The following is a 56,326-nucleotide window of genomic DNA, read 5'->3' on the forward strand; positions in this document are numbered from 1 at the left end:
CCGTGCAGACATGGCATTTCTCCATAAACTTTGGCACCCAATTGTTGGGCACACAAGTATTTAGGTGATCATCAGGCCTTTTCAATGCTACGGTGCCCAACTATCTTGAGGATATGAGAAACCGGAAAAACAGCGAGATTTCGTCGGCTTATGAGTTGGACGAGCTTCCCTGCACGCATACAGCGCTTCGTCAGGCCGCCCGACGGCTCGGCCATCTCTATGACGAGGCTGTGGCACCAACCGGCCTGAAGGCTACGCAAGTTGGCCTACTTTTCCAGGCCGATCGTCTCGGCGGGGTGGATGGCCCTACTCTAAATACGCTTGCCGAACGTCTCGCACTCAGCATCTCATCATTGACATATGCGCTGCGTCCATTGGTGCGCGATGGCTTGATGAAGCTTGAGCAGGACAAACACGACAAACGAACGAAACACGCATCACTTACAGCGCTGGGCAGAAAGCGTTTGGCCGAAGGGATCAAGTTGTGGACCACTGCAAATCGTCGCACCGAGCTGGTACTCGGACACGATTCGGCCACTCAACTTCGGGCGCTTGCAGATGGCGTCTCGTCCAGAAAATTTCTTGACGCTTATAGGGCCGGGCGGCCTGCTGGTTCAAAGCGATCAGAGCGTGACGCTTAGCTTCGGCAGGAACTGGTCACCGGAAAACGCTTTATGTCCGCTTTGCGCCAAAACCGATGCTTGAATCGCTCGTAGACGGCTTCGGTTATAAGTTTCTCTGCCCCGTACTCTTTATTCGTGCCTTCCAGTCTCGCCGCAAGATTCACAACGGCACCTAAGGCAGTGTAGTTCATGCCCTCGATTGAACCAATCGTAGCCACAATGCATCCTGATCGACCGGCGTTTTGTATAAATGATACCCCAGACCCGCGAGACGTGGGCCTGGGGCGGTCGTGCAGCCGCTAGCTGCCTCCCTAGAGGGATTTCCCGTCTAGCTGGCTGAGCGGCCAGCGTGGATCACCCGAACAGCGTCTTGCTTCAGCAAGTAGATAGAGACGACTAGCAATACGAGGTCCTTCAAAAGGAAGGCTGCATTCATTGCCATCGCGGGAAACCCTCCGGCGCCCGCATCCCAACCGTCAGGAACAAACGGCAGGACTGTAAGAGTAGCGATGAAAGTGAAAGTCGAGCCGATCGCACCCAACATTCCAGCTTGCTTGTTCCAGAAACCCAGCAGCAACAGCGCACCAAATGTCCATTCTGAGACACCGAGAAAAATAGCAGTGCCGCGAATACCCAGGACCGGAATCGTCCAGGAGATAAACGGGCCGTTGGTGATTATCGGAAGCAGTGCTGTGATCTCCGACTCGAACCATTTGTCGTATCCGAACCAAGCGAAGATGATCACCATTGCGGCGCGGAGCAGGTGATAATCAAGGTCGCCCTTCAGGAGGCCCAAGCGATCAAGTATGTTGGCAAAGTATTTCATGATGTTCTCCATCTTGGAGCCGTGAGGCCGACGGTTGTTGCCGGCTCGCTCCTGTTAGTCGCTTCGCGATCGAACGCCCAAGGGGCGCCCAGCGAACTCATTGCACCGCGGGAAAGTCGATGGCGGTGTCGTTGATGCGGTTGAAAGCGTTGGTGAATGTCGTTGTCGCAATCGCCAAGCTGATCTCGACAAGCTGCTGGTCCGTGTAACCAGCCCCACGCACGGCCGCGACTTCGCTCTCCGCGATCGTGCCACTGGTACTGGCAAGTAGTTTCACGAACCGGATGAGCGCGTCGCGCTTGTTGTCGCCGGTCGGTTCGCCGGTGCGGATGTGGCGCAGTGCATCGGGCGAGAGGCCGGCCACCTTGCCGAGCAGACTGTGCGCAGCGACGCAATAGTCGCAGCCAGCCGTCGAGCTAACCAGCAGCTTGATCGTCTCCTGGTCGGCTTTCGATAGAGAACCTGCGGCAAGTACGGCATCAGCGGCGAGCACCGACTTCAGCGCGGCCGGTCCGGAGAAGCCGATCGCGGCATAGATGTTGGGGACGCTGCCGATGGCCTTTTTGATCTGGCCAAAGACCTCGGCGGACGCGCCGGTAGCGGTATCGAGAGCGGGGGTGTGAATGCGGGACATGGTAACCTTCCTTTCCGTGACGCCGGTTGGCTTCCGGTATGAGGATGGTCTATGTCGGATGGATGATATTGCTAATCCCGGAATTGCTCAATAATATGCTCTAAAGTATCAAACGAGTTCCAGATGTACGAATCTGCCGACTGGCTGAGCCACCTGCTGGACCTCGTGCCTGTCAGTGGCCAAGTCGAGCACCACTGCCTATTCGGCGCACCTTGGCGGCTCGAGTTAGCTACTTCAGCGGCGGGTGAGATTCCCTATCACGTCGTGCTCGCGGGCACTGCGTTCCTCGAGAATTCGGATGGCGGCCCGCCGCTGCGCTTGTCGGCAGGCGACATTCTCATTCTCCCGCGGGGCACCGCGCACAGCCTTCACGATGGCGGGGGCGCGCTACCATTGCCGACGCGTCAGCGTCTCGGATCGACGGTCGCGATCGACGAGAATGACGGCAAGGGCGAGCGGTTAGACATGCTATGCGGCCGCTTCCTACTGTCGCCGACCCATGAGCGGCTGCTGCGCACCTACTTCCCGGAACGCTTTGTGGCGAGGTCGGAAGCCGGCGCTCCCAGCGTGGTCTCGACGGGGACCCGGGCGCAGCTGGCGAATCTGGTCGGGCTTATCCGCGCAGAAACGGCAGAGGAGAACCTCGGCGGCCATGCGATGCTTAATGGTCTTTCGACCGCGCTTTTCACGCTGACGATGCGGTTGGCAAGCGAAGCGAAGGAGCCGCCTGCAGGTCTTCTCGCCCTCGCCGGGCATCCGAGGTTGGCGCCGGCGCTTTCCGCGCTATTTGGGCGTCCCAAGAGGGAATGGACGCTGCCGGAGCTCGCAACCCTCTGCGGCATGTCGCGGGCCACCTTTGTGCGGCACTTCCAACAGCGGCTCGGCCGATCCGCCGCAGACCTTCTGGCCGCCATCCGTATGACAGTTGCTGCGCGTGAGCTGCGAAACTCGAACGCGTCGACTGGCGCCATCGCGGAGGCGGCGGGCTACAAATCAGAGGCCGCATTCCAGCGAACTTTCAAGAAGCATGTGGGAATTACGCCAGCACGATTCCGCAGACAATCGCGGACTAAAATAACCGGCGATCACCCAAGCCGAGGCTAGCCCACAACCGTGCGTTCTGCTTTATCAGATCGACTTCACCTCACCGCCATCCATGCGAAGGACCGATCCCGTCATCCACCGGGCGCGCGGCGACACGAGGAATGCCATCAACTCAGCGATCTCCTCGGGCTCCCCATAGCGGGCGATACCGGCGTCCTTCGGAAACTTCGTCGTCGCGTCTTCGACGGACATCCCGTGAAGCGGTGCCCAATGCTCGAGATAGGAGCGGCGGCGACCGGTCATCACAGGACCGGGCAGTACACTGTTCACCTGCACGCCATCCTCGATCCCGCAGTCTGAGAAGGCCTTTGCCAGCGCGACGATCGCCGCGTTGATCGTCCCGACGGCTGCATAGGACGCCTTCGGGAACTGCGCCGAGTTGCCGGAGATCAGGACGACCGATCCCTTGCTCTCTTTCAGCGCTGGCCAGGCAGCCATCGTCAGCCGCCGCGCTCCATGCAGCTTGAGTCCAAAGCCCGCGTCCCACTGCGCGTCTGTCATCTCGAACAGGTCGATCTGGGGGACCGCTCCCGCGATGTTGAGCAGGGCATCGATCCGTCCGAAGCGCGCCTGCGTTTCCTCGACGACCTTGCCCGGTACCGCGGGATCGGCGAGATCGGCCTCGATCACGAGAACCTCCCTCCCCTGTTTCTGGATCTCCTCGGCGACGGCTTCCAACTTGTCCCGGCTGCGCGCCACCAGCACCAGTGTTGTGAAATCCCTCGCGAGACGGATGGCGGTGGCACGACCGATGCCCTGGCTCGCGCCGGTGACGATGGCGACTGACGTCGTCATGTGAACTTCCTCGTGTGAATGGATCGGTGAAGGACGACCAGCTTCCCGCCAGCGGCGTTCGCCTCGATGAGACGGTGAGCCTCAGGAACCTCGTCGAAGCGGAATACGCGCGCCGGCCTGATGTCGAGATGACCGGCTGCGGCATCCTGCGCGATCTGCGCGAGTGGCACGTCCGACAGGGGAAATTGGGGCGTTCCGAACACGAAGCTGCCGAAGAAGGTCAGGTTTACGCCACTCGGCATTTGCAACAGCGGATTGAAGTCAGGGATCGGATCGAGCCCGCCCAGCCAGCCCGCCAGGCACGAACGGCCACCGCGACGAAGCATCCGCAGCGAATCCAGTACGACCGTGTTGCCGACGAGGTTAAGGACTGCGTCGATGCTGCCGCTCTCCGCAATGCCTTCGGACAGGTCCGGTCGCTCAATCTCGCACCGCTCGGCGCCGAGCGCCTGCAGCGCCGCGAAGCGCTCGCGCTGGCGTGACGTCGCGATGACGCGGGCGCCTGCCTGGACGGCGAGCTTCAGCGCCGCCTGCCCCAGCGAGGAGGTAGCACCGCGAATGACGAGCAGTTCTCCCTTCTTGAGCTCGATATTCCGGAAGAGCGTCGTCCAAGCCGTCGCGTAGGATTCCGGGATCGCGGCAAGCTGCTCCCAAGGCAGGTCGGCCTCGATCAGCGCGACATTGGTGACGGACACCCGCGTGAGCTCAGCGTAGCTGCCGTTAATCGTGCGGCCCAGCCCGCCCATCAGCGCCGCGACCTTCGCGCCGACGGGAAACTCGCCGCCGGGGCAGGATTTCACGAGACCGACGCACTCGATGCCGGAGACAGGGGCCGCCTCCGCCCATTCGCCCTTTCGCATGTGAATTTCGGCGTGGTTGATCCCGAAGGCCTTGATCTCGATCACGACGTGGCCTGCGAGAGGCTCAGGATCGGGGATGTCGCGATAGGTTAGCGCTTCGAGGCCGCCGAAGCCGTCGAGAACAATCGCACGCATGTTAGTCTCCTGTCGTTTGCACGCCGCACGCGTGCAGATTGAGCAGAGGCGCAGTCGCTCAACACCGCGCCCCAACGTGTCAGTTGAAGAAGGCTCGGATCTCTTCGGCAATTTCGGCAGCGTGGGTTTCCAGCGCGAAGTGGCCGGTATCGAGGAAGGTCACGCGCGCGTCGGGGTTGTCCCGCTTGAATGCCTCGGCGCCGGGCGGCAGGAAGAACGGGTCGTTCTTGCCCCACACCGCCAGGAAGCGCGGCTTGTGCGTGCGGAAATAGTCCTGAAAGACTGGATAGAGCGCGACGTTGCTCTTGTAGTCGCCGAACAGGTCGAGCTGCACGTTGTCGGCGTGGAGGCGGCCGAGATAGTGGTCGTCGAGCGTGTAGCCATCGGGGGAGATCGCCGAAGGATCAGCCACGCCGTGCGTATACTGCCAGTAGGTGGTCTGTGGCGTTAGCATCGCGCGGAGAGCATCGCGATTCGCCGCGGAGGCCTCCTCCCAATAAGCGCGGATCGGATTCCAGCCGTCACTCAACCCTTCGACATAGGCATTGCCATTCTGTGAGACGATGCCGGCGATCCGTTCGGGATGGCGGACCGCGAGACGGAAGCCGGTCGGCGCGCCATAGTCGAAGACGTACACTATGAAACGATCGAAGCCGACGACCTCGGTGAAGTGCTCGATGCTATCTGCGATGGAATCGAAGCTGTTGACCTTCGGATCGTCCGACTGGCCGAAGCCCGGCAGGTCCGGTGCCACGATGTGGAAGCGGTCTGCCAACTGCGGGATAAGATCGCGGAACATATGGCTGGAGGTCGGGAAGCCATGCAGCAAGAGCAGCTTGGGCTGCCCGGCACTTCCGGCCTCACGGTAGAAGATGCTGACGCCATCGACCTCGATCGTCCGATACGCAATGGTATTCATGACATCTCTCCTATTGTGTAACCTTTAATTACTATTTTGAAAGGTTACCAATCTGCTCGAAACTTCAGGCAAATCGAACAGTAAGGCCGTGCATCGAAGCCGGCCGCGTCGTTCCAGATACACCGGCACACCTGTCATTTTGCTATTTCTCAAATTCGGACATTTTCAACGATCGCGTAACTGGCTTGACGATAGTAAGACGGTTACGCTGCGGACTGTAACTTGTCAATCGTCATTTTGAAGGTTACGTATAAATGGTACAATTTATGGATTGACTACGATGCTGACTGACATACCGGCAATGTTCATCGCCGATGCCCGGGGGATCGATTTCCTCAATTCGATTGCAACGCCAGTCGACGATCCGGTGGACTGGATCGGCGACGGCCACGGGCTTGTGAGCTGGTTGCGGCAGGCGGCTCTCGTCCCGGAGGCGCAACTTCGCGATGTGGCTGAGCGCGCGATGCCCGGCGAACTTGATCGTCTGGCTGAACAGGCGCGAGACCTGCGCGAGTGGTTCCGGCGCTTCGTGAAGTCTCGAATGGGAGCCCCGTTAGACGCCGGGGCTCTCCAGGAACTGGCGCCCCTCACCCGTCTGCTCGAGCGCGACGAGGCGTATCAGCGTTTAGTGCTTCGCGATGGCGGTGAGCTCGCACTTGAAACGGCACGGCGCTGGCGATCGCCGGAATCGCTGCTGATCCCTATCGGCGTGGCGCTCGCGCGCGTCGTCGTAGATGAGGATTTCACGCATGTTAAAGCGTGCGAGGGAAGCGACTGCACCCTGATGTTCGCGGACCATACGCGCGGGCGTGCGCGGCGGTGGTGCAGCATGGGAGTGTGCGGCAATCGAGCCAAAGTTGCAGCTCACAGAAGCCGCCGGCGCGCGCATCGTGAATAGTATGTCAGAAATGCTTTCTCAAGCGGTGAGGCGACGTCGTTGAAGTTCGGGAAGCAGCATGGCGGCAGATCTACCATTCACACCTCCACGACCGCTTTGCGCCAGAAGCGGGCGAATTCTTATTGAAACCAGCCTACGCGTGCATCGCCATCTCTAGAAATGCGAAGTGATCGCAGCTTAGAGATTTCCGTCGATCTCCGCTCGAGATAAGGCGACGTGAGTTAGTATCCAATTCAAGCAGAGGCAATGGTGCCCCCAATCATCGGCGACCGGGGTAATATCGACCGCTCGAACAGGTCTGAACGACTTGCGCCTCTGTGGAACGATTGAGTTCACTCCATAACGCTAAGTCCCGTCCCCCTCATCCCGTCAAATGAAAAACGAAGTCCGGCCGCCTCGAGCGCAGCTCGTAAACTTGCAGACGTCTCGACATGCGGGACGGAGGCGCCACCCTCATAGCGAACGACAGCGCGCTTCGAGATCCCCGCCTTAACCGCCAGCTCTTCCTGACTCCAATCCAGCCACGCGCGTGCTGCGCGCAGTTGCGCAGAGGTAATGGCGGGCTCCCGCAAATTAACCATAAAACGAACCCGAGAGTGACGAATGTCACACTGTGTGCTAGTGTTAACAAATCATTAAACACCGCCTCGGGGCAAGAAAGCACCGAGCGACCGACGAGAACGGATTGTACCCTTCAATCCTTGCCAAGAATTTTAGGGAAGATTTGCGCCGGCTCGTCGAGAAGAATGAATCCTTGGTTCAGAGAAAAGCCGTCGAGCGACCTCCACAAGCTCCCAAGGATTTGAAAGCCGAATTCGACCACATAGTGTTTTAGAACTGCACGCTTTGCGGTCGGATCGCACGATCAAGTTTAAGTTTGTGCACATGTGCCAAGTTATGCGCAGAACGCCTCGCAATCAAACCAAGCCCATCAATGCAATACTTCCGGGAGTCAAGCATGCCCGCAAAGTACAAGCGAATTGCAGCGGACGAGATCGAGACAAACGTCTCCAATGTAGCCGCGCCATCAACACCAAATATCCTGCCATTTGCCAATCCGCCCAACCCTCTGCATTGGTGGCGCAGCCGCTCGCCGCATGCTTTCCGGGGCAAAGACGTCATGGTCATACGTCAGGCGTTACTGTTGGCAGATCCTGTCGATTTCGACTGGATGCGCGCAATTACGGGAAGCTCTCCGACCGCGATTCGAATTGCCGTCGAGCAGCTCAAGAACCATCGGATAACAGCTCCGGTGATTGACGATGTTCTGTCGGCTGTCGTGTGTTGCGCGATCGAAGGCAACGCCGCGTCTTCGATCTTGATATCCAGCGCGCTGCGTCGCAGGTCAAAAATAGATCCGGCTTGCCTTTCGCTGAGCTCACTTTGGCTTGTTGCCCGCTTTTGAGAAGTTGCACGTTTGACGCCAAGCCAGTGATTTATTGCTCTCGCGAACAACATCGATGAAACGGCTCACGCCATACGAACCCGATTTCGAAGGCACTAGGTCGCCGAAAGAAATTCGATCTCTTCTGCCAAGAACTCTGCCTGCTCCGGCATGCTGCACATTTCTAGTGCGCCATGCACCGTCGGCAAGTGCCTCAATAGATCAATCCTTGGAGCCTGCAATGCCAAACACTCCTCACAACGTCGGTTCTCTTCTCCGTGGCTTAGAAAGACTAACTACGGACATACGCAGCCTGAACGCAGGTAACGCACCATCCGAACGGGAGCTGCGAGCCTCTCCAGTGATTGATCAATGGTCGCTCGGATTCCGACCGACAGCCTGCCTTGTCGGCGCAATTTATCAGCATCCGATACTCGGTAACTGTCCGAACGCGCAGACCTCGACATTGGTGTTCATCGATCCGGACAAACGCCGGGCCCACACTTGGTCAAGATACTATAGGCTCGGAAATGAGCAGACGCTCAGGCGCGAGGCCGAGCCCACTAGTCACACTTAACTGCGTTCGGCTTTAGGATTCTCACGCCGGATCAAATGCCGTCTGAAGGCCGCCCCCTCGGGCGCGGCGCCAATGCAACCTGGTATTGGAGAAGCCGCGTGCTGATTTGGGTATTATCCGATCTACACCTTGAGTCGACCCGCTGGTGGGACCTGCCGCTTACTTACGCACGCCCGCAATTCGACGTCCTGGTTGTCGCCGGCGACCTGATCAGCCGCATGGAACGCGGTGTGAAGTGGCTGCTGAACCGTGTTCCGGATCGCGATATCGTCTATGTCGCTGGGAATCACGAATTTTACGGCTGCGATATCGATCGCACCGTTGAGAAGGCCCGCATCGCCGCGGCGGGAACGAATCTCCATATCCTGCAGAACGACAGTGTGACCATCGGCGGCACGATCTTTCTCGGAGCTACCGGATGGACCGACTTCAATCTTTTTGGCGATCCTGACCGCGCGATGCTGGCCGTCGGCGAGGCGATGAATGACTACAAAAGAATCCGTGTGAGAAATTATAAGCTGCGGTTGCGTCCGGCGCACACGCTTCAGCGCCATATGGAAACCCGCGCGTTCCTGCAGCGAGAGTTGAGTCGGCCAAAAACTCTGCCGCGCGTCGTAGTCACGCACATGGGGTTTCATGCGGAAGCTGTTCGCCAGGGATTCGAGCACGATCTGATTTCGTCCGCTTATACCAGTCGCGCTCCGGTCGAGGGTGCGGATATCTGGGTGTACGGGCACACGCATGAGAGTCGCGATTTCCGCGTCGGCTCCACCAGGGTGATCAGTAACGCGAAAGGGTACGGACCCTGGCGCGTGGGCGAGCCCTGGGAAAACCCGGACTTCGACCCGAACCTTATCGTCGAAGTCTAGCGCCTCGGCCCCCATCGTCGCCTGGAGCTGTACATGACCCGCAAGAGCTTCACGAAATTGCAACGCTCCCGAGCCGCTGCGATAGAACGCAGCTCTACAACGGGCGCTGTCAGCATCCAGCTCCTCAGACCTGAAAACATCCCGAGCAAAATGGCGGCCGCTCCTTCGCTGTCTCAGTCGGCCTCGAAGGTTACCGACGAGTTTGACAGTGACGACCCGGAGGCGATTTGCAAACTTGCGACGAAGAAGACGTCCCCCTCAGCACGATGCTCGCTCGTGGCAGCCGCGTTTCGTGAGGCGACGAGCGGCGGCGTCCGGCGACGGTTGAAGGATAAGACTGCACTCGCGCTCGTGGTATTGGTACCAAGGCCAAGCTGGATCGAACCGGTTAGGTCGCTGTTTGTCATGCGGTTCGGTGAGCGTTGGCAGGCGTTCTCACCCGATACCATGAAGACGCCGCAGCAGCGAACCGAACGCAACAAGGACGTCGCTAACTATCTTACACTTGGGTATTCGGTAGTTGGGGTCGCTGTGGAACGCGAAGCACTCCCCACTGCGCTGACGATCGCCGCTGACCTAACGATCCGCGTGAATTCTCCCGGCAGTTCAACGATCGGACGCGCGGTCCGGATGTTCACCGGCGAGGCAGCGCCGGCAGAGATCGGCGAGGAAGTCTCGTTCGGATTGGAGTTCTACGACCTCGTTGCCGCATTCCGTGCCAACTCTTCGCCGGCCGAAATCATCGGGCGTTTGCGGAAGGCGGCCGCAGCAACGAGCGGCGCCAGCACGACCGAATCCCTGCCGAAACTGGAAGAAGCGATCGAATACGGCGCAGCCCGGACCTGGGGCATGGCATTGGCTCGCGACCTCGCCGACTACCGCGCCGGGCGTCTCGATTGGCAGGATGTTGATCGGGGAGCCGTGTTGTTCTCGGAACCGGGGCTCGGAAAATCGCTATTCGCTCGGATCTTGGCCCAGGCTTGCGCAGTGCCATTGGTAACATTTTCGATCGCGGATCTTTTCGCAAGCTCTCCCGGCTATCTGGATTCGGTTATTAAGGCGTCGCGCGGGATGTTTGAACGCGCCGCCGCCCTAGCGCCGTGCATTTTGTTCCTCGATGAGATCGATGCTCTGCCGAACCGCGCCACTATGTCCACCCGGGCGCAGGAATGGTGGACCAGCGTAGTCACCGATTTTATGCTCAGCCTCGACAATGCCGTTGCCGGCAAGCGCGCCGGAATCGTGGTGATCGGCGCTACAAACAATATAAAGGGCGTCGATGCGGCCGTGCTGCGTCCCGGGCGACTCGAGCGAGCCATCGAGATCAGGCGGCCCGATCACGCAGGTGCGACGAACATCCTGCGCTATCATTTGAACGGGGAAATGCACCATGTGGATCTCGCCGATATCGCCCATTTGATTGACGGATCGACCGGCGCTGAGATCATGATGGCAGTTCGCAGCGCACGCAGAATAGCGCGTTATGCGGGACGCAGGCTGGAGCGCGATGACCTACTGCAGGCCATCGCGCCTGTCGAGCACATCGCGCCGGACGCGCTCAAGCGCGCAAGCGTTCACGAAGCCGCGCACGCGGTCGCCTCGCTCGTCGTTCGTTCCGGAATCCTCAAGCGTTGCACGGTCGGAACCGCCACTGCGTCGTTCGGCCTGACGCTAATCGAGATGGACCAGGATGACCTACTCACACGAGATTCGGTCGAACGGCGCGCCGTCGTCTTGCTCTGCGCGCGCGCTGCGGAGCGGCTCTTGATTGGCAATGCAGGACTCGGTGCGGGCGGGGACGACGAATCCGACCTTGCCCAAGTCACCCAGTTCGTCGCAACACTGCACGCCTCCTCAGGCCTTGGCGACACCCTGACCTACATCACCTCGTTTAAGGACGCATTGGCAGCGGTGCGCGACGACCGCGAACTTCGGTCCAAGGTCGAGCGGCACATGCAAGCCCTACAGGGTCGGGCCGAAGAAATCGTTCATAGATACCGTGACGCCATCGTCGCCGTCGCCGACCGGCTCAGGACACGTCGCCAACTTTCGGGAGAGGAAGTTCGCCGTATCGTCGAGGCGACGCCTACAAACGACCAACCCGAACTCGCCAATCGTTAACCAGAGATGGAGGGCTTAATGCTGATCATCACGATCGATCTCGTTCCAGGTGGATACGAATCCTTCCGCCGCACCATCGGCTCCATGCGGATCGCCAACATCTCCGATCTGGCCGACGTATCCGACTACAAAGTCGAAGTCACGGAAGGTGCAAATCACCTGGCCGGGACCAGCGCTCGTAACGCGCGGTGCACCGTCGAGCGCCATGATCGCCGCCAGACCATCTGGGCCCTCTTGGCTAAAGCTGCTGATGAAGCGACGAGGGCGAAGTTTGAGGATCTCGGAAGCCCAGAAAAGGAATAGTTCGGGAGTTATCCCCGCAATTCAACTTTTTTTCTTCGCAAAGAGTCACGCCTCGAAACACCAATATCGCACCAATCGGTCCCCACAAAATTGCAGCGCCGCTGAACTCCAACTTTTCATTTAAGCCCCGTCCGAGGCCGCGGAATATGGTGAATCGCCGCCCTCACACTCCTTCCAATTTCGCGATCTTGATGAAGTTTTCTGCCGTGAATTCCACCGGCCGCCGAAATTTCCGCTTTTGGCGCGGTTGTGCGATTTTCACACTCAAGTTTCAGCGGGGTGTCCCGGGGGAATGACTACAGATGCTGCTGACCGCCTGAAGAAGGGCGGAAAGCGGAACAGGTGGGGCGGGCCATTGCGAGCGGCCCGCCCGACCCTTCACCGGTCGAAAGCAACGACAGATGCTGCCTGCAAAGGCATCTGGAGCTTTGCTCATCACCCCGCGCCACGCAAGCGGGTTTTTGCGCCCATCTCGGCGTTCGACCTCCCATTCAAACATGCCCGACGCCGGCACCCTTGCCGGCGAACGGCGAAGCTTTGGCCGACCGGCCGGGGGCGACATGGCGAGCAAGAGAAAGATGCCGGGCAAAAAAGATCCAGGTGATTCACCGTTCACGCCGGGACCCCCCGTTGAACGGCGGAGCCCTTGCCGGGCGCGGCCGAAGACAATGAGCAAGAAGAGACCCAAGCTCGAGTCCGTCCGGATCGTGCGCGCCCGCGGCGGCGGCCCGATCCGCACGGTCATCCAAGCGGTGCGGAAGATACCAACCGGTGACTTCCCGTCGCTCAAGGCGGGACGCCCGCTGCCCTGGGAGGGCATCGCCGAGCGCCACTTCGTGTGGGTCTGCGAAGTCGATTGGAACGTGCGCTCGTTCATGACGCAGCCGATGCGCATGGAATTCCACATGAGCGACGGGAGCGTGCTCATCTACTTCCCAGACGTTGAGCGCTTGCTCGCCAGTACAGCGATCGAGATCGTCGAGATCAAGAAGAAGGAAGACGAAGCGCGGCGCGATCCGGATTACTCGTTCAAGCTGTGGCTGGCTCGGCAGATTTGCGTAATCCGCGGCTGGAAGTTCCGCATCCTCTCCGCAGAAAAGTATCTCGCCGAAGGCCATCGCCTGGCGAACGCGCAGCTGATCCGCATGGACCGGTTCACCGCGGTCTCGGCTGAGGACTACATCCGCCTCGGCGAAGCCTTCCGACGCACCAACGACATGACGTGGGGCAAGGCCGTCGCCGCGCTCAGCCGCACCGACGACGAGTGGAGCCCGGACGGACTCGCGCGCCTGCGCGCCCTGATCGTCCGCCGCCACGTCCGCGTCGACATCGATCGCCGCATCGCCCAGCAGACGCCGGTCGCCCTGACCGAAAGCGCCGCCATTCAGGTCGGCAAGTAAGGAGTCACGAATGTCCCAGCATACGTCCCACCCGCGGTTAACCGTGACCCTGTGCTTCGACGTCGCAACTCGGATGCTGCTCGGTCACCGCATCAGCTTCGAGCCGCCGAATCCGCATAGCGCGTTGCTGACGCTGCCGCAGATCAATCAGCACGCCCGTTCCTGGGACTCCTGGGGCATCCCCGACGATATCCAGACCGACTCCTCTTTCCTTTCGACGTCCCTGCTGCAGGCGCTGACCGACCTCGATAGCGGCGGCGCGCGCGAGCTCGATCCGGAGTCCTGAGCACCCGCATGTCCTCGCTCGACATCAAAAAAGGCCAATTGATCCAGCACTTCGAGAAGGGGCTCTGCCGCTTCGATCGCTGGAAGACGTTCAACGTGCTGGTCTTCCATACGGTGGACGGCGGCGGCGAGGTCAAGCTGCCGGAGCACACGTTTTGCGAACTACACGCGTTGCGCAAGATCCGTCTCGTCGAACAGGGCAAAGACGGCAATCCGATCGAGACCCGCGAATTCGGCCCCGACGAGTGCTGGACGGATTCCGACAATCCCGAGAAGGCCAAGCTTACGTCCGAGGGGCGCAAGGCGCTGGCCCGGCAGTTCTACACCAAGAAGTGGGACGAAGAGGGCAACGGCTCTCTCGGTGACGTTGGATTGCAAGAGCTCATCAGCCGCTGGCGCCCCGTCGTGGTCCAACTCGGCTACGAGACGAACGAGATCGAGGAGAGCGAGACGAAGCCCTTTCGCGTCGAGGTCGCCCGTCTTCGCCACTTCGTCAATAAGTGCGGACGGCCCGGCGCGCGGCCGCTCGAGGCGTTCCGGGATAACCGCGGCAAGAACTCGCCCCGCCGCCTCGCCGACGAAATCGAGGTCGAGATCCCAAAGGCGATCGACCACTACTACGGCGCCCGCGGACGCGACTACAACGACGCCTACGGTGTTCTCCACGATGCGATCAAGGCGCTCAACAAGAAGCGCCCCAAAGAACAGCAACTCAAATACCCTAAACCGGAAGTGCTCCGGCGCCGCATCGACAAGGCGGCCACCTTCGACAACCTCGCCCGCAAGACTAGTCGCAGCGAAGCCTGGCGGAAGTTGCACGGCCATCGCGAGCACATCTCAGCGACGCGGCCGCTCGAGCTCGCCATCATCGACACGACACCGCTCGACGTCCACGTGCTCGACAGCAGGCGGTTGCTGCCGCTCGGGCGGCCCTATCTGACCGCCTGCATCGACGTCTACAGCAGGATGCTGCTGGGGTGGTTCATCACGTTCGAGCCGCCATCCTTGTATTCCGTGATGGCGACTTTGAAGCGCGTCAACAGGCACAAGGGATACGTCCGGAAGCTCTTCCCGCAGATCAAGCGGCCGTGGGATGCCTGGGGCTGCCCGACGGAGATCCTGCTGGATCGCGACTGGGCCCATCAGTCGCCAAGCTTCCAGCACTCGATGGCCGAGATCGGCACCGAAGTGCACTACGCCCCGGGAGAGACCCCGCAATACAAGACCATCGGCGAACGATGGTTTCGCACGGTGAACCAGGGCTTGATCCACAAGCTCGCTGGCGCGGTTCGCTACAACGTTTACGTTATGCGCCAGGTCGGCCTGAACCCGGCGAAGGACGCGCTGATCACGTTCGAAGATCTCAACGAGCTCCTTCACGAATTCAACGAGGTCTACAGCTACCGCCCGCACGACGGAATCGGCGCCGTTCCGGCACTCGTCTGGAAAGAGGGTCTCGCGGTCCAGCGCCGCCGCTGGATCAAGGACGTCGGCGCGCTGGACAACATCCTCGGATGCGTCGACACCGCGACCATCTCCGGGAACGGCATCAAGTTCAAGAACATGCGCTGGCACGACGAGAGCGTCACTTCGCTGCTCCTGAACGATCTCGTCCGCCTCGAGAAGAAGCGCTCGCAGGATCCGCGGACCTTCGGCCAGTCGCGCGCGCGCGTGATCGTGAAATGGAATCCTGCCGACACCGGCTCGATTTCCGTCTGGAATCGCGGTGGCGAGCCCAAACCCTACTGGGTGACGATGCCGAACGCCGACCCCGAATTCCTGAAGGGGCTGACTTTCTGGCATCACGCCCGCATCCGTGAGTTCGCCGAGGCGAAGGGTCTCGAATTCTCCACCGAAGAGCAGCGCTGGGACGCGTTCAACCGGCTGCGCCGCCACTGGGAGACGCTCGCCGGTCAGATGCCGATGCGCAAGAGCCGCCAGGCTCGCCGCGGCTTGGCATTCGAACTCGGACAGTTCGACGACACCACGGCGAACGAACCCATCGACATCACCGTGGACGACATCAGAGACGTCGAGGCCGAAGCATCGACCGCAGGACTCAACAAGGTCGAGCCCGAGGGCGTCCCCGATCAGCTCGCAGCCGAACTATTGGGCCGCGACAATACCCCCAATAAAGGCCGCACGCCTAGCAAAACGGCGGTGGCCAAAGGTCAGAAGACGAAGAACCGCAAGAAAGCCGAGCGCGGGCAGGCCGAGCACGAAGCTTACGTCAAGGAGATGCGCGGCGACCCGACCGGCGATCCGAGAGCGCGCGGCACCCCCGTCCGCGACGACGCGGACCGTGACGAGGGATGGGGCGAGACCGCCGAGGCTCCGACCAGCGCACCCACCGATCTACCCGAAGACGAAACGGCTGACGACGAAGGTTGGTAACTGCAGAAGGACTAAAAGACATGCGTAACTTCACCGGAATATCATCGATCGACTGCGCGGCTTCATCCGCGCCGACGCACTCAACACGACCGATCCCACGGTCAACGACTCCACGCACCCGATTCCCGACGAGGCCGGCTTCGACGTCGATCGCAGCCGCTCCAGCGTCGTCGTGCTCACGCGGTCCGGCATCCGCTTCAAGGGGCTCCGCTACAACAGCCCAGGAGTCGCCGAGATGCTGCTGAGGATGAAGTCGGGCGATCGCGTAAAGGTGAGGATCAAGGATCCGTCCGACGCCTCCAGCACCTTCGTGTGGGACAGCAGCGCCCGACCCACTCCGCGCTGGATCACCGTCGGCATCGCTGACGCTCCAACGAAGCTGTCGCTCGCGCAGCACGCGCGGCTGCGCGATTTCGCAAGAAAGCAGGAACTCGCGTTCAGCACCGAAGCAGAGCGGTCCGAAGCACTGGAACGGCTGAAGCAGCGCTGGAAGAAGCTCGCTGAGCAGCCGCCCATCGGCGAGAGCCGTCAACAGCTGCGCGCCGTCGACCTTTCGAACCCGACGGAGGACGAAGCCGACATCGCGGACATTTTGAAGCGCCCGCGCGGGCGGAGGCCCAGCAAGCCCGCAATCTGCAAGGCCAAACGCACGAGGCACGCAAGACGATCGAGGTCACCGCAGCGTCCGCCTGGCGACCTTCCGACACCGAAAGCAAGTAACGCGAAGGAGTACGTGAAATGAAGAACACCATTCAGGATGTGATCGAACGCATGCGCCTGTTCGACGAGATTTTGATTGAACACCCCCGCCTCGGCAAGATCCGGGACAAGATGCTCTGGCTGCTTGCCGACACGGGCGGCGTTGTCGCGGCCAACGAGGCCCGCCGCAAGGCGGCTAGAGGAAGGCCGTTCAAGAACAAGGAGCTATGGGTTCTCCCGATCGTCGGCCCCAGCGGAGCGATGAAGAGCACATCGATCGGAAAGGTGATCGACGAGATCAACGCCGACGAACGTTTTCCCCCCGAGGACATCCCGGTGCTCTTCGTCACCATGCGAGGGGTCAAAAACGTGCGCGCCTTCCTCAGCGTCGTCCTCGAACACTACGGCGACGCCGCCAAGGAGGTCATGCCCGGATCCGGCCCGGTCGATGCCCAGGTCGTCGCGCGCGGCGTCTACAACGTCGCGAGAACGAAGCGCACGCTTCTGCTCGTCATCGACGAGGCCCACGAAATGCTCCGCTACGACGGCGGCAAGACCGGCAAGAGCATGGCAATGCTCCTCAAGACCATGGTCAACGAGGGCATCTTCTCCGTGGTCCTGATCGGCACCGACGAGATGCTAGGCCTCTTCCGCTCGAAGGAGCTCAAGAGCCGCACGGTCGCGGACGAAGACGCGACATTGCTGCCGTTCGACATCAAGAAGCAGGGCGACCGCCGCTACTTCTTCCGCTTCCTCCAGCGCATCGAGGACGAGATGGCGAAGACCGGCGTCGTCGACGAGCCGCTCGGCTGGGTCGCCAGCCTGGAGGACCGCGCCAAGATCTACGACATGTGCAACGGCGTTCCCGGCACCGCCTGCCGCGTGCTCCGCATGGCGCTCGAACGCACGCTGCGCAGCGGCCGCACGTCGATCGAGTGGCCGGACTTCGAATCCGCCTTCCGCGCCTTCAACGCCACCGAAGAACGCGCCTTGTTCGACCCGTTCGCGAACGGTCCGAAGAAGGAGACGATCGGCCGCCTCAAAGCGGAAGCCGAAGCCAAGAAGAAGGCCGGTGGCAACGATAAGGAGCCGGCATGACGCTCGCGTTACCGTTCAAGAAGTTCATCGCTACGGTCGGGCCGCCGCATCTCGACGAGAGCCTTCGCGGCTACCTCGGCCGCGCGCTGTCGGTCACGGCCATCCGAAACGTCACCAAGATGCTGAAGATCGCGGACGCCACCAAGCCCAACGCCGTGGCGCTCGCTACGACGCTGACGGACGCTGGCGAGATCGAGCGCATCGCCACGCTGATCGGATGCACGCCCCGGGACATCGTCTCGCGCACGTACAGGACGGGCGAGTTCGCGCATTCCGGTTCCGAAAGCATCGACTTCTTCGGCACCCAGATCCGCCTTCACTTTCGCGAAACCAAATTCCGGAGGGTGTCGCCTCGCGCGCTGGAAATCGATCCCTATCATCGCGCTATCTGGGAGCTTCGTCCGATCGCATTCGATCGGCAGACGAAGGAGAAACTTTTGTCGGCGTGCCCAGCCTGCGATCGCAAACTCGGCTGGTTACGCGCTGATGTTCCGAACCTCTGCGATAAATGCGACGCCGATCTACGCGATTTCCAGCAGCCGGTATCGCCCGTCGAAGACGAGGAGGCTTACGACTTTGTCGTCGACCTGATCGATCCCGATCCAGCCAAGAAGGAAGCAGCCCGCGCGCTGCTGCCGGAGGAGTGGCGCGACTTCTCCAACGGCGATCTATTCGAAGCGATCGTTGCGCTGGCGAGCGGCCTCACGGCGGATCCGACCAAAAAAGGCGCAGCGCAGGGACGTAGCAAGCGCAGCGAGCAGTTCGAACAGCTGACGCCGGCACTGCTCGCGCTGGCCGGACGCGCTATCATCGGTGGCGTAGCCGGATTCGCGGATCTCTGCGACCGATATCGCGCCGACATGGACAAGCGCCCCATCTATTACGGACGCCGAAAGGAGATCGGCCCGCTCGCCTACATCACCTATGACAAGCACATCGAACCCAGCATTCGGGATCTGCTCCGAGCCTTGGTCGACGGCAACATGGAGTCGACGAGCGAGAGGTACGCGCTTCGCCTAGGCAAGGACGCGGCCAGCTCGACGATGACGATCCAAACTCTGTCTGAGACGTTCGGCGTCCGCAGATCGATCCTCCAGCGCCTCGCCGAGAGCGGTCTCGTTCCGGTCATCCGGGCGGACGATGCCCGGTCGCCTGTCCGCATGAGTATACGGGACGTACGGCCATTGCTTGCTCAGATAAAGAACGCCGTTGGCGAAAACGAGGCGGCCGGAATCCTCGGACTTCCCCTCTCTGTGCTGTCGAGCCTCGCCGACCACGGCCTGATCCGGCGCCTGGAAGGCCGAGTTCAAGGTCTCGTTCCGGGCTACAGCGGCTATCTTCACTCGTCGGTCAACCAACTTATGGCCGAGATCTGGTCGGCGGCCCGGCCCAGTTTCGGAAGGTGCTGTTCGATTATGGTGGCCGCCCGCTCGCTCGGCGCGGGCGAGACCCCTTGGGCCGCCGTCATCAGCGCAATCATCGCCGGCGACGTCGTCATCCACGACACCGGCGCGCAGCGCCGGAATATCCGCTTCAGCCTGGCCGTCTCGGACATCGATTCATTCGTGGCCGGCGTCAACAAGCACCTGCAGAACGCGCCCCTCGGCTTGAAGCTTCCTCGCTGGATTGCCCAATCGACCGCTGCCGAACTTCTCCAGGTCAATGTGGCCTTCTTCTCCCGCTTAGCAAACATTCGGCCTGACCTGCTTCCTCAGCGAGGACCCGGCTATGCGCCCTACCTCGCGAACGATGTGCAGGCGCTCCACGCCAAGTACATCTTCGTGCCCGAAATCGCCCGCCGCGCCGATATGCACCCCCGGCGCGTTGTTTCCTGGTTGCGCTCCGAGCACGTGGCCCCTTCCCTTTCGCTACAAGAAAATCGTGATTTCGGCTACCCGCGCAGTGTCGTCGATCCTCTCCTGATTGAGCTCATCGACAAGACCAAACGAATGAAGGCCTCCCTGGCCGAAGCCGGCGATGGCGTCCGCGTCAAGCTGATTGCGGCCGTGGCGGCAGGCGCTGGCCCTAAGGCAACTGCGGAAGCAATGGACATCCCCTATCGCGAGGCAAAACGCTGGATCGAGGCCTGGCGCAAGGCCGGTGCAGTCGCGCCACGCAAGTTCGGCCATCGATCGAAGCTAGACGACCAGAAAGATTTCTTGCGGACCCTGGTCGCGCAGCGTCCCGACATCAAGCTCAGCGAAATCCGCCAGGCGCTGGAACCGCGAGGAGTCAAGACCAGCGACACGGCGATCTGGAACGCGCTCGAGCGCTTCGACATCAAACTCGGCGGCCGGCGGCGGCCGACCGGCCGCGGATAGCCGAGACCTTCGAAGAGAAAGGACGACGAGATGAAGTTCAACACGCACTCTCCTACCTCCGCTGCGCTGTATGCGACGAGTCACAATGAGGCTTGGGCGATCGACTTCGCCATGCTCGATTTCGCCGCCAAGCCGCTCGTCATGCTGATCGTCGATGTCCGCACGCGCCGTCCGCTGAGCGCGACGGTGAGCCACATGGCCATGGAAGATATCATCATCAGGCTGGAGCGTCTGGTCCGGCGTTCGGGCCGTCCGGAACGGATTTGGATGGACTACAGCAGCGCCTACAACACCATCGAGGGCCACTTCCACCCGTCGCTACAGGCCTGGGCTCAGAAGCATCGCATTTCGCTCACCCATGACCGCATGCTCCTGACGAGGCGCATCTCGGAGCGGCCGCTCCGCGACCTCAGCGCCTCCCTACGTGAGAAGAGCTTCACGACGCTGATGGAACTTGGCCACGACATCGAACGCTGGCGCCAGTCCTACCACAGGGCCGCCCGCACCATGCCCAACGTCAACCAGTAAGAGGAGTACACGAATGATCATCATGATGTCCGAGGAGAGGGTGAAGGGTATGGCAAAGCGCCTACGCAAAGTGCTGCGCGGATGCGGTGTCGAGCTCAAGCACTTCGCGTGCCTCGAGCTTGCTGTCCGCCTGTGCGGTTTCGAGGACTGGCAGAATTACCGTCGTCGGGATGTCGACGCACCGCTCAGCCTCCTCGACGACGACCTCTGGGAAGAAGAGTTCGCCGCCCGCGACGAATTTCAGATGAGTGTGCTGGAGGAAGCCGGGTTGGGGGCGGTTGCGCGTGAACTCCTCGACCGCGCGAACCCGACGGGCTCCTGGGCCAAGCAAACAAGCGGGCCAACTTTCCGAGACAACTCCGACGAGCGGGGTCATTCGCTCAGCTTCGCGGATAACCTAGCCCAGTAACTGATTGCCTGACTATCAAGACCGATAGGAGCGGTTTCCAATGGTTGACGACAACACTGCGTCAATTATCCCCCTGCGCGAAGCCCGCCGGCCCAAAACGCCGGCCGAACGACAACGCGCTTATCGGCACCGCAAGCGGCAGCAGCGTCAGACTGCGCAGGCTGCCGTCCTACCCGAAGTCGTGACGTCACAAGCCAACGTCACGCCCATTACTCCTCCCGCCGCGTTACCAGTTGCGACCAACGCCACTCGAGTCATTTCCACCGGCGCGCGACTAGTCACGGCGAATGTCATGCCCGTCACTCCTGCTACCGAGTTACCAGTCGCGGCTAACGTCACGCCCGTCACTTCTGCCGCCGCGTTACCCGTCACGGCCAACGTAACGCGCGTCACGCCCGACATCACACAAGTCACGGAGTCACGCTGGCACGCAACGAACCGTTGCTCGACCAGCTCGTACGGCTTGACCGCGGCTGCCTTCGCTCTCGCTGGCGTTGGTCTTATCATGAATGGTTGGTTTGCTCGGTCGCTGGGTTCGACCGATCTAGCCGGATGGCTGTTTCTCGCTATTGGCGTCGCCGCTGACCTGGTAGCTCTTACCATCCCTTCAGCTGCCGCCCAGCTTTGGCGCACGCGCCGGCGGATCAGAGCTGCGGCGGCTTGGTTGGTATGCTTCATAAATCTTGTATTCGTCGCCACCGCCGGAATCGGGTTCGCTTCCCTTAACATCGCCGACGTGACGCTTGCTCGGGCGTCACGCGTCACTCCTGCAGTGACGAGAGCGCAGGACGCGTTACGCGACGCTATGACCGCACGTGACCGGGAATGTGCTGGCGGAGTCGGTCGGTACTGTCGCGAGCGCGAGCAGGCCGTAACGGACCTCCGCCGCGCGCTCGACGCAACGTTGAATTCGGTCGCACACACCGCCGATCCGCAAACCGATGCCGCCATTAGGATTGTGGCTTGGCTCAGTTGCGGAACCCTCAACCCAACGGCCGACGATTTCGCCATGCTGCGCTTGGTGCTATTGGCACTCTTACCGCAGGTCGGCGGAATTTTGCTAATGATCGGTCGGGCGCGCTAAGGGGGACAAACTACCTCAAGACGTGCGATGGCCCGCTACGCTCTAGCCCAAGTCGAAGCCCAAACCCGACGTGCGCATGGTGCGTGAATAGCCTAGGACGACCAGAAGTCCGGCATATCCAACTGCCTAGCCCTAAATGCCGCCCCGTCACCGATTGCGGTGGGCTCTCGACCATATCGGCGAACGGACGCACTTCCATAGACCCTAATCAGTATGGAGAGGACGAACCCGCTGGCGTTCACAAGAACCAGCGTCTGCGTCTCTCTCCGGAAAAAACTAGCGCGAATAACAGCGGGTTCTCAGTGTCTTGCGAAATCGAGTCGTTCTCAAAGCGAAAAACGGGGGTATCGAGTCGTTCTTAAAGTCAAAATCGAGTCGTTTTCAAAATGCGGGATCGTGGAATATCAACGAGATAGCCGAGTCGTTCTCAAAGTGGCCCCACATGTTTTAGAGCCAGTCTGTGAGGGTCTGCTTTTTGCAGCCAAGCCATTCGGTACGCGTTCTGTCCTTTGAATCGCTTCCTGATCGCCGCATGAGCCAGACCTCAAGCCCGGGGAGACAATCGTCGTCGACGGCGACACTTTGGCGATGCCAATTCCGGAGATTTTCGTCAGTAGCGGAGAGGGTTGGATCGACGTGCCAAGACTTTGCGCCTGCAATCTCGCGCGGTCGGGATGAACTGCATCCTCGCTTCAGTATAGTCATTATAGCAATCGCTAGCGCAGCATCATTGATGGCCCGGTTCCAGACCGGTCCCGGGTTCTGAAATCGCATCTCGGAGTCTCCCGGCGCATCCGGGACGATGATCGCGCTTGATCACAGCCTTCAAGGCGGCGTGCAGTTGCTGCGTATCATACCGGCACCCATTGCGTATTGCCGGCTCTGTGGCACGATAAAGCGAATTTCAGCAGTCGGTTTGTGTGCAAATGATCTTTGAACCAATTCGATTGATGCCTGAGGCGCCCGGGCAAACCCCGGCGAGGAACCGCACGATCTTTTCTCTCCTGGCGGCGGTTAGATGGGTCCAGCGTTACGTTGACAGCGAAGCCAAGACAACGCCGCGGTGGACGAAGCTGATCGCTGTTCTTGATGAGGCGACTGTCGGGAAAATTGAGCCGCCCGAGGTTCGAACCGCGCTCCATGTCGCTTTGATGGCTGAAGGATGGGCGATGCCGGACGAGCTTGAGCAACCAGATATATTCACATCCGGCCGAGCGGATTCCCCGTAGATCAGCCGGCGTCCACTGGTAGCGGCGCCACCTTCAAGTGGACGCCGGTATCTGTCATAGTGCAGGCTTTACTGCTCGGAGAACGCTCATGTTGTTCCCTGTCGGTAGTCGATGGCTCGCAGCGATTCTTGCGCTGACATTTTGCACCAGCGCGAGCGCCGGCGATGTGCTCTTCGAAAATGTTCGAATCTTCGACGGGAGAAGCGCCACTCTTTCCGCTCCGTCGAATGTGCTGATCAAGGGCAACCTCATCGAGCGTATTTCCACGGCACCGATAGCAGCCGCAGACGCTCAGCGTGTTGCAGGAAACGGGCATACGCTGATGCCTGGCCTAATCGACAATCATTGGCATGCGATGTTGATACGGGTGACGCCGGCGCAGGCTTTCGGTGACGTCGGCTACAACAATCTGCTGGCCGGCAACGAAGCGACTGACACTCTGATGCGCGGCTTCACAACCGTTCGCGATGTTGGCGGGCCGGTGTTCGGCCTCAAGCGTGCCATCGACGAGGGCATCGTCAAGGGCCCACGCATCTATCCGTCCGGCGCCATGATCACTATCACGAGCGGGCATGGGGATTTCCGTCAGCTGACCGATCTGCCACGCACGATTGGCGGCATGCTCACCCGCATGGAGCAAGTCGGTGGCGCGATCGTCGCCGACAGCCCTGACGAGGTGCGCGTGCGCGCGCGCGAACAACTCATGCAGGGCGCCTCCCAGGTCAAGTTGACGGCGGGCGGCGGCGTGTCGTCACCTTTCAGTCCGGTCGACGTGACCACTTTCACCGAGCCCGAACTACGCGCCGCCGTCGAAGCGGCCGAGAATTGGGGCACATATGTCGCCGCGCACGCCTTTACTCCGGCTGCGATCCAGAGAGCCGTTGCCGCGGGCGTGAAGTGCATCGAACACGGCATGCTGATGGACGAGGCAACCGCCAGGCTGCTGGCCGAGAAGGACATCTGGTTGAGCTTGCAGCCCCTCCCCGAGGGCTTGAGGCTTGGCTTTCCGGAGGGGTCCGTCCAGCGGGCCAAGGCGGATGAGGTCTGGCCCGGCATAGCCAGGTCCTACGAGTTTGCCAGGAAGTACAAGATCAAGACGGCGTGGGGCACCGACGTGCTGTTCTCGCGCGCGCTGGCGCAGCAACAGGGGGCAATTCTGGCCTCGCTCACGCGCTGGTACACCCCCGCCGAAGCGCTGGTCATGGCGACATCGACAAACGCCGAACTGCTGGCGCTGTCCGGCAAGCGCAATCCCTATCCCGGCAAGCTCGGCGTCGTGGAACAGGGTGCGCTCGCGGATTTGTTGCTTGTCGACGGCAATCCGCTGGACAACATCAACCTGATTGCCGATCCCGCGAATAACTTCAAAATCATCATGAAAGACGGCGTCATCTACAAGAACACTTTGAGCAAGTGAGCCTATGCGCAGCCTCCTCTTTCTTGTCGTCATAATGATCGGCCTCGCATCGCCTGTCCGTGCTGCGGAGGATGTAGCGGCGGCGCAAAAGATCATCAGCTCCCAAGCCGATGCGCTGGCGCGCGACGACGCTGTGACTGCCTATGGGTTCGCGGCCCCCGGCATCCAGAGCATTTTCACCGATCCCGACAGCTTCATGGACATGGTGCGCAACGCCTATGCACCCATCTATCGCCATCGCAGCTTCGAATTCACCGAGAGCAACACATCTGACGGTACAATTGAGCAGAAAGTCCGTATCGTCGATGCCGATGGTGTGCCGTGGGATGCGCTCTACACGCTGGAGCCGCAGCCGGATGGCAGCCTGAAGATCAGCGGCTGCATGTTGCTGAAAGTCGGCCAGGCTGTGTGACACCTCACAGCGGCATTCACATTCGCACCTCACATCATCTATAATAGGTCCTGCACGTCTCTCGTCCTACGGTTGCTTCCCGGGTGAATTTGTTGCGGTACCTGCCCCTCAGCACACTGTCTCCCATTGTCCTGGGCAGCCTGTTGGCGTGCGGGGTGTCGACCATCGCGATGACTGACACGCGTCGCCTATCCCTGATGCCCGATCCGCGCGGCGAGTTCATTCGGCTCTGCGCGCCCTTCATGGTGTCGCGCTATGCGCATCCCGAAGCGATCTGCGACTGCGTCCGCACCGCGCTGATCAGCGAGATTGGCGATCGCGATATTCTCGACGCGATCCTGTACGGGGTCACCGAGCGCGGCGTCCCCACGCTGAACGAGAACTGGCTGCCGCCGGACAAACGAAGCTTGATCCCGCGGACCATGACGGCGATTGCCGAGCCGACGCTGGATTGCATGTTCGGTAGCGGCCCGGCCAAACGCGCGCTCGAAAACGTACCGATCGATGGATTTCCGGCGATGCCACCGGTGCAGGATCTGACGCCTTAGGCGACCGATGCGCCCGAGGAGAAAATCAACCTGCGGCGCGCCCGCAGCATCAGCGCCGTGATAATGGTGACATTGAGTGCATTCCAGGCGAGCCCATTCATGAACGCTGCCGCGTAGGAGCCCGTGGCGTCGAAAATGACGCCGGACATCCAGCCGCCAAGTGACATGCCACCCACCGTGCCCAATATGACAATGCCGACACGCGTAGCCGCCTGCGATGCGGGCATCGCCTCGCGGATGATGATGGCATAGGCCGGCACCAGACCGCCCTGGAACAGGCCGAACATCGCCGAGATGATGTAAAGCGAAGCCAGGCTGTCGAAGAACAAATAGAACAGCAGTGCGAATCCCTGCAGCAACGAGCCAATCAGCAGTGTGCGAATGCCACCGATACGATCGGCCAGAAAACCCGAGCCAACACGGCTGACAATCCCGCAGGCCAGCATCAGCGACAACATCTCGGCGCCGCGCGTCACGCCGTAGCCGAGATCTCCGCAATAAGCGACGATATGCACCTGCGGCATCGCCATGGCGACACAGCAACCGATGCCGGCCACAAAGAGAAGCGTCGTCAGCGTGTTGTTGCTGAGCTGGAGATCGACCTTGGGCGGCGGCGCATTGACGTGACTACGTCGTGTGACAGTGCCCATCTGCGCACGCAGAACCGCGAGCATCAGGAGCATCAGGACGGTTGTAACGACCCCGACACTGATATGCGTCGAGCGCCAACCAAAAGTCAGAATGCCCCAGCTGACAATCGGCGGCCAGAGCGTGCCGCCGATATAGCTGCCGGTCGCGGCGACAGTCACCGCGATGCCGCGCCGGCGTTCGAACCAGTGCGACGCTTCTGCCATCAGCGGCCCGAAGGTTGCCGACGATCCTGCGCCGATCACCACGTGAATAAGATTGAACTGCCAAAGCGCCATGGACTGCGACGCGAGAAGATAACCGGCGCCCATCAGCACCGTCGCAAGCGCAATCGTGGCCACGATGCCAAACCGGTCCGTGAGCCTGCCGGCCACCACGCCGCCGAGGCCGAAGCCGACCATGGTCAGGGTAAAGGCCAGCGACGCCGCGCCGCGGCTGGCGGCGAAATCGGCCTGCACGGCCGGGAGCGCCACTACCACCGACCACATGCCGACTGACCCGAGCGAGCCGATGATCAAGGCAAGCGACAGCCTGATCCAGGCCTGACGGGAGTCAGGCAGGAACGGCATCGAATCTGAAGTGGGGGTCGCGATGGTCACGGCGGCAACATCCTCGGCGTGTGCCCGCAGGTCAAGCGATCTGCCGAAGGATTAGGCATGCAGAAGCAGCGCAACAGACCGGTTCGGCCAAAACTGGCTCCGGGCTTGTGGCAAAGCCGCGCAGTAACGCCTCGTTAACTCTTTGCTAACCATACACACGGCAAAAATTGCCGAGTGGAGTCGCGTCTCGTCAGCTGACCGGGGGAATGCCCGTGGATGCCAGTGCGGTGCCTCACTTGCGGATCGGCGGCCCTTCGGCCGCTGCGCAGACGTTCGGCAGTCGCGAGCGACATTCGCGCGGGGAAGCGGCATCGATGACGGATTTGATCGCGGGTCAGGGTCTGGGCGCACCCAAGAGCGGCGGTTTCGACTTCGCCAGCATCAGGACGAACGTCTTGCGCGGCGATATCGGCCTCGCATTCGGCGTTCTGATCATCCTTGTCGTCCTGATCATGCCGTTGCCAGCCATCGTGATGGATTTGTTCCTCGCGATCTCGATCACCATGTCGGTGTTGATCCTGATGACGGCGCTGTTTACCCAGACGCCGCTGGAATTCTCGTCGTTCCCGACCGTGCTGCTGATCTCGACCATGTTGCGGCTATCGCTGAACCTGGCCTCGACCCGCCTGATCCTGTCGCATGGCCACGAAGGTACCGCCGCGGCCGGCCACGTCATCGAGGCGTTCGGTAATTTCGTGATGGGTGGCAACTTCGTCATCGGCATCGTCGTGTTCGCAATCCTGGTGATCGTGAACTTCATCGTCATCACCAAGGGTTCGGGCCGTATCGCCGAAGTCGCGGCACGCTTCCAGCTGGACTCGATGCCCGGCAAGCAGATGGCGATCGACGCCGACCTCTCGGCCGGCCTGATCGACGAGGCCACCGCCAAGGCGCGCCGCAAGGACCTTGAAGACGAAAGTGGCTTCTTCGGCGCCATGGACGGTGCTTCCAAGTTCGTCCGCGGCGATGCCATTGCCGGCCTGCTCATTACCGCCATCAACGTCATCGGCGGGATCATCATCGGCGTCGCGCAGCAGGGCCTGTCGTTCTCGGAAGCCGGCCGCACTTATACGCTACTGACCGTCGGCGACGGCCTAGTCACCCAGGTTCCGGCGCTGATTGTCTCGACTGCCGCAGGCCTGCTCGTCTCGAAGGCGGGCATTACCGGCGCCGCCGACAAGACGCTGATCAAGCAATTCTCCGGCTATCCGCAGGCGCTGGGCATGTCGGCCGGCGTCATGCTGACGCTGGCGCTGCTGCCGGGCATTCCGATGCTGCCGTTCCTCGCACTCGGCGGCGGCGCAGCCTATCTCGCCGTCACCGCCAACAAGCGCAACAAGGTTGCGCGTGCCGAAGTCGCGCATCAGGCCGCAGCACCGGCCGCCGCCGCAGCAGCACAAGCTGCCGCCGCGGACGAGCCGATCTCCGCATCGCTGAAGATCGACGACCTCAAGATCGAGCTGGGCTACGCGCTGCTGCCACTGGTCAACGGGCCGGACGGCACCGATCGCCTCACCGAGCAGATCAAGGCGCTGCGCAAGTCGCTCGCTGTCGAAATGGGTTTCGTGATGCCGTCGGTCAGAATCCTGGACAACGTGCAGCTCGAAGCCAATACCTACATCATCAAGATCAAGGAAGTGGACGCCGGCACCGGCCGCATCTGGCCGAACCAGTTCATGGTCATGGATCCCGGCGGCAACCAGGTCAACGTACCAGGCATTCACACCACAGAGCCGACCTTCGGCCTGCCCGCGACCTGGGTCGATGCCGGCCTGAAGGAAGAAGCCTCGCTCAAGGGCTACACCGTGGTCGATGCCGCCACGGTCTTGTCGACGCATCTGACAGAGCTGCTGAAAGGCAATATGTCGGATCTCTTGTCCTACGGCGAAGTGCAGAAGCTGCTGAAGGACCTGCCGAAAGAACAAGGCGAACTGGTCAAGGATATCGTCCCGTCGCTCATCACCGTGTCGGGCATCCAGCGCGTGCTGCAGTTGCTGCTTACCGAACGTATTTCGGTGCGCGATCTCTCGACCATCCTCGAAGGCATTGCCGACGCCCTCGCCTTCTCGCGCAACCCGTCGACCATCGTCGAGCATGTGCGTGCGCGCCTCGCGCGACAGATCTGCGCGCAGAACACGTCCTACAACGGCTACCTGCCGCTCATCGCACTGTCGGCGCAGTGGGAGCAGGCCTTCGCGGAATCGATCATCGGCACCGGCGAAGAACGCAGTCTCGCGATGCAGCCGTCGAAGCTGTCGGAGTTCATGACCACCGTGCGCGATCGTTTCGAACAGGCCGCGCGCGAAGGCGAAGCGCCGGTGCTGGTCACCTCGGCCTCGATCCGGCCGTTCGTGCGCTCGCTGGTGGAACGGTTCCGCGCACAAACCACCGTGCTGTCCCAGGCGGAAATCCACCCCCGTGCGCGCCTGAAGACCGTCGGAAGCGTCTGATTCGGCGGCAAGAGGCTAGCAACCTTGCCCGAAACCGATGTAAATTCGTCACAGACAAGAGATTTGCCAGAATGTCGCATCCCGAGGCCATTTCGGGGCGACGGCACGAATCACTCTCAACGCTCTGATAATAAATAATAATTTATGAATTTCAGGGCCAAGCCGGGTGCTTCAATCGCGCCGGATCACGTCTTATCACTGCCTTGTGATCTACTATTTGGAACGGAACGACCCAACACCACGTTTCCTATGCGTGATGAGTTGAACCTGCCGACGCGGACACGACACAAACGGTCGTAGGCAGAGTAAGACGGCAGGGAGCGTTTCCAATGAACCACTCGATTTACAGCGCGGATCGCATGACCCACCTCAAGGTGGTGATCGTTGCTCTGGTCGCCGGTATCTTCGTGGCAGGCTTCGGAATCTCGGCCCGCATGAATGCTGACGAAGGCTACAGCCAGACCGCCAGCGCTCGTGTGATCAAAGCAGGCCAGCCGGTTGCTGTCACCACTTCGAACGCCAGCATGGTCCGCTAAGGAATTCAGGAATTCGCGTGGCGATGTCCCCCAAGGTCGTCAGGTGAATACATAGAAGCTCCACTTCCCCCCGAGTGGACTTCTGAATGGAAAACGCCCGCTCCCCACGGGCGTTTTTCTTTTGTGGGGTGCTTTCTTGCTTATCCCTCCCTCAAGCAGCGCAGCTGCGCAGTGGGAGGGATACTCTGCGCGCCGGCGCGCCATCACAGATTCAAATTTCAAACAGCCACGCTCTCGCATTCTCGCGGCGCTTGCGCGTCCGAGGTGTGAGCAGTCCCCCTCAGATAGATGAGGGGTGGCAGCGCGCCGTGAGGCGCAAAGGGTGGTTTTTTATCGCGGTCCGCTCCACCGGAACGCCGGCAAGCTGCAACCGCGCAACGCCTCACGGCGCGCCACCGCGGCGATTTCTGTCCCCGGGACCGTTCTTCCGGGCAAAGGCGCAGAGCTCCGCACTCCGCTGATCCCGACGGTTTCCCGCCGTTCACCAATGCCACGTCCAGCCAGCATGAGTGGCAGACCCCCGTAGTGGGGCCGGACGGTGACCCAAGGCCTCCCGAGTGCGCGGGGTACGTCACCCCACACCCGCAGGCGCCGCATCCCTGTTCCACTTCAAGACGCCTCATGAAGCGCCCCTCGCGAACCGGATGAGCGGAGGATAATCCTGTTGGGGATATTGTCAAGAACAATAGGAAAAAATGTTTAAGCCCTATTCTCTCAATTGTCATTCCGGGGCGCGCTCTTGCGCGAGCCCGGAATCCATAACCACGATCGCGCGTATGGATTCCGGGCCTGCCCCCAGCCGGCGACGCCAGCCGGGCGCATCCCGGAATGACAGCCAGTGAGCTCAAATCGCATTGCACTAAGCCCTGAGCGAACTACACTTTCCTCAGCAAGCCCAACACTGGCACACCCCGGTGATCGCAATGACGTATTACGTCTATCTGCTGGCCAGCCGAAAATACGGCACGCTATACATTGGCGTGACGAACGACCTTATACGGCGAGTCTACGAGCATCGTAGCAAGGTGGTTGACGGCTTCACGCGACGTTATGACGTCGACAAGCTCGTTTGGTTTGAGGTCTACGATGACGTCCTGTCGGCCATTGCGCGTGAGAAAGAACTCAAGAAATGGCGCCGCGACTGGAAGATCCGATTGATCGAAGAGCAAAATCCAAACTGGATGGATTTGTATCCGGTGCTTTCCGGCTGACATGGAGTTTATGGATTCCGGGCCCGCGCAAAAGCGCGTCCCGGAATGACAATTGAGAGGTTCGCATTACAGCGGCTTTGCCGCTTTCATGCACCCCGGAATGACGAACATAGGACCAATGCCGGATGACAAGATAGCCTAACGATCACCGTGCCGGCGGCACCGTTTCGATCAGCTTGCCGGTGAAAACGATCGGGCCCGTGGCTGCACCGGTCGGCGAACCGCCTTCCGGCTCGACGGTCACGGCATAGGTGGCCTGATTGACGACGTCGGGATCATAGGCAGCGAGTGCAGCGCGCGATGTGAAGTCGTTGCTGCCGATCACGCCGAGCGAACGCGGGCGTTGCAGCTTGTCGGACACAATCCAGAGCTCGTAGCTTTTGCCGGCCTGCGGTTCGGCGCCAACCTTGCGCACTGTAAAGTTTTTGGTCGCCGCATCGACAGTGAGGATGAATGCGGGTGACGCAGCGTCGGTCTGCAGCAAGGCGACGTATTGCGACTGAGCTGCTGCGGGCGGCGCGACCGGCGCTGGCGCCTGCACCACCTGCTGCGCTGCCTTCGGGCGTAAACCTGCCGGCAGCAATTCGGGGCGATAGGCCTGCACGGCAATCAGCGCAACAAGCATGGCGGCAATCGCGGTCATGCCGGTGGCCACACCGCGCCAGCGTTTTGCCTGGACCGAGAAATCAATCACGTTCGAACGATCGAGCGTCGAGCGATCGATCGCAGGCTGCTCAGCGACGACCGCCGCTGCAGCGACCGGCTGCGGCGCTTCCGGATGCACGATCGTTTCTTGCGTACCGGCCAGACCGATCGCAACGCGGATTTTCTCCCAGACTTCAGGACGCGGCTCGACAAGGCCGACCATCTGATTCAAAACGCCGAGCTTGCGCTCCCACGCCTCGACCACAGCGGCAAAATCCTTGTCAACGGACATCATGGTCTCGACCTGCACGCGCTCTTCGGCACTGAGCGTGCCAAGCGCATATTCCGCGGCAAGCGCGATATGGTCTTCGCTATAGGCCATCATGTCAGTCCCAGACACTCCCGGATGTCCATCATACTGCGGCGCAGCCACGTCTTCACTGTATTGACCGGCGCTTCGAACTTCGTCGCGAGTTGTTCGCGGCTCCAACCATTGTAGTAAGCAAGCAGCACCAGTTTCTGCCGGTCCGGCTCAAGGCGGCCCACGCACTCCAACAAGCGCTTCAATTCTTCGGTCATTTCCTGTCGCGCGAGCGGGTCAGGTGTATCGGCTGCCACTTCCATTGCGGCCGGCTCTTCCTCGATAGACGTTTCGCTTCTCTTGCGAACGACATCGATAGCCCGGTTACGAGCAATCGACGCCATCCACGTGATCGGCGAAGCAACACCGGGATTGAATTGCCCGGCGCTGTTCCAGATCTTGACATAGGCCTCCTGGATGACTTCCTCGGCGAGATCCTGTCTGCGCAAGATACGGATCACGACGCCAAAGAGTTTCGCGCGCGTCGCTGCATAGAGTCGCTCGAAGGCGACTTCATCCCCTTTGGCAACTGCGGCAAGAAGCCAGACCAGTTCAGCCGGCGTCAGCATTACGTCTCCCCAACCTCAATATACCTTTCGCCTTACGGAGGTGCCGCCCGGCGGTATCACCTGTCGTAACATAGATTATAGCAAGCGGGCCATGTCGCTGTTTATGCTGTGGATAGACCACAAACAGCAAACCCGGACCTCGCGGCCCGGGCTTGATGACTTCAATCTTTGAGGCTCGTTGGCTCGCCGCTTCTGCGGATCAGGCCACTGCGCCGATGCGGGCACGCATCAGGCCAATGCTGTCGAGGTCGGCCTGTTCGCGTGCGTTCTCTTCGTCGCGCGCGCGGGCCTGGTCGCGCTCGTCGAGCAGTTCGACCTTCTTGAGTTCTTCGAAAGCTTCACTCAGCAATGCCTTCGCGTCTTCGAGCTGCACGCGCAGCTCATCGGCTGAGCGCGTCAGATTCTCGCGACGCTGGATCGCGGCCTTGGCGTAGGTCGGATAGGCAAAGTGAGTGGGATCCTGAATACCGGCGCGATCCTGTTCGGTCTGGATCTCGCGCTCGAGATCGACCGACATGCGCTGGAAATCCGCGATCATGCCTTCGATCTGATTGACCCGGCGGCGCTTCTCATCGACCTGGAACTTCTTCAGGCGGATCAGGGTGTCACGTGACTTCATCGACTCATACTCCCCAGAAGTCCCAGTCTCAACGCGGGACACAACCGGACAACCGCAAGGGGCTGACCGGCCGAAATTCTTCTCTGAGGGTCATGATGGCCTGACAAAGTTAGCGTTCCGTTTCCAAACCACCAACGATTTGTTGCAGTTGCTGATAGCCTTGGGCCAGTCCGCAGACTTCGTCCTTCCGTTGCCGCAGGAATGCCTCAAGCGGCTCATGGAGCCGGATCGCCTCGTCCACTTCCGGACTGGAACCGGCGCGATAGGCACCCAGCCGGATCAGCTCTTCCATATCCGAATAGGTCGCCATGATCTGCCGCGCCCTCGTGATCGTCGGTAAATAGGCAGGATCGCAGGACCGCGGCATGGTTCGCGACACCGACTTCAGGATATTGATAGCAGGATAGCGGCCACGCTCGGCGATACCGCGTTGCATCACGATATGGCCATCGAGAATGCCGCGCACGGCGTCAGCAACGGGTTCGTTGTGATCGTCGCCGTCGACCAGCACCGTGAAGATACCGGTGATCGAGCCTTCATCGGTGCCCGGCCCTGCCCGCTCCAGCAGTTTCGGCAGTTCGGTGAACACCGTCGGCGTATAGCCTTTCGCGGTCGGCGGCTCGCCGACGGACAGACCGATCTCACGCTGCGCCATGGCGAAACGCGTGACCGAGTCCATCATGCACATGACGTCCTTGCCCTCGTCGCGGAAGAATTCCGAGATCGACAGCGTCAGATAGGCCGCCTGGCGCCGCATCAGTGCCGGCTCGTCCGAAGTCGCCACGACCACGACAGCGCGTGCGAGACCTTCTTCGCCCAAGTCCTCCTGCAAGAACTCCTGCACTTCACGGCCACGTTCGCCGATCAGGCCGATGACCGACACGTCGGCATCGACATTGCGTGCCAGCATCGACAGCAAGACCGACTTGCCGACGCCGGAGCCCGCAAAGATGCCCATACGCTGGCCGCGGCAGCAGGTCAGGAAGGTATTGAGCGAGCGCACCCCGAGATCGAGCGGCGCGCCGACGCGTTTGCGAGAATGCGCCGGCGGCGGAGACGCGCGATATGGCATCGGTGCCGGGCCCTGCAGCAACGGCCCCTTGCCGTCGATCGGCTCGCCCATGGCGTTCACGACGCGGCCGAGCCAGGCGATCGAGGGCCGCACCTGGCTGGCAGCATTGGCGATCACCGCCCGGCAGCCGCGGCGTACACCTTCCAGTCCGGCGAAGGGCATCACCACGGCGTTGTCGCCACTGAAACCGATCACCTCGGCGGGGATGGAACGGCTTGTGCCGGTCTCGATGGTAATGCGGGCACCGACCGACATCGCGTGGATCGGCCCGGCCACCTCAACCATTAACCCGCGAACACCGACCACCCGGCCGTAAATATTGACGCCATCGAGGTCAGTAATCTGTTCCGCAAGGGCTTTCATTGCAAAACCCTTAAGTTTCGCTTCATTGCCGGCTCGGCCTTAACCCCGTGTTTACCCGCATCGTTAATCATTACGTCACTGTCTTGGATGACTGAGAGCATTCGCGCCATCAGAATGAAGGGGCGAGTCGATGGAGTCGGTTAGGTCCGGCTCTTAATGTGGAGCTTGAGCGGGTACGGGTACAAAAAGAGTCTTTGCTGCAACATCTTATGGCGATTCGACAAAAATTGCACGATTAGAGCTTGCGCTGAAGAATCAGGTTTTGTTAACCATATCCAGTCAGGATCCGAATCAGTTGTTCGTAGGCGTTTTTTGGTGCCGCAAGTATGGCGGCCGACCTGACGCCCGGAGCGGCGACTAAAGGGGACTGGCATGCGCGTTTTGCTAATTGAAGATGATAGCGCCGTTGCGCAGTCGATTGAGCTGATGCTCAAATCCGAGAGTTTCAACGTCTATACGACGGATCTCGGAGAAGAGGGCGTCGATCTCGGCAAGCTCTACGACTACGATATTATCCTGCTCGATCTCAATCTGCCGGACATGTCCGGTTACGATGTGCTCAAGCAGCTGCGGGTGTCCAAGATCAAGACCCCGATCCTCATTCTCTCGGGCCTCGCCGGCATCGAGGACAAGGTCAAGGGTCTCGGCGTCGGCGCCGACGACTACATGACCAAGCCCTTCCACAAGGACGAGCTGGTTGCCCGCATTCATGCGATCGTGCGCCGCTCCAAGGGCCACGCCCAGTCGGTCATCCAGACCGGCGACCTGGTGGTCAATCTCGATACCAAGACGGTGGAAGTCGGCGGTCAGCGCGTCCATCTGACGGGCAAGGAATACCAGATGCTGGAGCTGCTCTCGCTCCGCAAGGGCACCACCCTCACCAAGGAAATGTTCCTCAACCACCTCTATGGTGGCATGGACGAGCCCGAACTGAAGATCATCGACGTTTTCATCTGCAAGCTGCGCAAGAAGCTGGCGAATGCTTCCGAAGGCCGCAACTTCATCGAAACCGTCTGGGGCCGTGGCTATGTGCTCCGCGAGCCGCACGAAGAAGAGATCCGCATCCCGGCCTGAGTTTCAAGCCGGCTTAAGCGTCACTCCCCGAAAGTTCTCACGAAACCCCGCCGAAAGGCGGGGTTTTTGTTTGCGTGGATGAACCCACCCTTTGCTTACAGCGACGAATGCCATAGGCGAATACCAAGCGATCATGTTTGGCGCACATTTCGGGGGCGGAATGGTTCTGCAATCTCTGGTCGGGCTGCCGGCCTTTCTGGTCTATTTCTGCACCGGCATTGTCGCCGTGATGCTCTACCTGTTCGTCTATCTGCGCGTAACCGCACATGACGAGTTCGCACTGATCCGCAAGGATTGCGCGCCAGCTGCGATCGCGCTCGGGCTCAGCCTGCTCGGCTTCGTGCTGCCGGTGGCCAGCGCGATCGTCCACTCCGCCAATGTGGTCGACTGCCTGATCTGGGCGATCATCGCGCTGATCGTGCAGATCGCGGTCTATTTCATTCTCCGCATTCCGGTGCCGCAATTGTCGGATCGCATAGCCAATGGCGAGATGGCCCCGGCCCTCTGGCTCGGCCTCGCCTCCCTTGCTGCCGGCGTGCTGAACGCTGCCTCCATGGTGTATTCGCCATGACAAGCGGGCCCGCAAAGAACTTCGGCGAGCGCCGACCCGTGCAGCCGATGCCTGAGGAAGTCCCGTCGCGCAAACGCTCCAACCACGTGGCGCTCTTGCTCATGGGCACCATGGCCCTGGGCGGCGGCGCCTATGCGCTGATGCCGAGCGAACATTGCGACCCGAACCGCGCGGCCATCGCCGGCCAGCAGCAGGAGTGTCAGCAGCGCAGTTCGTCGTCATCCTCCGGCGGCCATGGCTATTCAGGGGGCAGCAGCAGTTCCTCCGGACGCAGCAACTTCGCCAGCGCCGGATCGTCATCCAGCGGCGGATATGACAGCTCGTCATCCAGCAGCAGCCACGTAACCCATGGTGGCTTCGGCTCCTTCGCCTCGCATTTCTCCGGCGGCGGCTAGTTTCTCATGCAACGCATCGCATGTTCCGAGCGTGACGATTGGCAGGCCACCGCAGCCGCGACAGGCTTCGTATTTCATACCGAGGCAGGCGACCGCTATTGGGACGAGCGCGCCTACTACGCTTTCACGCTGGATGAGATCGAGCGTCAGATCGAGGCTCCGACGGCCGAACTCAACGCGATGTGCCGCGAGCTGGTGAGCCGTGCGGTCAAGGATGAGCGCTATCTGCGGCTGCTGAAGATCCCGCAGGCCTACTGGACCTTCATCGCCGCAAGCTGGCAACGGAGCGATCCCAGCCTCTACGGCCGCTTCGATTTCCAGTTCGACGGCAAAGGTCCGGCAAAGCTGCTCGAATACAATGCGGACACGCCAACCTCACTGTTCGAGGCCGCGGTGTTTCAATGGACCTGGCTCGAACAGGCGATCGAGCGCCAGATCATCCCGAAGCGGGCCGATCAATACAACTCGCTGCATGAGCGGCTTATCGAGGCCTGGCGCAAGATCGGCGCCGACAAGGCCATTCATCTCGCAGCCGCCATGGACAATGCCGAGGACCGCGGCACAGTGCAGTATCTCGCCGATGTCGCGCAGCAAGGCGGCCTCACACCGGCGCTGATCGACATCAAGGACATCGGTTATGCCGACAGCGGGCACTTCGTCGATCTCAAGGACCAGCCGATCGACCTGATGTTCAAGCTTTATCCGTGGGAGTGGATGTTCCGCGAGGCATTCGGCGGCCGTCTGAAAGGCGCATCGACGCGCTGGATCGAGCCACCATGGAAAGCCATTCTGTCCAACAAGGGCATCCTGCCGCTGCTATGGGCGATGTTTCCGAACCACCCGAACCTGCTGCCGGCCTATTTCGACGATGATGCTGCAGCCGCTGAGCTCGGCACATCCTATGTGCGCAAGCCGCTCTATTCGCGCGAAGGCGCCAATGTCACGCTTGTGAGCGGCGGCAGCGCCATCGATGCGCAGCCCGGTCCCTATGGCGAAGAAGGCTTCATCCGGCAGATGCTGATGCCACTGCCGAACTTTGCGGATCAGTATCCGGTGCTGGGCAGCTGGCTGGTCGATGACGTGCCATGCGGGCTCTCGATCCGCGAGGATGAGAATCCGATCACCGGCAACATGTCACGCTTCATTCCGCACGCGATCCTGTGACGGCGCTCAGCGTGCCGGCGAAGCAGCGGCCTTGAGACCCACAGGCGTCATGCTCGGCACGATCGACGGTGCGGCACGGACGACGTTCGGACGGTACAGGCCACGCTTGTCGGCATGCGGCTTGAACGCGTCGGTCAGACCGACAACGGTCTCTGCGGCGCCCAGCGCCAGGAAGCCATCGGGCTCCGTGCACTTGGCAAGGCGGCCAAAGATTTGCGTCTTCATGTCTTGATCGAAATAGATCAGCACGTTGCGGCAGAAGACGATGTCGAACTTGCCCATGCTGGAGAAGTCCTGCAGCAGATTGAGCGGCTTGTACTGGATCATCGACCGGATCTCCGGATTGATCTGCCACATCTCGCCGGTCTGCTTGAAGTATTTGACCAGCAGCTGGATCGGCAATCCGCGCTGCACTTCGAACTGGGTGTAGATGCCCGACTTCGACTTCTCGAGCACCTGCTGCGAGATATCGGTGCCGATGATCTCGATCCGCCATCCGGCGAGCTGGGCGCTCATTTCCTTGATGGTCATCGCGATCGAATACGGCTCCTGACCGGTGGACGCAGCCGCACACCAGATCCGCAGGCTCTTGCGGGCGGCACGTGCCTGGATCATCTCCGGCAGCACGACGTCACGCAGATGGTCGAATGGAAGCTTGTCGCGGAAGAAGAAGGTTTCGTTGGTGGTCATCGCCTCGACCACGTCGGACGCAACCGTGGACGAGCCGTTCTTGATCTTCTGGACCAGCTCTTCAATGCCCGACAGGTTGGCCTTGCGCGCGAGCGGCATCAGCCGGCTTTCGACCAGATACTGCTTGTCAGCAGACAGATCGAGACCCGAGCGCTCCTTCAGGAACTTGCGCAGGAAATCATAGTCTGCCGGTGTCATGACCGATCTCCCGAGAAAAGACGAACCACTTTCGAACCGATTTGATTGAGCGGCAGGATAGCCGAGCAGATGCCTGCATTGGCGGCAGCGCCGGGCATACCCCACACCACGCTCGATGCTTCGTCCTGCGCGATGACATTGCCGCCAGCCGCGACGATATCCTTGCCGCCGCGCATGCCGTCCGAACCCATGCCTGTCAACACGACGGCGAGAATGGCGCCGTGCCAGACGTCGATGGCAGACGTGAACAGCGGATCGACAGCAGGCTTGCAGAAATTCACCGGCGGACCGTCATCGAGCGCGATGGCGATGTTGGCACCCTGCTTGACGGCGCGCATATGCTTGCCGCCCGGTGCGAGGTAGATCTGACCGGCCTTGACGATTTCGCCATCGACACCTTCGCGAGCCGGACGCTTGCTGGCCCGGGCAAGATGTTCGGCAAGAATGGTCGTAAAGGTCGGCGGCATATGCTGCGTGATCAGAACAGGCACCTTGTCGATCACGGCGCCGATTTCGGCAACCAGCGTCATCAGGGCCTGCGGCCCGCCAGTGGACGAACCGATCAGCAGCGCGCGTGGCATCGTGGCGCTGAAAGGACGCTTCACGAGCTGCGCCTGCGCGGCGACTGATGTCACGGACTTGAAAGACGGTGCAGCCTCACGCGCCGCGGGAGCTGGCACGATCGACGGCGTCGTCGCCGACTTCAGGCGGCGAACCTTCGCGCCAAGATGACGGATCTTCTGCAACAGGTCGTGCTTGAAGATGTCGGCTGCGGAAATCTCCCGGGTGCTCTCCGGTTTCGGAATGTAGTCGGCGGCGCCGAGCGACATCGCCTTGAAGCTGATCTCCGCGTTGCGGCGGGTCAGCGTCGACGCCATGATGATAATGAGATTCCGCTTCTTCGCCAGCAGCTGCGGCAGCGCCGAAATGCCATCGAGCTCCGGCATTTCAATATCGAGAATCGCAACGTCGGGATTGATGCGCTCGATCTGGTTGACGGCATCGAGACCAGTACGAAGCGACGCCGCGACGGCCATGTCAGGCTCGGCCTCGATCCAGCGCGAGATCAGGCCGCGAATGACGACGGAGTCGTCCACCACCATGACTCGCAGTGGCTCATACCGCGAATCGACAACAGGAGGACTTATCACATCAACACTCATGAACTCACCGGACGCAACACAACGCGACAAATGCACTGACAAAACAAATGCACAAACAAAAAGGCGGGCGCCGGAAGTGGAATACGCAATTCCGGCGTAGAACTTAGATCAGGCCGACTTCCTGAAACTTCGCCGACACGATTTCCTTGTCGAACGGTTTCATGATGTATTCGTTCGCGCCGGCATGCAGAGCGCGCGCGATGTGGGCCACATCGTTTTCGGTCGTGCAGAACACGACCTTTGGAACGTCACCGCCAGGCATGCGGCGCAGGTTACGGAGGAACTCGTAGCCATCCATCACCGGCATGTTCCAATCAAGCAGAACAGCGTCCGGCAGGTTCTGCTTGCAGATTTCGAGCGCTTTCTCGCCGTCTTCAGCTTCGGTGATCTCGAAATCGAGACCTTCGAGAATCCGACGGGCGACCTTACGGATGACACTGGAGTCATCGACAACCAGACATGTCTTCATGTGAGCCTCATTTTCACCGCGGACAAAATTGTCCAAGTGCTGGTCTTAGGCGGCCAGCTTGTCAGGCGAGATTTCAAGGATGCGATCAACGTCGAGTACGACCATCAGTTGCCCATCGAGACGATGGACGCCATCGGCCATCTTGGCCATGCGCGGATCCAGATTGACCGGATTCACCTCACGGCTCTCATCGGCGAGCTTCAGGACTTCGCCGATCGAATCGATCAGCAAGCCGTAGGATTCACCGCGGAGATCGACGCCCACAGCCATCGGCGGCTTGCCGTCATCGTTCTTCGGCAGGCCAAGGCGCGAACGCATGTCGATCGCGGTCACAATTCGACCGCGCAGATTGAGCACGCCGGCGACGTCGCTGGAGGACAGCGGCACGCGGGTCAGGCGCTCGGGCATGAACACGTCCTGCACGCGCGAGATCGGCATGCCGAACAGCTGTCCACCGATCATGGTGGTCACGTATTCGGTGATCGCGCCGTCAGCGCTTGGAGCCTTGGTGGTGGTGGTGGTCGTAGTGGTGGTGGTCATTGCGATTTCCCTCACGCAGCCTGGCGAACTTCAGTGGTCTGTTCTTTGAGCGCCGCAATCAGGCCGGGGCGATCGAACTTGGCGACGTAGTCATGGAAACCTGCGAGGCGACCGCGCTCGATGGCCGCCGGGGAGATCATCGCCGAGAGAGCAATGATCGGCGTGTGGCTGAGTTTCTGATCCGCACGGATGGTCTCGGCGAATTCGAAGCCGTTCATATCCGGCATTTCGATGTCGGTGAGGATTACGTCGACCTCCTGACCCGAGCGCAGGAATGACAAACCTTCCTGGGCGTTGGTGGCGACGCGTACCTTGTAGCCGGCAGCCTTGAGCACGGGCGAGAGCATGTTGCGGAAGAACGCGGAGTCGTCGACCAGCAGCACCGATTGGGCGGTTGCCGAGACACGCATTTCCTTACGCGAGAACCAATCGGCGAAAGCCATCGGCAGGAAGTGACCGACGTCGATCACTTCGGTCGCGAGACCCTTGATGACAGCGGAGCCGAGGATTCCCTCGCGACCGCTGGCCACTTCGATATGCAGGCGCTCTTCGACGATATCGACGATTTCGTCGACGACGAGACCCATCGAGCGACCGTCGTCTGCAAAAACGAGGATTGGCTGGGTACCCGACGTACGGACGGTCACGCCTTCCATCTGCACCAGCGGCATCAGCTGATCGCGGTATTGGACCATGTAGCGGCCGTTCGACAGCTCGACCTTGTCAACGCCCACTTCTTCGAGACGCGTGACGAGACCGAGCGGCACCGCCTTGGGCTGTGCGGAGCCGGCGCGGAACACCAGCAGCGACGTCAGCTGTTCTGCATTCATCGCGCGCATTGCGGCGTTCTCGTCAGCGATCTCGTGAGCGTTGGATGCCAGAGCACCAAGCTCCTGCGCGATGCCGTTCGGATCGACGATCATGATCACCGCGCCATCACCCAGGATGGTGTTGCCGGAGAACATGCCGATGTGACGGAGCTTGGTGGACATCGGCTTGACGACGATTTCTTCGGTGTGGAAGACGCCATCGACGACGATGCCGAAGGTCTGGTTGCCCACCTGGGTCACGACGATGAAGCCGTTCTCCGGATCGGCCGACGAGCCGTCATCGATCTGCAGCAGCTTCTTCAGATGCATCAGCGGCAGCAACTTGTTGCGCAGGCGGAGCACCGGGGTGTCCTTGATGCGCTCGATGCGATGTTCGGAATTGGCGCGCGCACGCACCAGTTCGACGACCGCGAGCTGTGGGATCGCGAAGCGATCACCACCGGCTTCAACGATCAGCGCCGACACGATGGCCAGCGTGAGCGGGATCTTGATGGTGACACTGGAGCCCTCGCCGGCGACCGACTTGATGTCGATGGTGCCGCCGATCTGATCGATATTGGTGCGCACCACGTCCATGCCGACGCCGCGGCCGGAGACGCTGGTAACTGCAGCTGCAGTCGAGAAGCCCGGTGCGAAGATGAACTTGTGGATCTGCGCTTCCGACATCTTCTCGATATCGGCTTCGGTGGCCAGACCGTTCGAGATCGCCTTCGCCTTGATCCGCTCGGTGTTGAGGCCGCGGCCGTTGTCGGCGATGCAGATCAGGATGTGGCCGCCCTCGTGATAGGCGGACAGACGGATGGTGCCCTGCTCCGGCTTGCCTTCGGCAGCGCGCTCAGCCGGCGTTTCGAGGCCGTGATCCGCCGAGTTGCGCACCATGTGGGTGAGCGGATCCTTGATAAGGTCGAGCACCTGGCGATCGAGTTCGGTATCGGCGCCGTGCATCTCGAGTTCGATCTGCTTGCCGAGTTCGCCGGCGAGATCGCGCACGATACGCGGCAGCTTCTGCCAGGCGTTGCCGATCGGCTGCATGCGGGTCTTCATGACGCCGTCCTGCAGTTCGGCGGTCACGGTGGACAGGCGCTGCAGCGGCACCTTGAATTCGGTGTCTTCATGACGACGGCTGATTTCCAGCAGCTGGTTGCGGGTCAGCACCAGCTCCGAGACCATGGTCATCAGATGTTCGAGCGTGTCGACGTTCACGCGGATCGACTGGTTCGCGACCTTGTCAGCTTCTGGCTGGTCGACCTCGACTGCAGTCTTCTTGGCAGCGGGCTTCGGAGCAGCAGCCTTCGGCGCGGCGGGCTTTTCAGCAACCGGAGCCGGCGGCGCGACGGGCGCTGCAGGCGCAGCAGCTGCTACGGGCGGCGCAACTTCGATGGCGGTTTCCTGGAAGGCGCGCTCAAGCTCTTCGAGCGAGACTTCGCCTGGGCGCAATTCACGCTCCAAGGTCGGAACGACCAACGGGGCCGACTCGGCCACGACAGGCGCTTCCGGTGCGATCGGAGGAGCAGATTCCGTCATCGATTCCATGCCTTTTTCGACCATGTGATGCAGTTCGCCAATCAGATCTTCGTCGACGCCTTCCGGCTCCACTTCCGTGGCTTCGAGCTGACTGAGTATTTCCTTGATGCGATCGATCGTGGTCAGGATGAGCGTAACCGCCTCTCCGGTAACCGGCATTCCATCGCGGAATTTGCCCATCAATGTCTCGGCGGCGTGGGCCAGGGCTTCGAGACGGGGCAGTCCGAGAAATCCGCACGTGCCTTTGATGGTGTGAACCAGGCGAAAAATATTATCGAGAATTTTCGCGTTATTCGGGTCCTGTTCGAAGCGGACCAGCTGATTGTCAACCGTATCCAGGCTCTCGTTGGTTTCCGTCAAAAACTCGCGGAGAAGATCATCCATGAAAATAGGCCTTCACACTCCAGGCTCGCGACTTTCGCTACGCCTTTCGAAGTCTGGCTACTTTCCCCGCAAAGCGTTTAATATTAGTTGAGCATTCCCAAAAACAATGAATGCGACATTTAGCTATATGCTCGCACACGTACGAGCCCGCCAAACGGCGGACTCGTAAAGAGTTCATTAAGAGTTGAATGAGTTTGCGATCAGATCGCGGTGACGACGATGGCGTCGCCTTCGGGCACCAAGGTCACCTTGAGGCCGCAAGCCTGCGCCAGCAGCCGCGTGTAGTAAGGCTGCACGGCATGGGCATCGATGCTGCCAACTTGTTCCGAGGCCAGCATATCGACGATGGCCTGCGGCAGGCGCGCGTTGAGGCCTGCGGCCGTGATCTTGAAACCCTGCGGCTCACCTTCGCCGATGCCATCGATCTTGAGCACGCCGCCGCGCGGAATCGTCTGCTGCGCGATTACCAGCATGTTGAGCAGCAGCTTGACCTTGTTCTTCGGCAGCAGAAGCCGCGGCAGATTCCATTCGATCTTGGTCTTGGCGTCTTCAAGATGACCGCGCGACATGGTCTGCGCGTCGCCGAGATCGATCTGCGCGCCCGCCGAGCCGGCGGCTCCGAAGGCGAGCCGGCAGAACTGCAAGCGGGCCGATGCGGTCTTGGCGCTCTTCCGGATCAGATCGAGCGCGAATTCCTTGTCTTCCGGCTTGGGATTGTCATCGAGCACTTCGAGCCCGTTGACGATGGCGCCCACGGGGCTGATCAGGTCGTGGCAGACCCGCGAGCAGAGCAATGCCGCGAGTTCAAGGGCATCGGGGGCCGGACCTGGCGTGGGAGTGTCGGACATGAAATGCGCTCCTGGGGCCACACAGAATGAACGGCGAATCAAGCATTTGCTTTACGGTTAGATACACCGCAGATGGTGGCGCGACCACACTAGGGCTGGCAAAGTCCACCGGCGCAGCGCCCAAGCGTAGAAATGAACGGGGATGACATGCAGGGGATCAAGGCTTCCCGATGACGGATGATTCGCTACCTCGCATGGATGCCGCGCGGGCTGTCAGCCTGATGGCGCCGCTGACCGAGCTCGCCGCACAGGCCGGCGCAGCTATCCTCAAGGTCAACCGCACTGTCATGACCGTGGATGGCAAGGCGGACGGCTCGCCCGTGACCGAAGCCGATCTCGCGGCCGACCATGTCATCGGCGAAGGACTGGCCCGGCTGTTTCCGGGAATCCCGTCGCTGTCCGAAGAGCGTCTCCATCTCGCCACTCCTCCCTATGCCGGCACACTGTTCCTGATCGACCCGCTCGACGGCACCAAGGAATTCGTCGCCGGGCGCCAGGAGTTCACCGTCAATATCGCATTGATCGTCGATGGCACTCCGCTGCTGGGTATTGTCGGTGCCCCTGCCCTCGGGCTGATCTGGCGCGGGCTGGTCGGACGCGGCGCCGAGCGTGTCGAACTCGCACCAGACCTGTCCATCCGCAAGGTCACATCGATCCGGACCCGCGCAGCGCCCGCTGCGGGCGCAGCGTGGACCGCTGCGGTCAGCCGTTCCCATGGCGACCAGCGAACCGAGGCTTTCATCGCCAGCCGCCCCGGCGCTGTCAGACAGGAGTTCGGCTCGGCGCTGAAATTCTGCCGCGTGGCCGAGGGCCAGGCCGACATCTATCCGCGGCTGGCGCCGACTTGCGAATGGGATGTGGCCGCCGGTCATGCCGTGGTGGTGGCCGCAGGCGGCAAGGTGACCGACACCTTTGGCAAGGCGGTTCGCTTCGGCGGCAACCGGGAAGACTTCATCGTGCCGGAATTCATCGCCTGGGGTGATCCCACCGCGAGCGCGCGCGGCTGAACCCGCACTATTTCGCCAGGATATCCTGCACGCCTGGCCAGCGCTTGCGCGCGCCGGGCAGATATTTGGCCGGTGCCGCAGCAAAGGCGTCGCGGGTCTCCTCGCGGCCGAACAGATAGAGGCGTTCGCCCGCAATGAGCCACAAACGCGGATTGCCGGCGAAGGCGACCCCGCGGGCGACGTCGACGGGATCATAGCCACCGAATTGCGGACCGTAGATGTCCGGATGAGCGGCGAAGGAGGCGCGATTGCCCTCGTTGCAGAAGCGCCAGACCGTGCCCTCTTCCGACATTTCGAAGTCCGGCTGCCCCAGCGTCGGGCGGCCTTCGGTGAAATAGGCCACCGGATCGAAACCGCTGATTGCGAGACCCGTATATCGGTCAGTGACCACGCGCTCACTGGTCGCAGCCTGCGCGCCCGCCGGGACCAGAGCGGCCGCCAGCAGCAGAATCAAGGCAATTCCACGGCTCCAGCCTGACAATTCCCGCCGTTGTGCCGTCATAGTTGATACCGATAGTATAGGGAGTCGGGGACAATGACTGCAGAGTTAAACCGTGCTTCTCAGCATCCGGTTAAAGCCGCGGTCGCAAATTTGAAATACCAGGGGTTCTTTTCATGACCTTCGCATCACGCCTGGCAGCGGTCGCGCTAGCCACGTTCACGCTCGCCTTCTCGCCGGCTTCTGCGCAGCAACCACCGCGCGGCCAGGCCGCACCGGACACCTATCGGTCCGAAGAACTCATGACGGCCGGACACCGGTTTTTCGGCAATGTCTCGCGCGGCCTCGCTTCGGTGATCGAAAAGGCCGTCAGCCAGTGGGGGCTGCCGAACGGTTATATTCTGGGCGAGGAAGGCAGCGGCGCGATCGTGGCAGGCCTCCGTTACGGCGAAGGCACGCTCTATACGAAGAATGCCGGCGATCTGCGCGTCTACTGGCAGGGTCCTTCGGTCGGCTTTGACTGGGGCGGCGACGGCGCCCGCACCATGACGCTGGTCTATAACCTGCCCGCCACCCAGGCGATCTATCAGCGCTTCGCCGGTATCGACGGCTCCGCCTACATCATCGGCGGCTTCGGCATGACGGCACTGACTGCCAACAACGTCGTGCTGGTGCCGATCCGTTCGGGTCTCGGCCTGCGGCTCGGCGCCAATATCGGCTATCTCAAATATACCCCCAGCGCGACCTGGAACCCGTTCTAAGCCCTCGGTCGCGCGGTCGTGCGATCAAGCGCTTCTGAACGGGCGAATAAAGGTTAACGAGGCGTTACGCTGTCTTTGCCGGCGGCCCCATGGCATGGTAACCGCTGCATTTTGAGAGCGTGGGAGCATTCGTCATGGTTGAACCGATCATGTATCTGGCGATCGGTTTTCTGATCTCGATGCTCTGCGGCCTGATGATCATGCCGCTGGTGCATAACCGCGCCGTCCGCCTCACCACCCGCCGGCTCGAAGCCGCGACGCCGCTGTCGATGGCGGAAATCCAGGCCGACAAGGACCAGCTGCGCGCGGAATTCGCCATGGCGGCACGCCGGCTGGAAATGAGCGTCGACCAGCTCAAGAACAAGACCACCAGCCAGCTCGCCGAACTCGGCAAGAAGTCCGACGCCATCAACCGCATGAAGCTTGAGCTCGGCGAAAAGAACGCCACTATCTTCGCGCTGGAAGCCCGTGAAGCCGCCGTGAAGGAAAAGCTCGGCCTCACCGAGGCCGACTTCACCAGCAAGACGGAAGCGTTGCGCGCCGCCGAAAAGGCCCTGAGTGACAAGCAGAGCGAACTCGCCAAGCTGAACCACGACCTCTCGGACCGCTCCATGGTGGCCGACACCCGCCAGGTCGAGCTCATCGCCGTGCGTGCGCAGGTCGAGGAATTGAAGGGCCGTGTCGGCGATGCCGAAAAGGAATTCGCCAATACGCAGCACCGGCTGGAGCTGCAGCGCGGCGAATCCGACACCGCAACACGCGAACTCACTGAGGCGCGCGCGCGCGTCGAGAATCTCAGCCAGCGCGTGACTGATCTCGATCAGCAGCTCACCATCCAGGTGCGCGAAGCCGAACAGCTCGGCGCCCGCGTCACTGATCTCGAGAGCCAGCTCTCGACCCAGACCAAGATCCTCGCCGAGCGCGATTTCGAGAACAGCCAGTTGCGCCAAGCCAATGAAGCCGCCGAACAGATCGCGCGCGACCTGCGCGTCGAGCTCGCCGCCATGAACGGCGCCAAGGGATCGCCTGTTCTCGAGAAGCTGCGCGCCGAGAAGGCCGCCGTGGAGACCGAGCTCGCCGCCGCCCGCGAGGAGCGCGCCAAGCTGCAGCGCGACCTCAACGGCGTCCATCAGCAGGCCGAGAGCGCATGGGCCACCGAGCGCATGGAAAACGCGCTGCTGCGCGAGCGCATCAACGACATCGCCGCCGAAGTGGCCAAGATGGCCATGACGCTGGAAGGGCCGAATTCGCCCATCGAGGCAATTTTGGCCGCCGCTCCGGCGCCCGCGGCCCAGCCGCGACCGGCCAATGACGCAGGTTTCGCCCCCAACAGCACCCTCGCCGACCGGATCCGGGCGCTGCAGTCCCATGCCTCCCGCGCCACGCAGCCGGGCTAAATCGCGGGCCAGGAACCCAAATGGCCCGCCCGGCCGGATGGGGAGACTTATTGTGCGGAGTTATTGTTAGAACTTGCGGCAGGGTTTGCTTGACACCCCCGCCCCCTATTCCCTAAATCGCGCCACTGACGTCAGTCCCCGCCGGGCCATTACCGCCCGGCCTTTTGGTCTGTACGGCATCCCGGGCGCATAGCTCAGCGGGAGAGCGTTCCCTTCACACGGGAGAGGTCCAAGGTTCGATCCCTTGTGCGCCCACCACCTAACTACTGATTTTCCTTATCTTTTTTTTGAATTAGGTACGATCGTTCCCGGCAACTGCCGGCAGAACGATACGCAGCACGCATCCAATCGGGGATAACTGCGGAGTTTTTTCCGGGAACGTTCTCGGCAGCACTGCTAGTCATGAGCCTGCAGCAACAGCGTCGCACACACGGGCGAGTTCAAGCCCTGGACTCGCAACCACCGGTACCGACATTCGCTGATTGTGGCCATCTGAAGCGGACAGTCCCCTGCATCCCGAACGCAGCGCACATCTTCTAAGATGTTGATTTTTCTCGCTGTGGCAGGTGTTTCCGCCACGTTTTGTTCGCAGTCATTCCGCCCAATTCGTCCCGGTGTTCTCGGGGGGGAACGGAAGCAACTGCTTTGGAAAAGTGGGTGATGCACAACCATGACTGTTCTCACCGCCGCCTGATGGCCAGCACGCGTGATTTCAAGCGTTCACGATTATGCGTGAGCAGCCCCTCGCGAGAATAGCTGCCGCATCTTCGGCGCCGCAGCCGTGATAGGTCCGAATAGTCGCAGGCAGCAGCGCCAGGCCGAGATATAGAATACAGTGGCTTTCGGAGGCCTTCCCGCTTCCTCACTCAATCCGATGCAACCCGATAGCACTGTTGAGGATCGTCGGCGACTTTCGCAGCGTGGCAACGTCACCCCAGAACACTGATCTTCCGCGCTCGAGAACGAGTACGTTGTCGCAAAAGTCGAGCACCGTATCGACGTGCTGCTCGATTAGGATGCATCCGAGACCACGATCGGCTGTCAGACGTTTGATGGCGGCCATCAATTCATCCGCGACGACCGGCGCAAGGCCCTCCAGCGGTTCGTCGAGCAGCAGAATGCTCACATCGTTCATCAGTGCCCGTGCGACGGAAAGCATTTGCTGCTCACCGCCCGACAGATCGCGACCGCGATTCCGGCGGCGCTCGGCCAAGCGCGGAAAAAGATCGTAAGCTTCGAACAGATGATCTCGGGACCGGCCATTCAGCCCGGCTTCGAGATTTTCTTCCACGGTCAACGTCGGGAAGATGTCCCTCGTCTGCGGTACGTAGCCGATGCCAAGGCGCGCACGCTTGAACGGTCTGAGGCGCCGCAGGTCCTTGCCGTCAGCCTTCAGATTGCCACCACGCAGTTCGGCAAACCCCATCGCCGTTCCCAACGTCGTAGTCTTTCCGGCACCGTTCCGGCCAACGATGCCGACGCGCTCGCCTTGCTTCACGCTCAGGGAGACGCCTTCGAGGACCGTGGCACCCGCATATCCCGCCGATACATTGTCCAGTACGAGCTCACGCATTGGCATGCTGCCGCCTTCCGAAATAGATTTCCTTGACCCGTTCATCGGCCGAGATTTGCGCAGGTGTCCCGACGGTCATGATCTCACCCGCCACAAGCACGACGATCTCTTCGGCAAAGCGGAAAACGAGGTCCATATCATGTTCGATGAAAAGGATCGCCAAATCCGTTGGCAGTCGGCCGATCGCGCGCATGATGATCGAGCTTTCGCTCTTTGGAACGCCCGCAGCCGGCTCGTCGAGCAGAAGCACCCTCGGCCGCCCGGCGAGCGCCAGTGCCATCTCGACCAGGCGCCGTTCGCCATATGCCAGTTCCTCGATCCGGCGGTCGGCTAGCGGCTCAAGGTCCAGCATTGCAAGGGCCTCTTCAACGCGCGCGTTGATGCCCGGCTCACGCGCGACGTCGAGGAAGAAGCGCATTGCGATCCCCTGCTGCTGGATCACCGCAAGCCGTATGTTATCTGCCACTGTCAGGGGCCGGAAGACACGTGTCACCTGAAAGGTGCGGAGCAATCCATTCCGAGCCCGTTCGGCCTGCGAAACGGCCGTGATATCCCGACCGAAATAGCTGATCCTTCCGGAACTTGGGTCCAATGCCCCCGTGATCATGTTGATCAGCGTGGTCTTGCCCGCGCCGTTGGGGCCGATCAGCGCAGTGCGAGCGCCCACCTTCAGCGACAATGAAATGTTGGAGGAGACCGCCAGCGCGCCGAAGTTCTTGCAGAGCCCAGTGATCGTCAGCGCATCAGACATTTGCGACCTCCTTCCGGGCAAATCGACGCCGCAAAGCAATTACGCTGTTGACGACGCCTCCGGGAGCAACCAGCACTACAACGATCAATATGACACCAATGGTCAGCATCCAACGGAACGGATCGAGTTCGGCGGCGACGTGGTGAATCGTCATGAACAGCAACGTCCCGATCAGCGCCCCCCACAATCGCCCTGTCCCGCCAAGGATCAGCATCACGAGCGCTTCAGCGGAAGTCGTGAAGCTGAGGCTGTGAAGACCGACTACCTGAACCGTTTGTGCAGATAAAGCGCCTGCGATTCCGGCGAACAGACCACCCAGCCCGTAGGCCACGAGTAGATGCCGCTTGACGTCGCATCCCATTGCCGACATCCGCAAGCGATCCTCGCGTATGCCGACGCACGTCAATCCGAAGGCTGACCGCATGACGAGGCGCAGGATGAACATGCTGATTGTCAGGACGGCGACGCTGTAGACGAGCGCCGTCCGACCGGTAAAGTCGAATTCGAAGATGCCGAGCAGCGGCGACATCTCGATTCCGGAAAGGCCGTCGTCACCTCCGGTCAACCAGCGCGCTTTGTTGGCTATCTCGAGTACGATCTGGGCGACAGCAATGGTCATCATGATCAATGACAGTCCCCGGGCCCGCAAGACGATCGTACCCGTCAGCAAGGCGACTGCACATCCAACAATCCCGCCAACGAGTAGCCCGCTCAACGGCTCGGACACGATCTTCATGGCATAGATGCCGGCGGCGTAAGCGCCGAGGCCGAAAAATGCCGCATGGCCCAGCGTCACGATTCCCGCATAGCCGACGACCACATCAAGAGCGAGGATCATGAGCGACGTTGTCGCGATCTGGGTCAACAGTCCGAGCTGACTGGGAAACAGATAAGCCAGCAGCGCGGCAGTGGTCGGAATGATGAGCAGTTCGACGGGCCATTGGCGTCGTTGGACGGCGAGCCGCATCATGCCTCCTCCGACCCGAACAAGCCCAGCGGCCGGATGCTGAGCACCGCGAGCATCGCCGCATAGGTCAGCATCGATCCATAAGCCGGGAGCAAATATTTGCAGCTCGTATCGACCGTGCCGAGCAACATGGCAGCGCCGAGCGATCCCCAGATGTTTCCAAGACCGCCTACCGCCACCACAGCGAGAAATAGAACAAGATACTTCATCGGATAAAATGGCTCGATCTGCATGATCTCGGCGCCGAGGATGCCGCCGAACGCGGCCAAGGCGGCACCAAGGCTGAAGGCGATGGCGTAGAGCGCGCGGCTATCGATACCGAGCGCCTCCGCAGCGGAGGTGTTGTCCACGGCCGCACGTAGCCGCACGCCGAAACGCGTATACTGGAAGACCATCCAGATCAGGAAAACGACGCAGATCCCACTGAATACGACCAGAATGCGATGCGTCGGGATCACGCGAAACCCGATATCCGTCGATCCCGACAACAGCGGTGGCAATTGAACGGATTTGAGCCCGTCGCCAAACAGGACGCCCGTGACGGCAATCCCGACGAATACGACACCGATGGACAGCAATACCTGATCCAACGGTCCCCGCGCATAGATGAACCGATAGATCGTTCGTTCGAGGACGAGGCCAACGACAGCCACGCCCAGGACCGCGGCCACGACCGCAATCGCATAGTGAACGTGCAGATTCTGCATCGTCCACCAGGTCAGGTATCCGCCCAGGACAGCGAACAGACCATGTGCGAGATTGACAACCCGCATCAGTCCGAGGGTGACCGATAGTCCCACTGCGATCATGAACAGCGTCATGCCGTATGCGGAACTGTCGATCAGAATGCTTGCAGCAAGTTCCAACAATTTACCCTCGCTCTCGAGTGCGGCCTGCTACTTGGCAGCAGGAGCTGCGCCGTAGTCCGGTTGATCGGCGTAGATCTGAATCTCTTCGTTGATCAACTTTCCAGACTCGTCACGCTTAACGTTGCGGATGTAGACGTTCTGGATGATGTCCCGCGTCTGGGGATCGATAGAGATCGGACCGCGGGGGCTCTCCCACTTGGCTCCCTTGATCGCTGCCATCGCTCCTGCGGGATCGGCCTTGCCGCCGGTCGCCTTGATCATCGTGTAGAGCGCACGCGTTCCGTCGAACGCCGAAACCGTCGCCGGATTTGCGATCGCGCCGGGGAACAGCTTCTCAAGCCGCTCGACAAAGGCCTTGTTTTCGGGCGAACGGTGAGCACCGGAATAGAAGTATCCGGTCTCCAGACCGATGGCCGGATCACCCAGGGCCTGCAGATCGGTCTCTTGCGTCTCTGCGGTACCGAGGAAGCGTACGCCGCTCTGGCGAAGCCCGTTGTCGTTATACGCTTTCACAAAACCGAACGTCGGAGGACCGAACGGCAGGAAGGTGAACAATGCATCCGGTTTTGCCAAACGAATGCGCTGCAGGAACGGTCCGAAGTCGGTCGTGGACAAGGGCATCCGGATGGACTCGACGATCTCCCCTTTTCCTTCCTCGAATGTCCGCTTGAAGGCGGTTTCGGCGTCGATGCCGGGTCCGTAGTCACTGACGATCGTGATCACGCGCGAGATGCCCCTTTCCAGCGCGCGTTTTGCGACCGGCACGGTGACCTGCGGCAGGGTATTGGACGTACGAACAAAATAGTTCGACTTCGAGACGACAACCGATGTCGAGGCGTTAAAAATCACGGTCGGAATCTTGGCACTCTCGATGATCGGAGCGACCGCCAGGGCATTCGGCGTGAAGACGAAACCGGCGAGATACTGGACTTTCTCACCCGTGATCAGTTCCTGAGCGAGCGACCGCGCCCGTGCCGGATCTCCCAGTCCAAGATCACGATAGACGAATTCAATCTTCGTATTCGGCGCAGGGTCGCCGTTCAGGGAGACGAATGTCTCAATCCCCTGACGGAACGGCGTTCCGAACGCGGACGCAAACGGTCCCGAGAATGGTCCGATTACGCCGACTTTCACCGTATCCGCCTGGGCTGCCGAGCCTGCAACCACCATCGTCAGAACGCACACGAGTTTTCTTAAACTCAACATATTGATCTCCTCCCTCTGTGACGCCTTGAGCCTTTTTGTGAAGGCTGGCTTTGATTTCGTTTCGATCTTCGTAGTGCGATTCTGTTAGACGCTATGGATGTGCCTCCTCACGCCTGCATTGCCGTAACTGAACCGCTCATCGCCGGCAGCGTACCTTGTCCATGTGCATCCTCATCGGATTCGCCAATGGACGATCGAGCAGCACTGAGCGTGTTGGCCAGAAGGCAAGCGATCGTCATCGGGCCGACCCCTCCGGGCACGGGCGTGATCGCTCCCGCAACCTCGATTGCCTCGTCGAATGCCACGTCACCAACAAGGCGCTCCGTTCCGGAAGACGATTTGATGCGCGTGATGCCGACGTCGATCACCGTCGCCCCCGGCTTGATGAATTGCCCGCGGATCAAACCGGGGACGCCCGTTGCGACCACGAGGATGTCCGCTTCCCTGCAGCGGCGTTCGAGATCGGTGGTCAGGACATGTGCGACGGAAACCGTACATTGCTCCTGCAGCAACAAGCGCGCCATCGGACGACCGACAACGTTGGATGCCCCAACGACAAGCGCGCCGAGGCCCGCCACGTTGTCATGAACGGAATGGATCAGTCGCATCACGCCCAACGGTGTGCATGGCGTGAGTGCGCCCTTCATTCCGGTGGCCGTTCGTCCAACATTCAAGGGGTTGAAGCCATCCACGTCCTTGCCGGGATTGATGGCGCTTACCACCCTGGCGGTGTCGATATGCGAAGGAAGCGGAAACTGGACGAGAATGCCGTGGACGCGATTATCCGCGTTGAGCCTCGCCACCAGGTCCAGGAGTTCCCGCTCGGTCGTCGCAGCATCGAGTATGTATTGCTGCGACGACATCCCGACGGATTCGGTCTGCCGCACCTTGTTCGCAACATAGACGTGACTTGCCGGGTCCTCGCCGACAAGGACCACGGCGAGACCAGGCGGCGGCGAGCCGTCGGCGACGAAGGCAGCGACCCCGGCCGCCACCTCCGCCCGGACGTCTGCTGCTATCGCCTTCCCGTCGATGATGCGCGCGGCCATGGCGCTTACGCTTTGGACAGATCGGCGCGCCGATTGTCCTTCTTGTAAGGAGCCGCGGCGACCTTTGCGCGGATCTTCTTCTGGCGCTTGCCTGGTTCACCCCACAACACTTCAACTTCGGTGCCGATCTCGGCATGAGCGACATCGATCGTGCAGAGCGACAGCATCTCGCGGAAGTAATAGCTATAGCCACGTGACGTGGTTACGCCGACATCCTTGCCGCCGATGAGTACGCGGTCGGCATACATGAAACCACGCTGATCACGCGGCATTTCCATGTACTGATAGGGCTCCTGCTCCTTTTGGAACAGCGACGCATGGACGTCGCTGACATCCTCTCCGTTCCACACCAATGTACGAATGATGCGGCGCGGATTGGCGACTTCCTCCTCGAGCGCAGCACGCCCGATGAAATCGTGATCGAACTTGACGGTCTTCCCCCAGCCGAGTTCCACGGGGCTGCGATACCAATCCCGGATGTCGTCCGACTGAAAGCTGCCGGCAACGTTGAAGGTCGACGCGAAGCCGGGCATCGCTCTGCGGAATTCGTCCTGATAGTCCTTCATATCATCGTCAAAAATCGCAGGCATGTAATCGGTAACGATGGTCGGGAAGCAAGCTTCGAGGTGGTTGATGAAGATCGCGCGACCGCCGAGTTTGCGGAGGCCGAATTCCTGACCGGCCGAAATGATGGCGTCATAGACCTGCGTGGCGTGGCTGGTCGGCCCCTGCAATTCAAAGCCGATCTCACCCGACATGCCCTGACGCAGAGCCAGCATCTTGCAGCCGGCGATCTCGATCTCGCCGGAATGCATGAACTTCACGTCTCTCAGCGAGGTCTTCGCCACCTTCTCGAGCAGCGCCAAAGCGGTCGGACCTGCAACCTGAAAGTTGAACCAGTCGTCAGCCTGAGAGGTCACGTTGTAGTTGCCGCGGAGCCGATTGTACTCGACCCAGAACGTGCCGCGACCAAACAGCATGAACTCGTCTTCCGACAAGCGGCTGAGAATACCTTCCGCGATGACCTTTCCGGCCTTGTTGGTATGGACTACGTGCTTCGATTGCAGAATATCGAACTTCTGGAAGCTGCTGACCGACGTGTCCGAGAACAGCTTCAGCGCATCCGGTCCCTTGAAACGACGCTCCCACAGGAACGACCAGTCGCCGATGGAGCAAGTCTCTTTCCAGGACATGCTTTCGTCGATCCAGTCGGTGTATTCCGGAAGGCCCCAGCGCGAGGTGAAGTAACCTTCGGGCGTCTTGCGCAGATCTTTGGTGTGCATGGTCGTTGTTCTCCCTGTTTGTCAGTCGGCGAAGACAATTGTGCGTTCGCCATTGATGATAAGACGGTCTTGGAGGAACAGGTGGACGGCGCGCGACAGCACGCGACGCTCGATGTCCCGCCCCTTGCGGACCAGATCTTCCGGCGTATCACGGTGACTGACCCGCTCCACGTCCTGTTCGATGATCGGCCCTTCATCGAGATCGCCGGTGACGAAGTGAGCCGTCGCC

At 60.9% G+C, this 56,326-nt stretch carries 57 protein-coding genes and 1 tRNA gene (2 of these 58 cut by a window edge); 31 read left to right on the forward strand and 27 right to left on the reverse strand.

What is annotated here, in order from left to right:
- A protein-coding gene (locus BLW80_RS25790; RefSeq protein WP_093760919.1) for an SDR family NAD(P)-dependent oxidoreductase crosses the window boundary here: on the reverse strand, positions 1-12 show its beginning. It extends 780 nt beyond the left edge of the window; 12 of the gene's 792 nt are visible here — the first part of the coding sequence; its start codon is at positions 10-12; the stop codon falls past the left edge of the window.
- An 80-nt stretch (positions 13-92) separates the two neighbouring features.
- Here BLW80_RS25790 and BLW80_RS25795 point away from each other — a divergent pair, with 80 nt between their 5' ends.
- Positions 93-641 carry a MarR family winged helix-turn-helix transcriptional regulator gene (locus tag BLW80_RS25795; RefSeq protein ID WP_244528441.1) on the forward strand — a complete coding sequence of 183 codons (549 nt, stop codon included), beginning with the start codon at positions 93-95 and terminating at the stop codon, positions 639-641.
- 310 nt (positions 642-951) lie between these two features.
- Here the strand turns inward: BLW80_RS25795 and BLW80_RS25800 are convergent, their stop codons facing one another.
- Together BLW80_RS25800 and BLW80_RS25805 are read right to left on the reverse strand one after the other, a co-directional pair.
- Entirely contained in the window at positions 952-1,449 is a 498-nt protein-coding gene (locus tag BLW80_RS25800; RefSeq protein ID WP_093760923.1) for a YkgB family protein, read from the reverse strand.
- Between the two features lie 97 nt (positions 1,450-1,546).
- A complete protein-coding gene (locus BLW80_RS25805) occupies positions 1,547-2,083 on the reverse strand; it encodes a carboxymuconolactone decarboxylase family protein (protein WP_093760925.1) in 537 nt (178 codons plus the stop codon).
- A gap of 123 nt (positions 2,084-2,206) precedes the next feature.
- Here BLW80_RS25805 and BLW80_RS25810 point away from each other — a divergent pair, with 123 nt between their 5' ends.
- Positions 2,207-3,187, forward strand: coding sequence for an AraC family transcriptional regulator (locus tag BLW80_RS25810; protein ID WP_093760927.1), 981 nt, complete (start codon positions 2,207-2,209; stop codon positions 3,185-3,187).
- Positions 3,188-3,211: 24 nt separating this feature from the next.
- Here BLW80_RS25810 and BLW80_RS25815 read toward each other — a convergent pair whose 3' ends face one another.
- The 3 genes from BLW80_RS25815 to BLW80_RS25825 form a co-directional block, all read right to left on the reverse strand.
- Positions 3,212-3,982, reverse strand: coding sequence for an SDR family oxidoreductase (locus BLW80_RS25815; protein WP_093760929.1), 771 nt, complete (start codon positions 3,980-3,982; stop codon positions 3,212-3,214).
- Positions 3,979-4,977 carry a zinc-binding alcohol dehydrogenase family protein gene (locus tag BLW80_RS25820; protein WP_093760931.1) on the reverse strand — a complete coding sequence of 333 codons (999 nt, stop codon included), beginning with the start codon at positions 4,975-4,977 and terminating at the stop codon, positions 3,979-3,981. Before BLW80_RS25820 ends, BLW80_RS25815 begins: the two co-directional genes overlap by 4 nt.
- Before the next feature lie 79 nt (positions 4,978-5,056).
- A complete protein-coding gene (locus BLW80_RS25825; protein WP_093760933.1) occupies positions 5,057-5,896 on the reverse strand; it encodes an alpha/beta fold hydrolase in 840 nt (279 codons plus the stop codon).
- Between the two features lie 280 nt (positions 5,897-6,176).
- Between BLW80_RS25825 and BLW80_RS25830 the strand changes: the two genes are divergently transcribed.
- The gene (locus BLW80_RS25830) at positions 6,177-6,794 is read left to right on the forward strand and encodes a CGNR zinc finger domain-containing protein (RefSeq protein ID WP_093760935.1); all 618 of its coding nucleotides are present in this window, start codon (positions 6,177-6,179) and stop codon (positions 6,792-6,794) included.
- A 332-nt stretch (positions 6,795-7,126) separates the two neighbouring features.
- Here the strand turns inward: BLW80_RS25830 and BLW80_RS25835 are convergent, their stop codons facing one another.
- Positions 7,127-7,375 (reverse strand): helix-turn-helix transcriptional regulator, encoded by a 249-nt coding sequence (locus BLW80_RS25835; RefSeq protein ID WP_093760937.1) that lies wholly within the window; start codon positions 7,373-7,375, stop codon positions 7,127-7,129.
- 377 nt (positions 7,376-7,752) lie between these two features.
- On the opposite strand from BLW80_RS25835, the gene BLW80_RS25840 reads away from it, so the two are divergent.
- The 17 genes from BLW80_RS25840 to BLW80_RS25920 all read left to right on the forward strand — a co-directional run bounded on the left by BLW80_RS25840 (position 7,753) and on the right by BLW80_RS25920 (position 25,872).
- Positions 7,753-8,199 (forward strand): hypothetical protein, encoded by a 447-nt coding sequence (locus BLW80_RS25840; protein WP_139285948.1) that lies wholly within the window; start codon positions 7,753-7,755, stop codon positions 8,197-8,199.
- A gap of 220 nt (positions 8,200-8,419) precedes the next feature.
- A complete protein-coding gene (locus BLW80_RS31035) occupies positions 8,420-8,755 on the forward strand; it encodes a DUF6634 family protein (protein ID WP_502688633.1) in 336 nt (111 codons plus the stop codon).
- A gap of 98 nt (positions 8,756-8,853) precedes the next feature.
- Complete coding sequence (locus tag BLW80_RS25845) at positions 8,854-9,624, forward strand: metallophosphoesterase (protein ID WP_093761191.1); 771 nt, start codon at positions 8,854-8,856, stop codon at positions 9,622-9,624.
- Positions 9,625-9,657: 33 nt separating this feature from the next.
- A complete protein-coding gene (locus tag BLW80_RS25850) occupies positions 9,658-11,745 on the forward strand; it encodes an AAA family ATPase (protein ID WP_093760940.1) in 2,088 nt (695 codons plus the stop codon).
- An 18-nt stretch (positions 11,746-11,763) separates the two neighbouring features.
- On the forward strand, positions 11,764-12,048 hold the full coding sequence (locus tag BLW80_RS25855) for a hypothetical protein (protein WP_093760942.1): 285 nt from the start codon (positions 11,764-11,766) through the stop codon (positions 12,046-12,048).
- A 497-nt stretch (positions 12,049-12,545) separates the two neighbouring features.
- Positions 12,546-13,448 carry a TnsA endonuclease N-terminal domain-containing protein gene (locus tag BLW80_RS25860; protein WP_139285949.1) on the forward strand — a complete coding sequence of 301 codons (903 nt, stop codon included), beginning with the start codon at positions 12,546-12,548 and terminating at the stop codon, positions 13,446-13,448.
- 10 nt (positions 13,449-13,458) lie between these two features.
- Complete coding sequence (locus tag BLW80_RS25865) at positions 13,459-13,734, forward strand: hypothetical protein (protein ID WP_139285950.1); 276 nt, start codon at positions 13,459-13,461, stop codon at positions 13,732-13,734.
- A 113-nt stretch (positions 13,735-13,847) separates the two neighbouring features.
- Positions 13,848-16,127 (forward strand): integrase catalytic domain-containing protein, encoded by a 2,280-nt coding sequence (locus tag BLW80_RS25870; protein WP_170849804.1) that lies wholly within the window; start codon positions 13,848-13,850, stop codon positions 16,125-16,127.
- Between the two features lie 172 nt (positions 16,128-16,299).
- Entirely contained in the window at positions 16,300-16,869 is a 570-nt protein-coding gene (locus tag BLW80_RS25875; RefSeq protein ID WP_093760950.1) for a Mu transposase C-terminal domain-containing protein, read from the forward strand.
- Positions 16,866-17,924 (forward strand): AAA family ATPase, encoded by a 1,059-nt coding sequence (locus BLW80_RS25880; protein WP_093760952.1) that lies wholly within the window; start codon positions 16,866-16,868, stop codon positions 17,922-17,924. Before BLW80_RS25875 ends, BLW80_RS25880 begins: the two co-directional genes overlap by 4 nt.
- On the forward strand, positions 17,921-20,245 hold the full coding sequence (locus BLW80_RS25885; protein ID WP_093760954.1) for a COG3415 family protein: 2,325 nt from the start codon (positions 17,921-17,923) through the stop codon (positions 20,243-20,245). Before BLW80_RS25880 ends, BLW80_RS25885 begins: the two co-directional genes overlap by 4 nt.
- Before the next feature lie 30 nt (positions 20,246-20,275).
- On the forward strand, positions 20,276-20,773 hold the full coding sequence (locus tag BLW80_RS25890; protein WP_093760956.1) for a hypothetical protein: 498 nt from the start codon (positions 20,276-20,278) through the stop codon (positions 20,771-20,773).
- 13 nt (positions 20,774-20,786) lie between these two features.
- Positions 20,787-21,182 (forward strand): glyoxalase superfamily protein, encoded by a 396-nt coding sequence (locus BLW80_RS25895; protein ID WP_093760958.1) that lies wholly within the window; start codon positions 20,787-20,789, stop codon positions 21,180-21,182.
- Positions 21,183-21,222: 40 nt separating this feature from the next.
- Positions 21,223-22,266 carry a hypothetical protein gene (locus tag BLW80_RS25900; protein WP_093760960.1) on the forward strand — a complete coding sequence of 348 codons (1,044 nt, stop codon included), beginning with the start codon at positions 21,223-21,225 and terminating at the stop codon, positions 22,264-22,266.
- 1,317 nt (positions 22,267-23,583) lie between these two features.
- On the forward strand, positions 23,584-24,912 hold the full coding sequence (locus BLW80_RS25910; RefSeq protein ID WP_093760964.1) for a metal-dependent hydrolase family protein: 1,329 nt from the start codon (positions 23,584-23,586) through the stop codon (positions 24,910-24,912).
- Between the two features lie 4 nt (positions 24,913-24,916).
- A complete protein-coding gene (locus BLW80_RS25915) occupies positions 24,917-25,324 on the forward strand; it encodes a DUF4864 domain-containing protein (protein ID WP_093760966.1) in 408 nt (135 codons plus the stop codon).
- A 170-nt stretch (positions 25,325-25,494) separates the two neighbouring features.
- Positions 25,495-25,872 (forward strand): hypothetical protein, encoded by a 378-nt coding sequence (locus BLW80_RS25920; RefSeq protein WP_139285952.1) that lies wholly within the window; start codon positions 25,495-25,497, stop codon positions 25,870-25,872.
- Here BLW80_RS25920 and BLW80_RS25925 read toward each other — a convergent pair.
- On the reverse strand, positions 25,869-27,089 hold the full coding sequence (locus BLW80_RS25925) for an MFS transporter (RefSeq protein WP_093760970.1): 1,221 nt from the start codon (positions 27,087-27,089) through the stop codon (positions 25,869-25,871). The two genes, BLW80_RS25920 and BLW80_RS25925, sit on opposite strands and share 4 nt — an antisense overlap.
- Before the next feature lie 242 nt (positions 27,090-27,331).
- Here BLW80_RS25925 and flhA point away from each other — a divergent pair, with 242 nt between their 5' ends.
- From flhA to BLW80_RS25940, 3 genes are all read left to right on the forward strand, one after another.
- Positions 27,332-29,569 (forward strand): flagellar biosynthesis protein FlhA, encoded by a 2,238-nt coding sequence (flhA, locus tag BLW80_RS25930; RefSeq protein WP_089267512.1) that lies wholly within the window; start codon positions 27,332-27,334, stop codon positions 29,567-29,569.
- Between the two features lie 329 nt (positions 29,570-29,898).
- On the forward strand, positions 29,899-30,105 hold the full coding sequence (locus BLW80_RS25935; RefSeq protein WP_068737106.1) for a hypothetical protein: 207 nt from the start codon (positions 29,899-29,901) through the stop codon (positions 30,103-30,105).
- A 923-nt stretch (positions 30,106-31,028) separates the two neighbouring features.
- Complete coding sequence (locus BLW80_RS25940) at positions 31,029-31,316, forward strand: GIY-YIG nuclease family protein (RefSeq protein WP_068737108.1); 288 nt, start codon at positions 31,029-31,031, stop codon at positions 31,314-31,316.
- A 145-nt stretch (positions 31,317-31,461) separates the two neighbouring features.
- Here BLW80_RS25940 and BLW80_RS25945 read toward each other — a convergent pair whose 3' ends face one another.
- The 4 genes from BLW80_RS25945 to fliI form a co-directional block, all read right to left on the reverse strand.
- A complete protein-coding gene (locus BLW80_RS25945; protein ID WP_093761193.1) occupies positions 31,462-32,343 on the reverse strand; it encodes an anti-sigma factor in 882 nt (293 codons plus the stop codon).
- The gene (locus tag BLW80_RS25950) at positions 32,343-32,891 is read right to left on the reverse strand and encodes a sigma-70 family RNA polymerase sigma factor (protein WP_093760972.1); all 549 of its coding nucleotides are present in this window, start codon (positions 32,889-32,891) and stop codon (positions 32,343-32,345) included. Before BLW80_RS25950 ends, BLW80_RS25945 begins: the two co-directional genes overlap by 1 nt.
- A gap of 199 nt (positions 32,892-33,090) precedes the next feature.
- Positions 33,091-33,510, reverse strand: coding sequence for a flagellar export protein FliJ (gene fliJ, locus BLW80_RS25955; RefSeq protein ID WP_068737112.1), 420 nt, complete (start codon positions 33,508-33,510; stop codon positions 33,091-33,093).
- A 109-nt stretch (positions 33,511-33,619) separates the two neighbouring features.
- Positions 33,620-34,945 carry a flagellar protein export ATPase FliI gene (gene fliI / locus BLW80_RS25960; RefSeq protein ID WP_089267515.1) on the reverse strand — a complete coding sequence of 442 codons (1,326 nt, stop codon included), beginning with the start codon at positions 34,943-34,945 and terminating at the stop codon, positions 33,620-33,622.
- Positions 34,946-35,317: 372 nt separating this feature from the next.
- Here fliI and ctrA point away from each other — a divergent pair, with 372 nt between their 5' ends.
- From ctrA to BLW80_RS25980, 4 genes are all read left to right on the forward strand, one after another.
- Positions 35,318-36,019, forward strand: coding sequence for a response regulator transcription factor CtrA (gene ctrA / locus BLW80_RS25965; RefSeq protein WP_068737116.1), 702 nt, complete (start codon positions 35,318-35,320; stop codon positions 36,017-36,019).
- 160 nt (positions 36,020-36,179) lie between these two features.
- Positions 36,180-36,590: a DUF350 domain-containing protein gene (locus tag BLW80_RS25970; RefSeq protein ID WP_068737118.1), complete on the forward strand. Its 411-nt coding sequence runs from the start codon at positions 36,180-36,182 to the stop codon at positions 36,588-36,590.
- Entirely contained in the window at positions 36,587-36,985 is a 399-nt protein-coding gene (locus BLW80_RS25975) for a hypothetical protein (RefSeq protein WP_093760974.1), read from the forward strand. The genes BLW80_RS25970 and BLW80_RS25975 overlap by 4 nt, the downstream gene beginning before the upstream one ends.
- A gap of 6 nt (positions 36,986-36,991) precedes the next feature.
- Positions 36,992-38,149: a glutathionylspermidine synthase family protein gene (locus BLW80_RS25980; protein ID WP_093760976.1), complete on the forward strand. Its 1,158-nt coding sequence runs from the start codon at positions 36,992-36,994 to the stop codon at positions 38,147-38,149.
- Positions 38,150-38,155: 6 nt separating this feature from the next.
- On the opposite strand, the gene BLW80_RS25985 is transcribed toward BLW80_RS25980, so the two are convergent.
- From BLW80_RS25985 to chpT, 6 genes are all read right to left on the reverse strand, one after another.
- On the reverse strand, positions 38,156-39,037 hold the full coding sequence (locus BLW80_RS25985; RefSeq protein ID WP_093760978.1) for a CheR family methyltransferase: 882 nt from the start codon (positions 39,035-39,037) through the stop codon (positions 38,156-38,158).
- Positions 39,034-40,200, reverse strand: coding sequence for a protein-glutamate methylesterase/protein-glutamine glutaminase (locus BLW80_RS25990; RefSeq protein WP_093760980.1), 1,167 nt, complete (start codon positions 40,198-40,200; stop codon positions 39,034-39,036). Before BLW80_RS25990 ends, BLW80_RS25985 begins: the two co-directional genes overlap by 4 nt.
- Positions 40,201-40,303: 103 nt before the next feature.
- Positions 40,304-40,669, reverse strand: coding sequence for a response regulator (locus BLW80_RS25995; protein ID WP_068737128.1), 366 nt, complete (start codon positions 40,667-40,669; stop codon positions 40,304-40,306).
- 45 nt (positions 40,670-40,714) lie between these two features.
- Positions 40,715-41,209 (reverse strand): chemotaxis protein CheW, encoded by a 495-nt coding sequence (locus BLW80_RS26000; protein WP_093760982.1) that lies wholly within the window; start codon positions 41,207-41,209, stop codon positions 40,715-40,717.
- An 11-nt stretch (positions 41,210-41,220) separates the two neighbouring features.
- On the reverse strand, positions 41,221-43,947 hold the full coding sequence (locus tag BLW80_RS26005) for a hybrid sensor histidine kinase/response regulator (RefSeq protein ID WP_093760984.1): 2,727 nt from the start codon (positions 43,945-43,947) through the stop codon (positions 41,221-41,223).
- 200 nt (positions 43,948-44,147) lie between these two features.
- Positions 44,148-44,795, reverse strand: coding sequence for a histidine phosphotransferase ChpT (gene chpT / locus BLW80_RS26010; protein ID WP_068737134.1), 648 nt, complete (start codon positions 44,793-44,795; stop codon positions 44,148-44,150).
- Between the two features lie 170 nt (positions 44,796-44,965).
- Here chpT and cysQ point away from each other — a divergent pair, with 170 nt between their 5' ends.
- Positions 44,966-45,802, forward strand: a complete 837-nt coding sequence (gene cysQ, locus BLW80_RS26015; RefSeq protein WP_093760986.1) for a 3'(2'),5'-bisphosphate nucleotidase CysQ — start codon at positions 44,966-44,968, stop codon at positions 45,800-45,802.
- A 7-nt stretch (positions 45,803-45,809) separates the two neighbouring features.
- On the opposite strand, the gene BLW80_RS26020 is transcribed toward cysQ, so the two are convergent.
- A complete protein-coding gene (locus tag BLW80_RS26020) occupies positions 45,810-46,304 on the reverse strand; it encodes a YHS domain-containing (seleno)protein (RefSeq protein WP_093760988.1) in 495 nt (164 codons plus the stop codon).
- Between the two features lie 113 nt (positions 46,305-46,417).
- Here BLW80_RS26020 and BLW80_RS26025 point away from each other — a divergent pair, with 113 nt between their 5' ends.
- The 3 genes from BLW80_RS26025 (at position 46,418) to BLW80_RS26035 (ending at position 48,657) form a co-directional block, all read left to right on the forward strand.
- Positions 46,418-47,002, forward strand: coding sequence for a DUF1134 domain-containing protein (locus tag BLW80_RS26025; protein WP_089267524.1), 585 nt, complete (start codon positions 46,418-46,420; stop codon positions 47,000-47,002).
- Between the two features lie 134 nt (positions 47,003-47,136).
- A complete protein-coding gene (locus BLW80_RS26030) occupies positions 47,137-48,399 on the forward strand; it encodes a coiled-coil domain-containing protein (protein ID WP_093760990.1) in 1,263 nt (420 codons plus the stop codon).
- Positions 48,400-48,582: 183 nt separating this feature from the next.
- Positions 48,583-48,657: transfer RNA gene (locus BLW80_RS26035), tRNA-Val, on the forward strand.
- Positions 48,658-49,261: 604 nt separating this feature from the next.
- On the opposite strand, the gene BLW80_RS26040 is transcribed toward BLW80_RS26035, so the two are convergent.
- From BLW80_RS26040 to purU, 8 genes are all read right to left on the reverse strand, one after another.
- Entirely contained in the window at positions 49,262-49,972 is a 711-nt protein-coding gene (locus BLW80_RS26040) for an ABC transporter ATP-binding protein (protein ID WP_244528442.1), read from the reverse strand.
- Positions 49,965-50,723 carry an ABC transporter ATP-binding protein gene (locus BLW80_RS26045; protein WP_093760994.1) on the reverse strand — a complete coding sequence of 253 codons (759 nt, stop codon included), beginning with the start codon at positions 50,721-50,723 and terminating at the stop codon, positions 49,965-49,967. Before BLW80_RS26045 ends, BLW80_RS26040 begins: the two co-directional genes overlap by 8 nt.
- Positions 50,716-51,693 carry a branched-chain amino acid ABC transporter permease gene (locus tag BLW80_RS26050; protein WP_093760996.1) on the reverse strand — a complete coding sequence of 326 codons (978 nt, stop codon included), beginning with the start codon at positions 51,691-51,693 and terminating at the stop codon, positions 50,716-50,718. Before BLW80_RS26050 ends, BLW80_RS26045 begins: the two co-directional genes overlap by 8 nt.
- Positions 51,690-52,556, reverse strand: coding sequence for a branched-chain amino acid ABC transporter permease (locus tag BLW80_RS26055; RefSeq protein WP_210185351.1), 867 nt, complete (start codon positions 52,554-52,556; stop codon positions 51,690-51,692). Before BLW80_RS26055 ends, BLW80_RS26050 begins: the two co-directional genes overlap by 4 nt.
- A gap of 30 nt (positions 52,557-52,586) precedes the next feature.
- Positions 52,587-53,765, reverse strand: coding sequence for an ABC transporter substrate-binding protein (locus BLW80_RS26060; RefSeq protein WP_093760998.1), 1,179 nt, complete (start codon positions 53,763-53,765; stop codon positions 52,587-52,589).
- Between the two features lie 107 nt (positions 53,766-53,872).
- Positions 53,873-54,814: a bifunctional methylenetetrahydrofolate dehydrogenase/methenyltetrahydrofolate cyclohydrolase FolD gene (gene folD, locus BLW80_RS26065; protein ID WP_093761000.1), complete on the reverse strand. Its 942-nt coding sequence runs from the start codon at positions 54,812-54,814 to the stop codon at positions 53,873-53,875.
- 5 nt (positions 54,815-54,819) lie between these two features.
- Positions 54,820-56,097 (reverse strand): glycine cleavage T C-terminal barrel domain-containing protein, encoded by a 1,278-nt coding sequence (locus tag BLW80_RS26070; protein WP_093761002.1) that lies wholly within the window; start codon positions 56,095-56,097, stop codon positions 54,820-54,822.
- Between the two features lie 21 nt (positions 56,098-56,118).
- Positions 56,119-56,326, reverse strand: the 3' end of a protein-coding gene (purU, locus tag BLW80_RS26075; protein ID WP_244528443.1) for a formyltetrahydrofolate deformylase. It continues 671 nt past the right edge of the window; 208 of the gene's 879 nt are visible here — the last part of the coding sequence; the start codon falls outside the window, past its right edge; its stop codon occupies positions 56,119-56,121.

It is taken from the genome of Tardiphaga sp. OK245, assembly GCF_900108575.1.
GTDB lineage: Bacteria > Pseudomonadota > Alphaproteobacteria > Rhizobiales > Xanthobacteraceae > Tardiphaga > Tardiphaga robiniae.

Bases quoted from the DNA above. Each gene is read 5' to 3' on its own strand.
- BLW80_RS25800 (WP_093760923.1), bottom strand. From the start codon at position 1,449: ATGAAATACTTTGCCAACATACTTGATCGCTTGGGCCTCCTGAAGGGC.
- BLW80_RS25805 (WP_093760925.1), bottom strand. From the start codon at position 2,083: ATGTCCCGCATTCACACCCCCGCTCTCGATACCGCTACCGGCGCGTCC.
- BLW80_RS25810 (WP_093760927.1), top strand. From the start codon at position 2,207: ATGTACGAATCTGCCGACTGGCTGAGCCACCTGCTGGACCTCGTGCCT.
- BLW80_RS25815 (WP_093760929.1), bottom strand. From the start codon at position 3,982: ATGACGACGTCAGTCGCCATCGTCACCGGCGCGAGCCAGGGCATCGGT.
- BLW80_RS25820 (WP_093760931.1), bottom strand. From the start codon at position 4,977: ATGCGTGCGATTGTTCTCGACGGCTTCGGCGGCCTCGAAGCGCTAACC.
- BLW80_RS25825 (WP_093760933.1), bottom strand. From the start codon at position 5,896: ATGAATACCATTGCGTATCGGACGATCGAGGTCGATGGCGTCAGCATC.
- BLW80_RS25830 (WP_093760935.1), top strand. From the start codon at position 6,177: ATGCTGACTGACATACCGGCAATGTTCATCGCCGATGCCCGGGGGATC.
- BLW80_RS25835 (WP_093760937.1), bottom strand. From the start codon at position 7,375: ATGGTTAATTTGCGGGAGCCCGCCATTACCTCTGCGCAACTGCGCGCA.
- BLW80_RS25840 (WP_139285948.1), top strand. From the start codon at position 7,753: ATGCCCGCAAAGTACAAGCGAATTGCAGCGGACGAGATCGAGACAAAC.
- BLW80_RS31035 (WP_502688633.1), top strand. From the start codon at position 8,420: ATGCCAAACACTCCTCACAACGTCGGTTCTCTTCTCCGTGGCTTAGAA.
- BLW80_RS25850 (WP_093760940.1), top strand. From the start codon at position 9,658: ATGACCCGCAAGAGCTTCACGAAATTGCAACGCTCCCGAGCCGCTGCG.
- BLW80_RS25855 (WP_093760942.1), top strand. From the start codon at position 11,764: ATGCTGATCATCACGATCGATCTCGTTCCAGGTGGATACGAATCCTTC.
- BLW80_RS25860 (WP_139285949.1), top strand. From the start codon at position 12,546: ATGCCCGACGCCGGCACCCTTGCCGGCGAACGGCGAAGCTTTGGCCGA.
- BLW80_RS25865 (WP_139285950.1), top strand. From the start codon at position 13,459: ATGTCCCAGCATACGTCCCACCCGCGGTTAACCGTGACCCTGTGCTTC.
- BLW80_RS25880 (WP_093760952.1), top strand. From the start codon at position 16,866: ATGAAGAACACCATTCAGGATGTGATCGAACGCATGCGCCTGTTCGAC.
- BLW80_RS25885 (WP_093760954.1), top strand. From the start codon at position 17,921: ATGACGCTCGCGTTACCGTTCAAGAAGTTCATCGCTACGGTCGGGCCG.
- BLW80_RS25890 (WP_093760956.1), top strand. From the start codon at position 20,276: ATGAAGTTCAACACGCACTCTCCTACCTCCGCTGCGCTGTATGCGACG.
- BLW80_RS25895 (WP_093760958.1), top strand. From the start codon at position 20,787: ATGATCATCATGATGTCCGAGGAGAGGGTGAAGGGTATGGCAAAGCGC.
- BLW80_RS25900 (WP_093760960.1), top strand. From the start codon at position 21,223: ATGGTTGACGACAACACTGCGTCAATTATCCCCCTGCGCGAAGCCCGC.
- BLW80_RS25910 (WP_093760964.1), top strand. From the start codon at position 23,584: ATGTTGTTCCCTGTCGGTAGTCGATGGCTCGCAGCGATTCTTGCGCTG.
- BLW80_RS25915 (WP_093760966.1), top strand. From the start codon at position 24,917: ATGCGCAGCCTCCTCTTTCTTGTCGTCATAATGATCGGCCTCGCATCG.
- BLW80_RS25920 (WP_139285952.1), top strand. From the start codon at position 25,495: ATGACTGACACGCGTCGCCTATCCCTGATGCCCGATCCGCGCGGCGAG.
- BLW80_RS25925 (WP_093760970.1), bottom strand. From the start codon at position 27,089: ATGCCGTTCCTGCCTGACTCCCGTCAGGCCTGGATCAGGCTGTCGCTT.
- BLW80_RS25935 (WP_068737106.1), top strand. From the start codon at position 29,899: ATGAACCACTCGATTTACAGCGCGGATCGCATGACCCACCTCAAGGTG.
- BLW80_RS25940 (WP_068737108.1), top strand. From the start codon at position 31,029: ATGACGTATTACGTCTATCTGCTGGCCAGCCGAAAATACGGCACGCTA.
- BLW80_RS25945 (WP_093761193.1), bottom strand. From the start codon at position 32,343: ATGGCCTATAGCGAAGACCATATCGCGCTTGCCGCGGAATATGCGCTT.
- BLW80_RS25950 (WP_093760972.1), bottom strand. From the start codon at position 32,891: ATGCTGACGCCGGCTGAACTGGTCTGGCTTCTTGCCGCAGTTGCCAAA.
- fliJ (WP_068737112.1), bottom strand. From the start codon at position 33,510: ATGAAGTCACGTGACACCCTGATCCGCCTGAAGAAGTTCCAGGTCGAT.
- fliI (WP_089267515.1), bottom strand. From the start codon at position 34,945: ATGAAAGCCCTTGCGGAACAGATTACTGACCTCGATGGCGTCAATATT.
- ctrA (WP_068737116.1), top strand. From the start codon at position 35,318: ATGCGCGTTTTGCTAATTGAAGATGATAGCGCCGTTGCGCAGTCGATT.
- BLW80_RS25970 (WP_068737118.1), top strand. From the start codon at position 36,180: ATGGTTCTGCAATCTCTGGTCGGGCTGCCGGCCTTTCTGGTCTATTTC.
- BLW80_RS25975 (WP_093760974.1), top strand. From the start codon at position 36,587: ATGACAAGCGGGCCCGCAAAGAACTTCGGCGAGCGCCGACCCGTGCAG.
- BLW80_RS25980 (WP_093760976.1), top strand. From the start codon at position 36,992: ATGCAACGCATCGCATGTTCCGAGCGTGACGATTGGCAGGCCACCGCA.
- BLW80_RS25985 (WP_093760978.1), bottom strand. From the start codon at position 39,037: ATGACACCGGCAGACTATGATTTCCTGCGCAAGTTCCTGAAGGAGCGC.
- BLW80_RS25990 (WP_093760980.1), bottom strand. From the start codon at position 40,200: ATGAGTGTTGATGTGATAAGTCCTCCTGTTGTCGATTCGCGGTATGAG.
- BLW80_RS25995 (WP_068737128.1), bottom strand. From the start codon at position 40,669: ATGAAGACATGTCTGGTTGTCGATGACTCCAGTGTCATCCGTAAGGTC.
- BLW80_RS26000 (WP_093760982.1), bottom strand. From the start codon at position 41,209: ATGACCACCACCACTACGACCACCACCACCACCAAGGCTCCAAGCGCT.
- BLW80_RS26005 (WP_093760984.1), bottom strand. From the start codon at position 43,947: ATGGATGATCTTCTCCGCGAGTTTTTGACGGAAACCAACGAGAGCCTG.
- chpT (WP_068737134.1), bottom strand. From the start codon at position 44,795: ATGTCCGACACTCCCACGCCAGGTCCGGCCCCCGATGCCCTTGAACTC.
- cysQ (WP_093760986.1), top strand. From the start codon at position 44,966: ATGACGGATGATTCGCTACCTCGCATGGATGCCGCGCGGGCTGTCAGC.
- BLW80_RS26020 (WP_093760988.1), bottom strand. From the start codon at position 46,304: ATGACGGCACAACGGCGGGAATTGTCAGGCTGGAGCCGTGGAATTGCC.
- BLW80_RS26025 (WP_089267524.1), top strand. From the start codon at position 46,418: ATGACCTTCGCATCACGCCTGGCAGCGGTCGCGCTAGCCACGTTCACG.
- BLW80_RS26030 (WP_093760990.1), top strand. From the start codon at position 47,137: ATGGTTGAACCGATCATGTATCTGGCGATCGGTTTTCTGATCTCGATG.
- BLW80_RS26040 (WP_244528442.1), bottom strand. From the start codon at position 49,972: ATGCGTGAGCTCGTACTGGACAATGTATCGGCGGGATATGCGGGTGCC.
- BLW80_RS26045 (WP_093760994.1), bottom strand. From the start codon at position 50,723: ATGTCTGATGCGCTGACGATCACTGGGCTCTGCAAGAACTTCGGCGCG.
- BLW80_RS26050 (WP_093760996.1), bottom strand. From the start codon at position 51,693: ATGATGCGGCTCGCCGTCCAACGACGCCAATGGCCCGTCGAACTGCTC.
- BLW80_RS26060 (WP_093760998.1), bottom strand. From the start codon at position 53,765: ATGTTGAGTTTAAGAAAACTCGTGTGCGTTCTGACGATGGTGGTTGCA.
- folD (WP_093761000.1), bottom strand. From the start codon at position 54,814: ATGGCCGCGCGCATCATCGACGGGAAGGCGATAGCAGCAGACGTCCGG.
- BLW80_RS26070 (WP_093761002.1), bottom strand. From the start codon at position 56,097: ATGCACACCAAAGATCTGCGCAAGACGCCCGAAGGTTACTTCACCTCG.